The following is a 57671-nucleotide window of genomic DNA, read 5'->3' as shown; positions in this document are numbered from 1 at the left end:
GCCGGTCGCGAACCTGCTCGACGACGGCGTCGCCCGCTCGAAGGTCTCCGGCGTCTCGGCCCGGCAGGTCGCCCTCCCGGCCGTCGACTCCTCCGGCCGCCAGGTCGTCGGCGCGATGGACACCGGCGCCTCGGCGACCGGCGACTTCACCGCCTCGCCGCTGCTGTCCGCCGGCTCCTGGGCCGCCGGCTCGTCGAACGGCGCCTTCACCTACGGCTACCAGGTGCAGGTCCCGGAGGCCGCCGGCGGTCTGACACCGAAGGTCAGCCTGAGCTACTCGTCGCAGACGGTCGACGGCCGTACCTCGGCGTCGAACAACCAGGCCTCCTGGATCGGCGACGGCTGGGACTACAACCCGGGCTCCATCAGCCGGACGTACGTCAACTGCCGCCAGGACTCCAAGAAGGCCGGTTCGAACAACTCGACCCACAAGACCGCCGACCTGTGCTGGGGTTCGGAGAACGCCACCCTGTCGCTGGGCGGCATGACCACCGAGCTGGTGTGGGACGAGGCCAAGCAGAAGTGGTTCAGCGCCAACGGTGACGGCTCGAAGATCGAGCGGTTCAAGGACACGTCCAAGGACCCGCGTTCGGGCATGAAGGACGCCGACGGCGAGTACTGGGTTGTCACCACCAGGGACGGCACGAAGTACCACTTCGGCCTGAACAAGCTCCCGGGCTGGTCGGACAACGACACCGCCGCCGACGACCCGTACACCGACTCCGTGCTCGCGGTGCCGGTCTACGGCAACCACCCGGGCGAGCCCTGCTACAAGGGCGCGACGACCACCGACTGGAAGTCGTCCGCCTGCAACCAGGCCTGGCAGTGGAACCTCGACTACGTCGAGGACGTCCACGGCAACGCCATGTCGCTGTGGTGGGAGCGCGAGAAGAACTACTACGCGAAGAACTTCTACTTCAAGGGCCCGGTCGAGTACCACCGCGGCGGTTTCCTGAAGCACATCGACTACGGCCAGCGCAAGGACACCGTCTTCAGCGCCACGGCCCCGGCCCGCGTGCGATTCGGCGTCGACGAGCGCTGCTTCGCCGAGGGCGCGCTGACCTGCAGCGACGCGAACTTCACGTCGACCGACCCGGGCAAGTACCGCATCTGGTACGACACCCCCGTCGACCTGCGGTGCCAGGCGGTCACCTCGACGGACAAGAAGAAGTGCTGGAACGCCGGCCCGACCTTCTGGTCCACCAAGCGCCTGGACAAGATCACCACCTCGGCCCAGCGCCGCACCGACACCACCGCGCGCCAGGACGTCGACCAGTACCAGCTCACGCAGAACTTCCCCGTCCTCAAGACCGGCCCGAACACGGCCCTGTGGCTGGAGTCCATCCAGCGCACCGGCTACGCCCGCAACGGCTCGACGGACGCCTCGGTCAAGCTCAACCCGATCCGGTTCGAGTCCAACGAGGAGGAGATGCCGAACCGCGTCCTGCTCCGGAAGACCGCCGGGGAGGACAAGGGGGAGCCGATCGACCCGCGCCCCGGCTTCGCCAGGCTGCGCATCGGCCGCGTCGTCAACGAGTACGGCGGCGAGACCGTCGTCACCTACAAGATGCCGACCTGGGGTGACGCGGAGGACGGCTGCGCCAGCAGGCAGGGCCTGCCCGGCAAGACGGACACCGCGGCTCTGAAGGCCAACACGCGTCTGTGCTACCCGATGTACTGGCACCCGGACGCCGAGGTCGAGGACATCGACTGGTTCCACAAGTACGTGGTCGACTCCATCGAGGAGCTGCCGAACGTCGACGGCTCGTACTCCACGCGGACGTCGTACGACTACAAGAACGCCGGCTGGAAGCTCGCCGAGGCGGAGTTCAGCAAGAAGTCCACACGCACGTACTCGCAGTTCGCGGGCTTCGAGCAGACCGCCGTCGTCACGGGCGAGCGGAAGGTCGCCGCCGACAACGGCGAGGGTTCCACCCCGGGCGAGGACACGCCGGGGACGGAGGGACCGAAGACCAAGGCGGTCACCCGCTTCTACCGGGGCATGGGCGACACCGTCCCGATGAAGAACATCGCGGGCGCCACGCTCACCCACGACGGTGCCACGGTCTACGACCGCGAGGCGTTCGCCGGCCGCATAGCCGAGGAGTTCAGCTACTCCGACGCGACCGACGCCGACGGCGACTGGCTCACCCGCAGCCTCACCGTCCCCGAGGCCACCGAGCTCGCCAGCCGCACCCGCGGCGACGGCCTCGACCCGCTGAAGGCGTGGCGCGTCACCGAGCCCGAGGAGATCGCGTACACGAAGTCGTCGGGCACGGGTGACGACACCCGCACCCTGCGGAGCGTCCGCACCAGGACGACGTTCGACAGCGTCCACGGTCTGCCCACGCAGGTGGAGTCGTTCGGCGACGCCGACCCCGTCAAGACCGGTGACGAGTCCTGCACCAAGCTCGAGTACCTGCACAACACGACCAAGAACATCATCGGTCTGACCAAGCAGGTCCTCGTCTCGCCCACGGCATGTGCCGACGCGAACTGGGGTGATCTCAAGACGCTGACCGCCGGCGCACGGACCGCGTACGACAACACGGTGTACGGCACGGCGCCCGCCGACGCGAACCGTGGTCTGGCGACCGAGACGTGGTCCCTGAAGGCGGACGGCACCGGCTTCCAGACCGGCGGCACCGTCGTCTTCGACGCCATGGGCCGTGTCACCAAGCAGATCGACCCGGACAAGAGGGAGTCCTCGATCGCCTTCGACCCGCCGACGGGTCAGGTTTTCAAGATCACCCAGACGAATCCGCTGGGCCACACCCAGGTCCAGGAGGTGGAGCCGGGCCGCGCGGTCACGCTGAAGACGACCGATGCCAACGGCCACGTCAGCGAGGCGTCGTTCGACCCGCTGGGCCGTCTCGCCGAGGCCTGGGCTCCCGGCCGGACACCGGGCGCGGGCAAGGTACCGGACTTCAAGGCCGAGTACGTGACTCCGGACGAGGAGCCCGACCCGAACGATCCGAACGGCGGCACCCTCCGCAAGCCCCCGTACATCACGACCTACAGCCGTGGCTACGAGGACCGGGTCGAGAAGTCCGTCACGATCTACGACGGTCTCGGCCGCGAGCGCCAGTCGCAGGAGGAGGCGGACGGCGGTGGCCGTCTGATCACCGACACGCTGTACAACAGCGCCGGTGAGGTCTACCAGACCAACAACGCCTACCTCAACGAGGACACCCCGAGCGGCGAGCTGTTCACCCCGCGCGCCGACACCACGGTCCCGAACATCACCCGGTACAAGTACGACGGCCTCGGCCGCGTGCTCGAGGAGATGCCGGTCCTCAAGGTGAAGGCCCCCGGGACCACCGAGGCCATCTCGCAGGAGGTGCCCGAGAAGGCGACCCGCTACCAGTACGGATCCGACTGGTCGAAGGTGATCCACCCGCAGGGCGCCTCGGCCTACAAGGTCTACACCGACGCCCTCGGCCGCACCGTCCGCACGGACACCACCAACCCGGCGGCGCCCGGCGGCTACACGTCGACGCGCTACACGTACGACAGCCGCGGTCAGCTGACCAAGGCGACGAGCTCGGCCGACCCGACCCACCCGTGGTCGTGGACGTTCGACATGCGTGGCCGGATGGAGACCGCGACCGACCCGGACACGGGCACCACGCGGTTGACGTACGACGACCGTGACCGGCCCCTGACCACGACCGACGCGCGTGGCGTGACGATCTGGAACGGATACGACGAGCTGTCCCGGCCCAAGGAGCAGCGCCTGAGCGGCTCCACGGGCACGCTTCTCGCCGGGTTCTCGTACGACTCCGTCGCCGGCGGCAAGGGCATGCCCGCCTCCGCCACCCGGTACACCGACGGCCTGGCGTACACGCAGAAGGTCAACGGCTACACGACGGACTACCAGCCGACCTCGACGACGCTGTCCCTGCCGTCTTCGGTGGCCGCAACGTGGGGCATCCCCGCGGACTACCAGTACGACTACAAGTTCTCCGACAACGGCATGCTGGAGGAGGCGCACCTTCCCAAGGCCGGCAAGTTCGACCCGGAGAAGCTGGTCATCCGTTACAACAAGGACGGCAACCCGCTCTCGATCTCCGGCAAGGACTGGTACGGCTCGGAGACGGTCTACTCGCCCTACGGCCAGGTCATGCGCTCGACCATGGGCGCGGTGCCGTACCGGGTGTGGTCACAGAACTCGTACGACGAGTCCACCGGCGAGCTGCAGAACCAGATGGTCTACCGGGAGCAGACGGTCGGTGTCGGTCCGGTCGAGGGCAACCTGGTCTCGAAGCGCGAGTACGCCTACGACCCCGCGGGCAACGTCACGGGCATCCGTGAGCACGCCACCGGGATCGAGGAGCGGCAGTGCTTCACGTACGACCCGCTGGGTCAGCTGAAGACGGCCTGGACCTCCAAGGACCAGGAGAACTGCACCGCTCCGAAGAACACGGACGGCACGCTCAACGTCGCCGCGGGCAAGGACACCTCCGGCTACTGGCAGGAGTACGAGTACGACCTCCTCGGCAACCGCACCAAGCTGGTCGAGAAGGACCTGACCGGCGCCACGGCCAAGGACGCGACCACCACGTACGAGTACGGTGTGGGCGCGGCCAAGAGCCAGCCGCACACGCTCACCAAGGCCTCCAAGACCTACACCACCCCCGCGGGTGCGCAGGTCAAGGCCGAGGCCGAGCGCCTGTACGAGCTCACGGGTCAGACGAAGTCCGTCACCTCGCTCGACAACGGTGACAAGCAGACGCTGACCTGGACGCCGGACGGCAAGGTCGACCGGATCACCGGTGCGGGCGCCGGCGGCAAGACCCCTTACATGGGCCTGGCCGACAAGTGCTTCGACCTCAAGAGCGGCATCCCGGCCGCCGCACAGGCGGTCCAGCTGTACACCTGCAACGCCTCCGCGGCGCAGAGCTGGAAGTTCACCCCCACCCCGAGCACGCCGACAACTCCGCAGATCGACGCCAACCGGGGCGCGCTGTCGGTGCTCGACGACTGGTGCGTCCAGCCGGCAGCCAACACTCCCGGATCCGCGGTACAGGTCCAGAAGTGCGCCGCCACCCCCGCGGCGGCCGCGGCGCAGGAGCTGAAGCGCAACGCCGCCGGCCAGCTGACGCACATCGCGTCCAACCTGTGCCTGGCGGTGCAGGGTGCCAACTCGGCCAGCGGCACGGCGATCGTCCTGGCCACGTGCGACGGAGCCTCCGCCGCGCAGCTGTGGGCGCCGCAGAACGACACCCGTCACATCTACGGTCCCGGTGGCGAGCGTCTGCTCACCATCAACGGCAAGACGGCCACCCTGAACCTGGGTGACACGGAGGTCACCGTCCAGCAGGGCGGCGTCCTGGTCAACTCGCAGCGCACCTACACCACCCCCAGTGGCTCGGTCATGCGCTACGCCTACGGCACGGCTGCGGACCGGCTGGTCGCTCTGACCACGGACCACCAGGGTTCCACCTACACCGAGGTCGCGCTGAGCGCCTCGATGGACGTGCGGATCCGCAAGCAGGACGCGTTCGGCAACCAGCGCGGTGCCGGCACCGTCGGCGCCAACATGCAGGCGCACACCGGGTTCCTCAACAAGACCCGGGACGACGCCTCCGGCTACACGCTGCTGGGCGCCCGACTCTACGACCCGGTGGTCGGACGATTCCTGTCCGCCGACCCGCAGATGGACCTGAACGACCCGCTGCAGGCCAACGGATACGTCTACGCGCACAACAACCCGGTCACCCACGCGGACCCGACCGGTGAGGCGATCACCCTGACCGCCTCGGAGAAGGCGGCGGCCCTCGTGGGCGCGGGTCTCTCCGCGGCGCAGGTCGCGCAGGCGCAGGCCACCTCGGGCAAGTCCCTGACCTCGGTGATCCTCGCCGCGGCCTGGAGCGTCCTGAGTGACTTCATCGGCCTCACCGACGCCATGGCCTGCTTCGGCGGTGACATGTGGTCCTGCGGCAGCATGATCATCGGGGCGATCCCGTGGACCAAGCTGGGCAAGATCCCGTCCGTCCTGAGGGCGGTCGACCGCACGATCAACGCCATCCAGGCGTTCAAGAAGGCGAAGGCGGCCGCGGAAGCCGTCCTCAAGGCGGCCAAGGCGGCCGAGGCAGCGGCTCTCAGGGCCAAGAAGGCCGCCATCGAGAAGGCGAAGAAGGAGGCCGCGCAACGGGCCAAGAAGAAGGCGGCCGAGGCCGCCAAACGGAAGGCCGAAGCGGCGGCGGCCGCCAAGAAGAAGACCGGTAACCCGGCTCAGAAGAGCTCCCAGGCCAAGGCCGCTCCCAAGTCCTCCTCGCAGGCGGGCGGAGGCAAGGGGGGCAAGTCCGGCGGGTCCAAGCCGGGCGGAAGCTCCGGCGGTTCCTCCCGCAGCAACGGTGGATCCAGCGGTGGCGGCGGCTCCGGCAAGTCCGGCTGCAACAGCTTCGTGCCCGGCACGAAGGTGCTGATGGCCGACGGCTCCACCAAGCCGATCGAGAAGGTCAGGACCGGCGACAAGGTCCTCGCGACCGACCCCAAGTCCGGTGAGACCCGGGTCGAGACGGTCACCGCGGAGATCACGGGCCAGGGCCTCAAGCACCTCGTCACGATCACCGTCGACACCGACGGCAAGGCCGGGTCGAAGACGGCCCAGGTCACCGCGACCGAGGGCCACCCGTTCTGGGTGCCCCAGCTCCGTGCCTGGCTCAAGGCCACCGACCTGACGTCGGGCCAGTGGCTGGAGACCAGCGCCGGAACCCGGGTCCAGATCACCGCCGTCGAGCGCAGGACCGCCCAGGCGGCCACGGTTCACAACCTGACGGTCTCCGACCTCCACACGTACTACGTGACGGCGTCGGGCACCTCGCTCCTCAACCACAACGAAAGCTGCCCCACCGGTGGCGAGGAAGTCGACCCGTACTCGCCGGAGCTCACGGAGAAGCGCCAGGCGGAGAACGCGCAGAACTGGTCCGAGATCCCGGGTGACGTGCACGCGACCGTGAACCGTGTGGAGAGCGGTCGGCAGGCTCAGCGGGTCAACAACAACGGTCTCGACTGGTACGACGCCCGCAGGGTGCGAAACGGTGTGACCACCTACAACACCAACAACCCGTGGTACGACGCGACGGTGTACACCGTCCTGGACAGGCGAGGCCGGGACACCCTGAACCGCGTTCTCGTCCGCTCCGACGGCGTCGTCGGGTACGTCCTGGGCCACAATTACAATACGGTCCACGAATACGGATATGCCGGGCGCCTGCCAGGCAGGTGGAACCAGCCGGGATCCGGTTGGTACGCGAGTCATGGAGGTGGGTCTCCCCGATGAAGCCGCCGGCCGCAGTGGACTCACTGGCCGCAGCGGGTCTGTCGCTCGTCGACGGATGGACCGAGCCCGAGGGGCTCGTTCCGCCCGTCGTCACCGGCCAGGCCGCGAGCTGCCCGGCCTCGGACGGGCGCGTCGAAGCCATGCTGGACGTCCTCGAACCGCAGCTGCACGAGAGGGCGAACGCCGACTGGTACCGGCTGGCGGTCGAAGGAGGGCTCTTCTCCGAGACCGACCGAAGGTTCCTGCTCGCGCTGGACACCGCGGACGACGACGGCTTGCAGTGGTACTGCGTCGAGCTGCAGCCCGAATGGGACATCATGGGCGCGGGAGCCGCCGGGCCCCTCGGCAGCGCCCCCTGCCGTCCCGAGTTCCGCATGCTCTCGCTCGACGGGAACGTGCTGCTCTTCGCGACGACGTGGGAGCACGCGATCAGCACCTCGGTGCTGAAGGCGCCGCATCGTTCGCGGGTGCTCCGGGAGTGGGCCGAGGATCTGGCGGCCGGATTCCTGGACTATCCGGACGAGCCCCCGCTGAGCCCGGCGGCACGCCGCTGGCTCGACGCTCACTAGGAGCGCGGCCGGGCCGGTCGTACCGGCCCGGCCACGGGCGAAGCAGGAGGGGAGCCCCGACCGAGACATCGGTCGGGGCTCCCCTCTTTTCAGGACTGAGCCGCCGCGCTCAGGGAGTGGTCGTCGCCTTGCGCAGCGCGCTGATGCAGGTGCCGATCGCCTCCTGGAGGGCTTCGAGGCGCTGGAGCATGTCGGCCTCGTAGATGTCCTCCTCCATCACCTCGTCCAGGGTCAGCTCCTCGAAGACCTTCGTCGCCTTCTGCAGGCTGTTGTAGAACTTCGTCCGCCGCTCCTGGACCCGGAGCGCCGGATCCTCCTCGACCGCCTTGGCGACCAGACCCCTGACGGTGTCGTACGCCTCGCCGGCCCACTCGCCGGCCTCCTCCGAGTCGTCGAGTTCGTCGAGGAGCGACAGATGCCGCTCCGCCTCGGCCCGCAGCTCGGCCGGCGCGTCCACGGTCTGCCCGGCCGGGGTCTTGATCTGGCCGTTCTCGACGATCTGGCGCACGTAACCGATCCGGTCGGCCGCCTTCGCCTCGCTCGCCACCGCCTTCTTCAGGTCGTCGGTCCGCGCGAAGGCGCGGGCCATCTCGGTCTGAAGGGCCGGGTCCTCCTTCATGCGGTCGAGGAGCGCGCCGCGCGCCGCCTCCGCCGTCCCCGGGTCGGCGAGGATCGCGGCCCGCAGCGCCGTCGGGTTCTCCGCGACCTCAAGCGCCTTCGTCGGCCGGATGCCCTCCGCCTCGGCCGCCGCGCTGATCGCCTGACCGCGCACGGACGAGGCACTGTTGCGGGAGGTGTAGTACGAGAGCCAGACGTCCGCGTCGGGCAGCTCGACGTCCTCACCCGGCACGAGCACCTCGAACTGCGGGACGAGACCGTCGTCGGCCGCCATGTCCCAGGCCTTGTAGTAGCGCATGACCCGCTCCGGCGAGCACCCCGCGAGCTCCGCGAACGCCTTCGCCGACACCTTCGTCGCGGCCGTCCCCTCGGCGGGCTGGCCGCCGGGCCGGACACTGCGCGCCACCTTGAGGGCGAAGGCCCAGCCGCCGGTCCGCGCATAGACCCCGAAGTCCAGGGCGTCACGGACCACGACGGGGTCGAGGTCGGCGGCGGCGACGGGGTCGAGGTCGGCGGCGGCGACGGGGCCGAGGTCGGCGGCGGGCTGGTCGGAGGGCTCGTCGGCGGGGGCCTCGGTCGCTTCGGCGGCCTCAGCGACCGGCGACTCGGGCTGCTGGACCCAGAACCCCTCCGACGTGTCGGCGGGCGCGGGGACGGCGGGGGAGATGTCGGACGGGTCGAGGGCGGTGGTCACCGAGAGCACTCCGGAGGGTCGGTTACGAGAACTGCGGCCGACAGCCTATACGCACCCCTTGGCGATGTTTCGTCCGATTCCATGCATCGGGCCTCGGGAGAATCGATGGTGCGGCGGTCGGCCGCCGACCAGGATGCCGTCATGACCTACGGAATCGAGTCCCACCCCGCGCGATGAGCGCACCGTACGAGCGGTCGACGCTCGCACCCTCCCTCCTCGCGTACGCCAAGAGCCTCCGCGACTCCGCCCCCGACGGGCCTCCGCCGCGCGGCGGCTTCCCCCTGCCGGACAGCACGCGCCCACGCCGTGACCCGGTAGACGGCACCAGTGCCCGCCAGGCGTGCCTCGCCCTCCCCGGCCTCCTCCGGCCCCACCTGGCCGGCCCGGACGACGGCACACCGCCCGGGGACCAGGTCGCAGCCGCCCTGCGCCGCCTCGCGGAGGAGGACCCCAGGGGATGTCCGACGGGGTCGGGGTGATCCGTACGGCCGTCCCGGTGATCGCCAGTGGTCCACTCCAACGACGGTTTTCCACAGGGGTGGTGAGGCCGCCGGGCGGCGCGTACGGTGCCAGACATGAAGATCCTCATCAGCGCCGACATGGAGGGCGCGACCGGTGTGACCTGGCCCGCCGACGTGCTGCCCGGCACTCCCGAGTGGCAGCGGTGCCGCTCGATGTTCACCTCCGACGTGAACGCCGCTGTCCTGGGCTTCTTCGACGGCGGCGCGGACGAGGTCCTCATCAACGAAGCGCACTGGACCATGCGGAACCTGCTCCTCGAGCAGCTCGACGAGCGGGCCGAGATGCTCACCGGGCGGCACAAGGAGCTCAGCATGGTCGAGGGCGTGCAGCACGGGGACGTCGACGGCATCGCCTTCGTCGGCTACCACACCGGCGCAGGCACCGAAGGGGTCCTTGCGCACACCTATCTGGCCAACTCGATCACCGGGGTCTGGCTCGACGGCGAGCGGGCCGGCGAGGGCCTGCTCAACGCCCAGGTGGTCGCGGAGTACGGCGTCCCCGTCGTCCTGGTCACCGGCGACGACCTCACCTGCGAGGACGCCCTCGGCTACGCGCCGGAGGCACCCAAGGTCGCCGTCAAGGACTACGTCTCGCGGTACGCGGCGGTGTGCCGGACCCCGGCCCGAACCGCTGCCGACATCCGGGCGGCGGCCAAGACCGGCGCCGCGCTCGCCGTGCGCCACGAGCCGGTCCGCGGCGGCCCCTTCACCGTGGAGCTGGAGTTCGACGCCGAGCACCTGGGCGCCGCCGCCACGGTGGTTCCCGGCGTGGCGCGAAGCGCAGAGCGGCGCGTCACGTACACGAGCGAGACGATGTACGAGGCAATTCGCACGTTCAAGGCGGTCACGACCATCGTCTCGGCCGCAGTGGAGGAGCAGTATGGCTGAGGAGGTCCGGGGCCCGGACACGACGGCGCTCGACGAGGTGGTCACCTTCACCTCCGAGCTCATCCGCATCGACACCACCAACCGGGGCGGCGGCGACTGCCGTGAGCGGCCCGCCGCCGAGTACGTCGCCGAGCGGCTCGCCGCCGCCGGCATCGAACCCACCCTCCTGGAGCGGACCCCCGGCCGCACCAACGTGGTGGCGCGCATCCCCGGCACCGACCCCTCGGCCGAGGCACTCCTCGTCCACGGACATCTGGACGTGGTGCCCGCCGACCCCGCCGAGTGGACCACCCACCCCTTCTCCGGCGAGGTCCGCGACGGGGTCGTGTGGGGGCGCGGCGCCGTCGACATGAAGAACATGGACGCGATGGTCCTGGCCGTCGTCCGCTCCTGGGCCCGGCAGGACATCCGGCCGCGCCGCGACATCGTCCTCGCCTACACCGCCGACGAGGAGGCGAGCGCCGAGGACGGTTCCGGCTTCCTCGCCGACCGGCACGCCGCGCTCTTCGACGGCTGCACGGAGGGCATCAGCGAGTCCGGGGCGTTCAGCTTCCACCCGCAGCCCGGCACCACGCTGTACCCGATCGCCGCGGGGGAGCGGGGCACCGCCTGGCTCAAGCTGACCGCCCACGGCCGGGCCGGCCACGGCTCCAAGGTGAACACGGCCAATGCCGTCACCCGCCTCGCCGACGCCGTCGCCCGGATCGGCTCGCACACCTGGCCGGTCCGCCTCACCGCGACCGTCCGCGCCGCCCTCGCCGAGCTGGCCTCGCTGTACGCCCTCGACATCGACACCCGTGCGCCCGACCTCGACGTGGACCTCCTCCTGGACAAGCTCGGGCCGGCCGCCGCCCTCGTCGCGCCGACCGTCCGCAACAGCAGCAACCCGACGATCCTCGACGCCGGTTACAAGGTCAACGTCATCCCGGGCCAGGCCGTCGCCTACATCGACGGGCGGACGCTGCCGGGCACCGAGGAGGAGTTCGCCGCGACCATGGACGAGCTGACCGGGCCGCACGTGGAGTGGGAGTTCCACCACCGTGAGGTCGCCCTGGAGGCGCCCGTGGACTCGCCGACCTTCGCGAAGCTGCGGGCCGCCGTGGAACGCTTCGACCCGGACGGGCACGTCGTGCCGTTCACCATGTCCGGCGGCACCGACGCCAAGCAGTTCTCCCGGCTCGGCATCACCGGCTACGGCTTCTCACCGCTCCGGCTGCCCCCGGACCTCGACTACGGGGCCCTCTTCCACGGCGTCGACGAACGCGTCCCCGTGGACGCCCTGCACTTCGGCGTGAGAGTGCTCGACCACTACCTGAAGACGGCGTAGAACCGTGGACGGCACAGAACCGTGGACGGCACAGAACCGTGACCGTCCGTGGAGCGCCATGACCGTTCGCGTCACGCCATGACCGTTCGCGCAATACCGTGACAGGGGGAGTTCAGATGGCCACGACCACGGCCGCCTACGGCAGCTGGCCGTCACCCGTCGACGCGGCACTCGCCGCCGCCCACGACGGGCGGCCCGAGTACCTCGGCGTCGTCGGCGACGAGCTGTGGTGGACCGACCCGCGTCCCGCCGAGGGCGGTCGGCGCGCCCTCGTCCGGCGGCGCGCCGACGGCACCGAGCAGAGCATGCTGCCCGCCCCGTGGAACGTCCGCAGCCGGGTGATCGAGTACGGCGGACTGCCCTGGGCCGCGGTCGCCCGCCCGGCGGGCGGACCGCTCGCCGTGTTCTGTCACTTCCCCGACCAGCGGCTCTACGCGTACGAGCCCGATGCCGCTCCCGGCGCGCGGCCCAGGCCCCTCACCCCCGTCTCCGGCACCGGCGGCGGACTGCGCTGGGTGGACCCGGTGATCCACCCGGACCGGGGCGAGGTGTGGTGCGTCCTGGAGGAGTTCACCGGCCCCGCCCCGACCGATGTGCGCCGGGTGCTCGTCGCCGTACCCCTCGACGGCTCGGCCGCCGAGGACCGCGCGGCGGTGCGTGAACTCTCCGACGGGCGGCACCGGTTCGTGACCGGACCCCGGCTCTCTCCGGACGGGCGCCGGGCGGCCTGGATCGCCTGGGACCATCCCCGGATGCCCTGGGACGGCACCGAGGTCCAACTGGCCGAGGTCGCCCCCGACGGCACCTTCCGGGAGACGAGGACCGTCGCGGGCGGGCCCGCCGAGTCGATCCCGCAGGTCGACTGGGACGCGGCGGGAAGGCTGCTCCTCGTCAGCGACCGCACCGGCTGGTGGAACCTCTACCGGGCGGAGATCGACGCCGACGGCGGCCTGGGCGAACCGGCCGCGCTCTGCCCCCGCGCCGAGGAGTTCGGCGGACCGCTCTGGAAGATCGGGCTGAACTGGTTCACGCCCCTGGAGAACGGCCTCATCGCCGTCGTCCACGGCAAGGGGACCACGACCCTCGGCATCCTCGACCCCGAGCGCGGCGCACTCGTCGACGCCGTCGGACCCTGGACCGAATGGGCCTCGACGCTCGCCGCCCACGGCACCCGGGTCGCCGGCGTCGCCGCCGGACCGCACCGCTCGTACGAGATCGTCGAACTCGACACCCGCACCGGACGCACCCGGGTCGTGGGCGCCGCGCACACCGACGCCGTCGACCCCGCCCACCATCCCGAGCCCCGCCTCCGTACGTTCACCGGCCCCGGCGGGCGGGAGGTCCACGCGCAGATCTACCCGCCCCACCACCCCCGGTTCACCGGGCCGGAGGGCGAGCTGCCGCCCTATGTGATCTGGGCGCACGGCGGTCCCACCGGACACGCCCCGCTCGTCCTCGACCTGGAGATCACCTACTTCACCTCGCGGGGCATCGGGGTCGCCGAGGTCAACTACGGCGGCTCCACCGGCTACGGCCGGGAGTACCGCGAGCGGCTGCGCGAGCAGTGGGGCGTCGTCGACGTCGAGGACTGCGCGGCCGTCGCCCAGGCCCTCGCCGCCGAGGGCACCGCCGACCCCGCCCGGCTCGCCGTGCGCGGCGGCAGCGCGGGCGGCTGGACGAGCGCCGCCTCCCTCGTCAGCACCGACGTCTACGCCTGCGGCACGATCATCTACCCCATCCTCGACCTGCGCGGCTGGGCCACCGACGAGACCCATGACTTCGAGTCCCAGTACCTGCACGGACTCATCGGGTCGATCGACGACGTACCCGCCCGCTACAAGGAGCGCTCGCCGATCGAGCACGTCGACCGCGTCACCGCTCCCTTCCTGCTGCTCCAGGGCCTAGACGACGTCATCTGCCCGCCCGCGCAGGCCGAGCGCTTCCTCACCCGCACCGCCGGCCGGGGTGTCCCGCACGCCTACCTCGCCTTCGAGGGGGAGGGGCACGGCTTCCGCAGGGCCGACACGATGGTGCGTGCCCTGGAGGCCGAACTCTCCCTGTACGCGCGGACCTTCGGCGTCGAGCGGACGGACGTGCCCGACCTGGAGTACCGCACGTGACCGCGCCCGATGCCGACCTCGACGCCAGGGCGGAGGCCCGGCCGCACGTCAGGTCGCTCACCCGTCCCGACCGGCTGCGGCCCGGCGCGCGGGTCGCGGTCGTCGCGCCCAGCGGGCCCGTCCCCGAGGAGCGGCTGCGCGCGGGGCTCGACATCCTGCGCGGCTGGGACCTCGATCCCGTCGTCGCCCCGCACGTCCTGGACACCCACCCCACCCTCGGCTACCTCGCGGGCGCCGACCGGGCCCGCGCCCGGGATCTGACCGAGGCCTGGTGCGACCCCTCGGTCTCCGCCGTCCTCTGCGCGCGCGGCGGCTTCGGGGCGCAGCGCATGGTCGACCTCGTCGACTGGAGGGCGGTCCGGGAGGCCGGACCCAAGGTGTTCGTCGGCTACAGCGACATCACCGCCCTCCACGAGGCCTTCGCCGTCCGGGCCGGTTACGCCACCCTGCACGGTCCGATGGTCGCCGCGGGCACCTTCCTCTCCGACTCGCGCACCCGGGAGTCGCTGCGGGCCACCCTGTTCGAACCCGAGTCGGTACGGACACTGGGCCTGGACACGGCACGGACCCTGGTGCCGGGCCGGGCCAGGGGCGTGACGCTCGGCGGCTGCGTCAGCCTCCTCGCCGCCGACCTCGGCACCCCGCACGGCCGGCCCTCGGCCCGCGGCGGGCTGCTCCTCCTGGAGGACGTGGGGGAGGAGCCGTACCGCCTCGACCGCATCCTCACCCAACTCCTGCGCTCCGGTCTGCTCGACGGTGTCGCGGGCATCGGCCTCGGATCCTGGGCGGAGTGCGGCCCGTACGAGGAGGTGCGGGCGGTGTTCGCGGACCGGCTCGGCGGTCTCGGGGTGCCGGTCGTGGAGGAACTGGGCTTCGGGCACAGCGAGACGGCGCTGACCATGCCGCTGGGGGTGTCCGGCGTGCTGGACGCGGACAAGGGCACGCTCACGCTGGACGTGCCGGCGCTGCGCTGAGCGGGACGCGGGGGTGGAGGCCGTCCCGGACGCCCGGACGGCCTTCACTGAATCTCCGTCAATAACCTTCGTCCGGTGCATTGACGGTCTCTGACACGTGTCACAGCATGGGCGCTGCCCGGGTACCTACCAGTCGGTAGGTGCGGTGGGTCTCTCGGCGTCGTCCTCAGCGTGGAGGTCTCTGTGTCCCGTGCCGTGCCCCGTTCCCGCACAGCCCTCGCCCTCGTGGCCGGTGCGGCCGCACTCGCCGCGCCCCTGGCTCTCGCCGCGCCCGCGAGCGGCGCCGAGGCGGAGGCCGTCACCGGCTCCTACACCGTCACCCCGCTCCGGTTCACCGTCGAGGCGGGCGGCCGGAGTTGTGCCGTCGACGCCGACCTCTACCGGCCGACGGGTGTGGACGCCGGGCATCCCGCACCCGCCGTCCTCGCCACCAACGGCTTCGGCGGCAGCAAGAGCGACGGTTCCACCGACGCCATCGGCAAGGCCTTCGCCGAGCGCGGTTACGTCGGCCTGGTCTACTCGGGCCTCGGCTTCGGGAAGTCCGGCTGTCTGATCTCCCTCGACGACCCGGAGATCGACGGCCGCGCCGCCGCCCGGCTCGTCGACTTCCTCGCCGGCGGCCGGGCGGCGGACGACGGCACGCGCGTCGACTTCGTCACCCGCGACGGCGCGGGCGACCCGCGGGTCGGCATGATCGGCGGCTCCTACGGCGGAGCCGTACAGCTGGCCGCCGCCTCCGTCGATCGCCGCATCGACGCCCTCGTCCCCCTCATCACCTGGAACGACCTCGCGTACTCCCTCGCCCCCAACGCCGCCGACCGCACCACCCCCGGCGTCTTCAAGTGGCAGTGGGCGAACGGCTTCTATCTGATGGGCGAGGGGCAGCCGCTGCTCGTCCCCTCCCTGGACCCCAGCCGGATCAACTCGCTCGGCTGTCTGCACTTCGTCTCCGACGCCTGCGACACCGTGCGGCTCCTCAACTCCGGCCGCTACCCCGGGGCCGAGACGGAGAAGATGCTCGCCTACGCCCGCAGCGTCTCCCCGGTCTCGTACGTCGACCGGGTCACCGCACCCACCCTGATCGTCCAGGGCCAGGCCGACACCCTCTTCAACCTCAACGAGGCGCGGGCCACCTACGACCGGCTGCGCGAGCGCGGCGTCGACACCCGGATGATCTGGCAGTCCTGGGGCCACAGCGGGGGCCAGAAGCCCGGCGAACTCGACCTGGGCCAGGGCAACCTGGAGTCCAGCTACGTCGGGCAGCGCGTACTCGCCTGGTTCGACCGGTACCTGCGGAAGAACCGGACCGCGGACACCGGCCCCGCCTTCGCCTGGTACCGCGACTGGCGGAGCGGCTACGGCACGGCGGCCGGGGTCCCGGCGCTCAGCCAGCGGCTGTACCTCTCCGGCGACGGCAAGCTCGTCGACAACCGTACGAAGGTGGCCAGGGGATCCAGGACGTACAGCAACTGGCTGTTCCCGACGAGCCATTCGGAGTCCTCGCTCGCCGGGACGATCGGGCTGCCCGACCCCCGGCCGTACGACACCCCCGGCACCCACCTCGGCTGGACCAGCGCCCCGCTCACCGGGCCCGTCGACCTCGTCGGCGCCCCGAAGGCCACCCTGAAGGTCGTCTCTCCGGCGACCGAGCGCATGCAGGGTTCCGGTGACGCCGCCGACAAGCTCGTGCTCTTCGCCAAGCTCTACGACCTCGCCCCCGACGGCACCAGGACCCTGGTCAACCGCCTGGTCGCGCCGGTGCGGGTGCCGGACGTCACCCGCCCCTTCACGGTCGAACTGCCCGCCGTCGTCCACCGCTACGAGACCGGCCACCGGCTGGAGCTGGTGATCGCGGCGAGCGACACCGCCTACTCCGGCAACCGCGGCATCAAGCCGGTGACCGTCGTCAGCGCCCCCGAGGACACGGGGACGCTCGAACTCCCCCTGATCCAGGGAAGGGTGGAATAGCCCGCGTCGGGCGTCCGGATCAGGGCAGGACGTTCGGAAACGGCTTAGGCCGACACGGCCCCGAGCGCCGCGTACCCCGGGCGGACGACCTCGTCGATCAGCCGCTGCCGGTCCGGCAGCGGCAGGAAGGCGGCATCGAGCGCGGCGACCGTGAACTCCTCGAAGACCTCGGGGCCGTACCCGAAGGCGTCCGCCATGTGCTGGAACTCCTCGCTCATGGTGGTGCCGGAGACCAGCCGGTTGTCCGTGTTGAGCGTGATCCGGAAACCGAGGCGGCGCAGCTCGTCGATCGGGTGCGAGGCGTAGTCCTTCGCGGCGCCCGTCTGGAGGTTGGAGGTCGGGCAGACCTCCAGGGCGATGCGGTTGTCCCGGACGTACGAGGCGAGCCGGCCCAGGGTGCCGTCCTCGGCTATGTCGTCCGTGATCCGCACGCCGTGGCCGATCCGCTCGGTGCCGCAGACCTGCACGGCCTCGTGGATCGACTCCGCGCCGACGGCCTCGCCCGCGTGGATCGTGAAGTGGCAGTTCTCCCGCTTCAGGTGCTGGAAGGCGGGGAGGTGGCGGGCCGGCGGGTTGCCGATCTCGCCGCCGGCGATGTCGAATCCGGCCACGCCCTTGTCCCGGTGCGCGACCGTGAGCCGCGCGATCTCCAGGGAGCGGTCCGTGTGGCGCATGCCCGTCAGGAGGGTGCGGACGGTGATGCGGCCGCCGGTGCGGCGCTCGCCCTCGCGGAAACCGTCGTTGACGGCCTCGACGACCTCGTCGAGGGTCAGGCCGCCCTCCAGGTGCTGCTCGGGGGCGTAGCGGATCTCGGCGTAGACGACACCGTCCGCGGCCAGGTCCTCGGCGCACTCGGCCGCGATGCGCGTGAGCGCCTCGCGGGTCTGCATCACGGCGCAGGTGTGGGCGAAGGTCTCCAGGTAGCGCTCCAGCGAACCGGAGTCGGCGGCGTCCCGGAACCAGACCGCGAGCGCGGCCGGGTCCTCGGTCGGCAGCGCGGTGTAGCCGCACTCCCGTGCCAGCTCGACGATGGTCGTGGCGCGCAGTCCACCGTCGAGGTGGTCGTGGAGGACGGCCTTGGGGGCCCGGCGGATCCACTCGGAGACGGTGGCGGCGACAGGCGTGGCAGGGTTGTCAGACAAGTGCATGGCGGGGAAGTGTACGCCACGGGAGAGGGTGCCGCTGTGACGGCCCCGACGGGGGTGGGGCAGCAGCCCCGGAAGAGGCTTTCGCGGGCCTCGGGCGTCCCTAGTGGGACTGCAGTACGGGCAGTGCCGGGGCGCCCGTCGGGAGCATGTGCTTGGCGGCCAGGACCGGGGCCTCGCCGACCCGGACGACCTGGGTGACGAGCACGGCCGGAGTGTCCGCCGGGCGGCCCAGCTGGTCCCCGCGCCGCCGTCCGAGCAGTGTCGCCGTGATGCCGCTGTGCGCGCTGAGCGCGGTCTCGCGCGAGGCTCCGACCAGGACCGAGAGCATGGAGACGGCGGACCTCCGCTCGGAGCCGCCGGCGCCCGTCGCCGCCGAGGGGCCCGCTTCCGCCCGGCTGCCCGTGTCGGCCCGGCTGCCCGTCTCCGTCGCCCGCAGGGCGCGCGCGAACTCGGGGTGCACCCGGTCGAGCAGTTCGTCGGGCGCCGCCCACTCGTGGCTCAGGGCCGCCGCCGTACCCTCCCCGGTCAGCACGGATTCCCAGAACCGCAGCTCGGCGCGGGCCGGGGCCAGCAGGTGCTGGGTGGTGAAGTCGGTCGGTTCCTCGACCGTCCGCAGCAGCGCCCGCACCCGCAGCGGCGTCCCTGCGCCGATCAGCTCCTCAAGGGGCTGGACGTGCTCGAACCCGCGCCGTGGCGGCCGGTCGTTCACGGTCCGGCCCACCCCGCGCCGCACGGTCAGCACGCCGTCCTCCTGGAGCAGCAGCAGTGCCTCGCGCAGGGCGGGCCGGCTCACGCCCAGCTCGGCGGCGAGCTTCGGTTCGGAGGGGAGCGTCGAGCCCGGCGGGTAGGTGCCGTCGTGGACGGCGTCCGCGATCCGCTCGTAGAGCGCCACGACCGGTCGCCGCCGCTGTCCGCTGACCGCCACGGCCGCTCCTCGTCTCGAATCCGGTCGGTTCCGGGCGGTTCCGGCCCCGGGTCCCGACGGTGTCAGGACCCACGGTAGTCGGCCCACGTTGTCTGACAAGTCACCCGTACGGCTCTCCTCGCCGTCACGGCGAGGCTCCGCCCACCTCATTCTGGTCCCACGGCTGTGGCCGGGTACGACCGACGGCACGACGGAGGAGAGGGCCGGGCATGAGTCCCAAGGAGACGTCACGGACAACGGACGGGGGTAGATCCCGGTTCACCGAAGCCCTCACCCCCGGCCGGATCGGGATGATGGCGCTCGCCGTCATCACCCTGGTCTTCATCTTCCAGAACACCCGCGAGGTCAAGATCCGGCTCCTGATCCCCGAAGTGACCATGCCGCTCTACCTGGCCCTGCTCGCCACCGCGCTCCTCGGCGCCGCCTGTGGGTACTACGCCGCCGCCCGGAGGCGGAAGTGAAGCGGCGCGCCGTCGTCGGGGCGGGCGCGGTCCTCGCCCTGGCGGCCGTCGCCGTCACCTCGACGGAGACCGCCGCCTCGGCCGACGACGCCGGGACCCGCCCGGTGCCCGACTTCCTCGGCCGCGGCCTGTGGCGCGTCTTCACCCGGCTGGACCCCCGTACCCGACTCGACGTCCACGACGTGAGCGGGCGGGACCGGCGGGTGATCTGGCCGCCGCGATGGCAGGTCGTCACGCAGTACCCGGCGGCGGGCACGGGCCTCGACCGCCGCACCACCGTCATGATCGGAGTCGTACGGAAGGGGGAGAGCTGCCCGCCCCGCGTGCGCACGGCGCGACGCTGAGCGCGCCGTACCCCATCCGTGGCTCGCTCCTCCGTGCGGCTTAGCCTGGCCCCATGCCCGACGATCTTGGCCGTTACCTCACCGCCGGGCCCCGTGTGGGCCTGCGCGCCTTCACCCTCGACGACGCCGAGGAGTTCACCGCCCGCGCCCGCGAGAGCCGGGAACTCCACCGGCCCTGGCTGTTCCCGCCGTGCACGGCCGAGGCCTACGGCGGCTACGCGTCCGCCCTCGTCGAGGAACCGGCGCGCGAGGGGTTCCTGGTGTGCGAGCACGGGGACGCGGGCGGCGCGATCGCCGGCTTCCTCACCGTCAACAACATCGTCCGGGGCGCCTTCCGCAGCGGCGCCCTCGGCTACGGCGCCTTCGCGCACGCCGCCGGGCGCGGACTGCTCACCGAGGCCCTCGGGCTGCTCCTCGCGTACGCCTTCGGGCCGCTCGGACTCCACCGTCTCGAAGCGAACATCCAGCCCGGCAACGCCCCCTCCCGCGCGCTCGTCCGCCGCGCGGGCTTCCGTCTCGAGGGCTTCTCGCCCGCGATGCTGCTCATCGACGGGGCCTGGCGCGACCACGAACGCTGGGCGATCACCGCCCCGGAGCCCGAAGGCGCGACGGCCGGGGGCGAGGCCGCTCAGCGCTTGTAGTTGATCTTCATCGTGTCGAGGTCGGTCACGGTCGAACGCAGCGCCTTGTACCCGTGGCCGAGCTCCCCGAGCGCGGTCTCCACCCGGTCCTCCGCGAGCGCGCCCGCCATCTCGTCCCCGTCCTCGGCGTCGGAGACGACGACCAGGCGGTACGAGAAGTGCTTCAGCGTCCGGTCGTAGGTCAGCGAGCCCTCCTCCGTGAACTGCATCGCGGTCAGCCCGTGCGCGTCCACCTCGGCGAGCAGCCGGGCGGGGCTCTCCTCCGACAGACCGTCGAACGTGCCGCGCACGATGACCCGGTAGGTGTGCTGCGTGCCCATTCCTCGTACTCCCTGTCCCGCCGGTTCTTCGGCCGCCCGACGGCGTGCCGACCCTCCACCCTAGGTCGGCGGCCGTCCGGTCCGCCGGGAGTTTCCGGGGCCCCCGCTCCCGGCTTTGCCGAAGCCTGACGCGGAGAGCCCCTGGTCAGGACGGCCATCGGCGTGTTCCATGGGGCGATGACGACCGTACGACGTGCCGTACTGACGCTGCCCGCAGCCCCGTTGGGCCCGGACAACCCTCTTCCCGCCCTGCGGGCCCCCGCCGGTGCCGGGGCCCACACGGTCGACGCGCGGACCCTCGCGGAACTCCCGCGCGACATGGCCCGCGGCATCGGGCGGGCACCCCTGCGCAGCCTGCTGCCCGCCCCCGTCCGTGACGGCTACGGCCGCGATCGCACCCCTGCCGACCTCGACACGATCGTGATCGAGAACGACCGGCTCCGGGTGACCGTGCTGCCCGGCCTCGGCGGCCGCGTCCACTCGCTCCACCACAAGCCCACCGGACGCGAACTCCTCTACCGCAACCCGGTGTTCCAGCCCGCCGCGTTCGCCCTCAACGGCGCCTGGTTCTCCGGCGGCATCGAGTGGAACATCGGGGCCACCGGCCACACCACCCTGTCCTGCTCGCCCCTCCACGCGGCGACCGTCCGCGCACCCGACGGCGGACCGATGCTCCGTCTCTGGGAGTGGGAGCGGCTGCGCGACCTGCCCTTCCAGGTGGACCTGTGGCTCCCGGAGGGCTCCGACTTCCTGTACGTCGGGGTCCGGATCCGCAACCCCCACGAGCGCCCCGCCCCCGTCTACTGGTGGTCCAACATCGCCGTCCCCGAGGACCGCCGGGTCCTCGCCCCCGCCGACACGGCCTGGCACCACGGCTACGAGCGCGGCCTGCGCCGGGTCCCCGTGGCGCGCACGGAGGACGGCACCGACCGCTCGTACCCGCTGAACAGCACACACGCCGCCGATTGGTTCTACGACCTGCCCGAGGGGCAGCGCCGCTGGATCGCCGCCCTGGATCCGGACGGCGGCGGCCTCGTCCAGACCTCCACCGACCCGCTGCGCGGCCGCAAGCTCTTCGTATGGGGCACCGAGCGCGGCGGCCGGCGCTGGCAGGAGTGGCTGACGGAACCAGGCACCCCCGGCTACGCCGAGATCCAGGCCGGACTCGCCCGCACCCAGCTGGAACACCTGGAACTCGCGGGCGGCGCGGAGTTCAGCTGGCTGGAGGCGTACGGCCCGCTCGCCGCCGACCCCGCCACGGCGCTCGGCGACGACTGGGCCGCCGCCCGCTCCGACGTCGAGCACAAGCTGGCCGGTGCGCTGCCCCGCGCCGCCGTCGACGCGGCGTACACGGCCTGGCGGGAGACCACGGCAGACACCGGTCCGGACGAGGTCCTCGCGGCCGGCTCCGGCTGGGGTGCGCTCGAAGTCCTGCGCGGTGGATACGAGTTGCCCGGGACGCCGTTCCCCGAATCGACGCTCGGACCCGACCAGGAACCCTGGCGGGAGCTGCTGCGCACCGGCGTCCTGCCGGCACCGTCGGGGCCTGCGCGAGGCGCGGCGCGGGGTTCGGCGCCGGGCGGGCCCCTGATCGCGCCGCTCGTCGCACCACCCTGGCGGGACATGCTGGAGACCGCCCCCGCCGACCCCACCACCGAGTACCACCTCGGCATCGCCCAGTGGCACGCCGGTGACCGCGCCCAGGCGGTACGCAGCTGGGAGCGGGGGCTCAAGGAGGCCGCCGTGCGCTGGCCGCTGCTGTACTGCCTGGCCGTCGCCGACCGGGAGGACGGGCACCCGGAGCGAGCCGCCGAGCACTTCACGGAAGCCTTCGCCGACCACGCGGGAGCAGACGACGGACGGGGGGAGGGGGCGGGCGAGACCCTCGCCGCCGCCCTCGGCCGCGAGGCCGTGGACGCCCTCCTCGCCGTCGGCCGGCCCGACCGGGCCAGGGCCCTCTGGCAGCGACTGCCCGAGCCGGTCCGGCAGCGCGGGGCCTTCCGGCTGCTCGACGCCCGGCTGCTGATCGCCGAGGGCCGGCCGGACGAGGCCCGCGCCGTCTTCGACGCGGGCTTCGAGGTCGCGGACCTGCGCGAGGGCGCCGAGATCCTGGGCGAGCTATGGGCGCGGCTCACTGACGAACTCCTGCCGGACGCCTACGAGTTCAGGATGCGTCCGAACTGAGGGCGGGGGCGGACCGGGGGCGCGGTCGCTACCCTGGAGACCGCGAAAGCACGGTCGGGCGCGGAGACCGCGGGGGAGCGGAGGTCCGGAGATGGCGGCCTGGGCGACACAGGAGTGCCGGTGCGGACATCCGCGCTTCCGCCACGGGGAACCCCGGTTCTCGGGCACGTGCGGAGCCTGCCTCTGCGGATCCTTCGAGCTGCCCCCGGCTCCGGCCCTCGCGGACGAGCCGCCCCCACCCCCGGAACGGGACCGCACCCCCCATCCGAGCTGCCCCCTCCAGGACCCGGACTGCCTCGGCTTTCACGACATGTCCTGAGGGGCCGCGCGCAGGAAGCGGGCACCCCACTCCCGGAGGTGCGCGGCGAACTCCGGCGGGCCCAGGACCTCGAACTCGGCTCCCACGTTGCCCAGCGCCTGCGTCGGCCAGTCGAGGGACGTCGAGGTCATGGTGAGCCGGCAGCTGTCCCGGTCGACCGGCTCGACCGTGCCCCACCGGCCGACCGTCTGCCGCACCCGCGCCGACGGTGCGTGGACGAGGACCTCGACCGTGTGAGGCGCGGGGGCCCCGCTCGCCTCCCGGACGAAGGCCACGGCGTCACCGGCCGGGAGCGGACGGTGCCGGAAGCGGGCGCCGGTCGCCGTCGGCCCGGTCAGCCGGTCGAGGCGGAAGCTGCGCCAGTCGTGCCGGTCCAGGTCGTAGGCGACCAGGTACCAGCGCCCGCCGAGGGCGACGACGCGGTGCGGCTCGACCTCGCGCTCGGTGGCCGCGGACCCCCGGGCGGTGTATCCGAACCGCAGCCGCTCCTCGTCCCGGCACGCCTGGGCGACCGCGGTGAGCACGCCCGCCGCGACGGCCGGCCCGGCCGCGGAGGCGGAGACGGTCATCGCGCGCAAGGCGTCCACCCTGGCGCGCAGCCGGGGAGGCAGGACCCGCACCACCTTGGTGAGCGCCCGCAGGGACGCGTCCTCGATCCCCGCGATGCCGCTCTGCGCCGCGTCGCCGATGCCGACGGCGAGGGCCACCGCCTCCTCGTCGTCGAGCAGGAGCGGCGGCAGGACGGCGCCGGGCGCGAGCTGGTAGCCGCCGTCCGTGCCACGGGCCGCGCCGACCGGGTAGCCGAGCTCGCGCAGCCGGTCGACGTCGCGGCGCAGGGTCCGCTCGGAGATTCCGAGCCGGCCGCACAGTTCCGGGCCGGGCCAGTGGCGGTGGGTCTGCAGCAGGGAGAGCAGCCGGAGGGTCCGTGAGCTGGTGTTCGCCATGCCGGAATACTGCCCGGAGTTCCGGCCGGAAAGTGACCGGAAGTGTCCTTAGAGTCGATTTCGAAAGCCCCACCGGACCGATGTGAGGACCGAGAAATGATCACCCGTGAGATCCGGCTGACGACGCAGATCACCGGCGTCCCGACCCTCGACCACTTCACCGTCGCCGAGACCGAGGTGGACGGCGAGGTCCTGGTGCGCACCGAGGAGGTGGGCCTGGCCGCCGCCTACCTGGAGCTGATGCGGGCCGACTGCACCCTCCCGGTGCCGGCCTGGCAGCCGGGCCGGCGGGTGGGACTGGTCACCGTCGGCACGGTCGTACGCTCCGCGAGCCCCGAGCTCGCGGTCGGCGACCTCGTCCGGACGACGGCCGGCTGGAGCGAGTTCTCGGCGGGTCCGGCGTCCGCGTACGTCAGGCTCGACCGCGGCTTCCTTCCCGACCCCGGCCACCACCTCGGCCAGGGGCCTACCGCCTACTACGGGACGGCCGACGTGGCGGCCGTCGGCGAGGGCGACGTGGTGTTCGTCTCCGGCGCGGCGGGCGGGGTCGGCTCGCTGGCCGGGCAGATCGCCCGGTGCCTCGGCGCGGCGCGGGTGATCGGCAGCGCCGGAAGCCCGGCGAAGGCCGCGTACCTGGTGAACGAGCTCGGCTTCGACGCCGCGTTCGACTACCACGACGGCTCCCCGGCCGACCGGCTCCGGGAGCTGGCGCCCGAGGGCATCTCGGTGTTCTTCGACGTCGTCGGCGGCGAGCAGTACGACGCCGCCCTGCGAGCCGCCCGGCCCGGGGCACGCTTCGCCCTGTGCGGCTCGTTGTCGAGCCAGCTCGGCGACGCGGCGGTCCGCTTCCCGCAGCCCGACCGCGCGGCGGCCGAGGCCAGGGGCGTCGAGCTGCTGCCCTTCTCCTGCCACCACACGCCCGATCAGATCGAGGCCTGGCAGAAGCACTTCCGAACGTGGCTGGACGAGGGCCGCTTCGTCTACCCGCGGACCGTCGTCGAGGGCGGGATCGAGGACGTGCCGGGCGCGTTCCTCTCGCTGCTCCAGGGCTCCTACCGAGGCAACGTCTCGGTGCGTCTGCCGTGACCCCACTCTCCCTCCGCGCCCTGAACCGGGCGCTCCTCGACCGCCAGTTCCTGCTCGCGCGCACCGACCGCACTCCCCTTGAGGTGATCGGGCGCCTTGTCGCACTCCAGGCGCAGGAGCCCAACTGGCCCTACGTCGGACTGTGGAGCAGGATCCACGGCTTCACCCGGACGGAGCTCACCGCGCTCGTCGAGGACCGGAAGGTCGTCCGGTCCACCCTGCTCCGCAGCACCCAGCACCTCGCCGCCGCCGACGACTTCCGCCGGCTGCGCCCGCTGGTGCAGCCCGTGCTCGACCGCACGGCGGGCTCGCCGTACTTCACTCGGAACCACAGCGCCCGCGGCGACTCCACCGGGCACGGCGTGGGCCTGGACCCGGCGTCCCTGGTCGCCGAGGGGCTCGACCTGCTCGGCGGCGGGACGCTGCCCCGCAGGGAGCTGGCCCGAAGGCTGGCCGACCGCCACCCGGGGCACGACGGGCGGATCCTGGCCGGGGAGGTCGAGCTGCGCACTCCGCTCGTCCACGACCCGGCGACGGCCGCCTGGGGCTCCTGGGGCAACCGGTCGGCGATCTCGGTCACGCCCGCCGAGGCATGGCTGGGACGGCCGATGGCGACCCCGACCGAGACGGCGAAGGTACTGGTCCGCCGCCATCTGGCGGCCTTCGGACCGGCCTGCGTGAAGGACGTCCAGGTCTGGTGCGGACTGACCCGCCTGGGCGAAGTCGTCGCGGAGATGGACGGCGAACTGCGCCGCTACTCCGGCCCCGGAGGCGGGGAACTGTTCGATCTGGCCGACGCGGAGCTGCCCGACCCCGAGACCCCCGCCCCGGTGCGACTGCTGCCCGCCTTCGACAACATCCTGCTCGCCCACTTCGACCGGACGCGCATCATCGACGACGAGGACCGCACCCGCGTGATGCCCGGAGGGGCGCAGGTCCGGCCCACCTTCCTGGTGGACGGCCGGGTGCGGGGAACGTGGTCCCTCGGCGCCGGGACGCTGCGGCTCGCCCCGTTCCGGCCGCTCCGCGCCGCGGACAGGGCGGCCCTGGAGGAGGAGGCCGAGCGACTGCTGCCGTTCGTGGGAGGCACGACGGTGGCCTACGGCGACCCGCCGCCCCCCGCAACCTGATCGCCGTGAGGTGCCGCGCCGGCCCTCCCGGCCCTCCCGGCCCTCCCGGCCCTCCCGGCCCTCCCGGCCCTCCCAGCCGCCCCCGCCCCCGCCCAGCTGCCCCGCCACCCCGGCCGCCCCGGCGTCTTCGGTTCGGAAGGGGCGCCGGACGCGCACTGCGACGAGCATGGGTACGGGCACCCCTCGCACCGACGGGCGCCCGTTCCGCGCAGGAGGCAGGAGGTACGGGAAATGGCGCGCACGCGCGAGGTCTACTCCTACGACTACGCGACCGACTTCGGGCTCAGCGGCTTCGCCGGCGCGCTGTGCGCCCGTGCGACGCTCCGCCTCGACGAACCGGTCGTGCTCGATCTCGCCACGTCCGCGGCGGAGGACGACGACCACCAGCTCGGCGCGGACGTACGACTCCTCCTCGACTCGCCGCTGCCCGACGAGGTGCTCCACACGGTGTGGCTGGCGGCCGTACGCCGCTGCTTCGACCCGGCCGAGGAGGGCACGGCCGACCGGGGCACGGCCGACCAGGGCATTGCCGAGCACGGCACGGGCACCCGGGCCTGGCTGGAGCGGGTCGCGGAGCTGTGCCCGCCGCGCGCACCGGAGCGCGACCCGTACGAGGCGCGGTCCCTGGACGAGGCGCGGCCCGTGGTGCCGGAGGGGGAGCTGCGGACGGCCGTGGCGGCGGAGATCGAGTCGGCCGCGGCGGGTCTTGAGCTCCGCGTCGCCGTACCGGGGATCGTCCCCGCCCTCCTCCGGGTCGTGCGCCAGTCGGATGCCGACCTAGGGTTCCGGCTGTTCCTGAGGGCGCTCAAGGCGTACTCCGTGCCCGTCGACGCGGACACGTACGAGCGGCTGCTCGCCCTCGGGGACAGGCTGGCCCACCCCCGGGCCGCCGTCCATGACGAGCTGGCCGTGCGCTGGCGCCCCCTCGATCCGGGCCTTCGCGACTTCGCCTCCGGCCGGTTCGGGCTGCCGATGCTCGCGGCCGCTCTCCACGGGTCGGAACGGACGTACGGCGGCAGCCCGCGCGAGCACATCCAGCGGATCGCCGACGACGGCCCGGGCCGCACCCCCGGTGCCTACGCCGCAGTACTCCTCGACGACGTGTGGCGCCTGCTCGACTCCGCCCTTTCGGAGCAGGCGATCGGTCTGCTCTGGCGGACCGCGGCCGGGCGTCTGAACGTCCTGGACGAGGACGAGTTCGACACCGACGGGCGGGACTGGCTCGACCAGGTCTCCCAGGTGTGCCACGCCCACCTGGCGGAGGTCGACCCCGCCTACGCGCCCTTCCTGGCCCCTGCCAGGACCGAACTGACGGAGGCGGTGCTGCGGGAGGTGCGCGACGCGGTCCACGTCGGGGCGGAGCAGGTACGAGGGGCGGCTCGGGTCCTGGAGGACGTGGTCACGGCGGTCGACCCGGACCTCGGCTTCCGCCTCCTCCTCCAGGTCCTGACCGCGTACGAGGTCCCCGTCGGCGAGGCCCGGCGCGTCCGCTACCGAGCGCTCGCCGCGCAACTCGGGTTCAGCGAGGACCACGTGGACGACCGGCTGCCCGACGACCGCCGCGGGGTCTCGTAGCCGGCCCTCAGGACACCCGGCACAGGATCTCGCCGTGCGGGACCATGAACCACGCGTCCTCCCGCGTGCCCCACTCCCGCCAGGCCTCCGCGATCGACGTCAGCTCGGCGGCGGTCGCGTGGCCGCCGGACACGGCCAGGTCCGCGTAGTCGGAGCCGGTCGTACGGTCCGCCCACAGTCCGCTCCACCAGGCGCGCTCGTCGGGCGTGGCGAAGCACCAGGTGGCGGCGGTCGTCGTGACGTCGGTGAAGCCGGCCTGCCGCGCCCAGGAGAACAGGCGCCGTCCCGCGTCCGGTTCGCCGCCGTTCGCGCGGGCGACCCGGTGGTACAGGTCCGACCAGTCGTCCAGGGCGGGCCGTTCGGGGTACCAGGCGAAGGCGCCGTAGTCGCTGTCGCGGGCCGCCACGACACCGCCGGGGCGGCACACCCGGCGCATCTCGCGCAGCGCCTGGACCGGGTCGCCGACGTGCTGGAGGACCTGGTGGGCGTGGACGACGTCGAAGGAGTCGTCGGGGAAGTCCAGGGAGTGGACGTCGGCGACGGCGAACTCGATGTTCTCCAGGCCGCGTTCGGCCGCCACGGCACGGGCCTTCGCCAGCACGCCCTCGGCCGCGTCGACCGCGGTCACCCGGCCCGGCGCGACCAGCGCGGCCAGGTCGGCGGTGATGGTGCCGGGTCCGCAGCCCACGTCCAGGACGTCGAGACCGGCCGAGAGCGCGGGCAGCAGATAGGCCGCGGAGTTGGCGGCGGTCCGCCAGGTGTGCGAGCGCAGGACGGACTCGTGGTGACCGTGGGTGTAGACGGCCGTCTCATGGGCCGCGGGGTGCGCGGAAGGGGCGGAGGCATGCGTCATCGGAGCGACTCCCTCGGTGTGGGTGCGTGCTCACCACCGTACGCACGGATGTCGAATGATGAGACCCATGTCTTGGGATGTGGACATCGGTTCAGGCGAACAGATCGCGCCGGTACCGGAGTTCTTCGAGGATCCGGCCCCCTGTCTCCTCCTGTACGACCTTGCCGTCCGGTCGCCAGCCCGCGGCCTCGTAGAAGCGACGGCCCCGCGTGTTCCCCGCGAGCACCCAGAGCGCCGCCGTGCGGAACCCGGCCTCCACGAGCGCCTCCGTGGAGGCCGCGAGGAGGGCCCGGCCGACTCCGGTGCCCCACACCTCCGGCAGGGCGTAGAGCGCGGCCAGTTCGGCCGTGGTCCCCGGGGCGAACTCCTCGTCCGGCCAGGCCCGGAAGCAGGAGAAGGCCCGCACCTGCCCGCCGGTGTCCGTCGCGACCAGGACCCTGGGCCGGTCCGGGGCCGTGAGACGGGCCCGCCACACGGCGGTCCGCTCCTCGACGTCCAGGGCGTCCAGGTAGGGGCGGGGGAGCAGGTCGCGGTAGGCCGCGCGCCAGGACAGGACGTGCACGGCGGCGACGGCCGCCGCGTCCTCGGGAAGTGCTTCTCGTACGGTCATGCGGCATTGTCGGCCGAACGGCACCCGGACCGCCTCCGTGATTCGGCGCGCCGCCCCCTTCGGCGGCCGCTGCCGGTCCGGCCGTGCGCGCCGGCCCCCGTCGTCGGCCACCGACCTGACGAACCCCCTGTGACAGCACCGTGAACGGACCGTCCGGACCCCCTCCGCGCGCCTAGGATCGGCCGCGCCGCCGCCCGGCGGCGCGCCCCCCTGTGCCGAGGAGTCCCGTGCCGAACTCGCCCGCGCCCGTCCGCCGCTCCCTGCTCAAGGTCCTCGCAGCGGCCCCCGCGGTCTCCGCCCTCGGCGGGCTCGCCGCCGCACCCGCACACGCGACGCCCCGGGCCGGCGGAGCCACCGGCCCCGCCGGTCCGCCGCCCCCGTCCGGGGGCACCCTCGCCGCGCCCGGCATCGTCAAGGCCCTCCCCGCCGAGCACTTCACCGTCCGGGGCACCAACGCCGAGGCGCGCTTCGACGGCTTCGCGGACACCGGTTCGCTCACCCCCGTGGACCGCTTCTTCGTCCGCAACCACACCACCACCCCCGTCCTCGACGCCGCCGACTGGCGCCTGACCCTCTGGGGCGACGGACTGCACGGCCGCGGCCCCGTCCACTTCACGTACGGACAGCTCCGCGACCTGCCCTCCGTCACCCGTACGGCCCTGATCGAGTGCGCCGGAAACGGCCGCAGCCTCTACGCGAGCCAGCAGGGCGAACCGGTCACCGGCACCGCCTGGACCCTCGGGGCCGTCGGAGCCGCCCGCTGGCGCGGGGTGCGCCTCGCCGACGTGCTCCGGCGGGCCGGGATAGCCCGCGACGCCGTCGACCTCCAGCCGCGCGGCCTCGACGACCCGTACATCTCCGGCGGCGTCGACCACGGCCGGGTGCGGCGCCCGCTGCCGGTCGCCAAGGCCTTCGACGACGTGATCCTCGCGTACGAGATGAACGGCGAGCCCCTCCCGTACGACCACGGTCACCCGGTCCGGCTCGTCGTGCCCTCCTGGGTCGGCATCGCGTCCGTCAAGTGGCTCGGCGACATCGAGGTCTCCACCCGCCCGCTCAGCTCGCCCTGGTCCACCGACTGGTACCGCCTCTTCGGCCCCGCCCACCCCGAGGGCGGCTCCACCCCGATCAGCCGTCAGACGCTCAAGTCCGCCTACCAGCTGCCCTTCGGCGCCACGCTGGAGGCCGGTCGCGTCCACCGCCTGACGGGCCGTGCGTGGTCGGCACTCGCGCCCGTACGGACGGTGGAGGTGTCCACGGACGGTGGGGCGCACTGGCGGCGGGCCCACCTCCACGACACGCCCCGGCGGGACGGCTGGGTGCGCTGGAGCGTGCCGTGGCACCCGCGCGGCACCGGGCCGGTCACCCTGCTGTCGCGGACCACCGACGCCGCCGGCAACACCCAGCCCGAGCGGGCCGTCCACAACACCCAGGGCTATCTCTTCAACGCGATCGTGCGCCACCCGGTGACCGTCGTCTGACCCCTGGCGGGGTGCCGCTCACTGTCCGTCGCCCGAAGCGACGCCTGGAGCGGCGGAACCGTCCGAACCTTCGTATAAAGGGCACGGGGGTGCCGTGCCGGCGCCCCCGTGCGCTCAGGAGGTACGGGACATGCGGCAGACGGCTCCGGACGGCCGTGGCCCGGTGCGCTACGGCCCTCCCGCCCCCGACACCGGCCTCCCCGTCCTGCCGGGACTCGCCGGACTCCTCGCGGCCGCCGCCGGACGGACCACCCCCGAGCCGCCCGGCGGCGGCCCCGTCCTGCGCGAGGCCGCCTCCGGCTACTGGTGGCGCCGGGGCCTGCGCACCCACCCCGAGGACGTCGTGGCGGGCCCCGGCGCCCCCGCGCTGCTGCTGGCCCTGATCGCCGCCCACGGCGGCGACCTCCTCCTGCCCCGGCCCTGCCCCGCCTGGTGGACCCCGCAGGCCCGCCTCCTCGGCCGCCCGGCGTACCACGTGCCGACCCCCGCCGAATGCGGCGGCGTCCCCGACCCGTACGCCCTCCTGGAGACCGTCCGGCGGATCCGCGCCGAGGGCGGCACCCCGCGCGTCCTGCTGCTCTCCGTCGCCGACGACCCCACCGCCACCGTCGCCCCGCCCGAACTGGTCCGCGAGGCCTGCGAGGCAGCCGTCGGCGAGGGCCTGCACGTCATCAGCGACGAGACCTGGCGCGACACCCGCCACCACCCCGAGGACACCGTGCTCCTCAGCCCCGCCGAGATGTGCCCGGACGACGTGACGGTCCTGTCCGACCTCGGCGGCGCGCTCACCCCGGCCGCCTGGCCCTGCGCCGTCGCCCGCTTCCCGCCCACCGACCCGTCCCGCGCCGACCGGTGGACCGACCGCAGGGCCCGCGTCCTCGACGTGCTCACCGCCCTCGGGGCCGTCGTCCCCGGGCCCGTCGCCCCCGCCGCCGCGCACGCCCTCGACGAACCCGAGGACGTCACCGTACGGGCCGGGCGCGCGGCCGCCGTCCACGGGCGCCTGGCCGCGGCCGCGCACCGCGCCGTCCTCGCCGCCGGGGCCCTCGCCCGGCCTCCGCAGGCCGGCCGCCACCTCTACGCCGACCTCGGGCCGCTGCGGGCCGGTCTCGCGGCCAGGGGCGTCACCGACTCCCTGGAGCTGGAGAGTCATCTCACCGCGCGGCTCGGCGCCCCGGCGACCGGCGGCCACCGGTTCGGCGACGAACTCGGCGCCCTGCGCGTCAGGTTCGGCACCGGAATGTTCCTGGGGAGCACGGAGGAGGAACGGGCGGAGACGCTCGGGGCACGCAACCCGGAGGAGCTTCCCCATGTGGCACAGAGACTGGCGGAGTTCGGAGGAGCCCTGGAGGAACTCCGGTGACAGAGCCCCGAGATGACCTCCGACGGCAATCCCCACCCCGTAGCGCGCCCGGGCGAAGCGCCCCGCACCGGCGAAGCGCCCCGCGCAGGTGGAGCCCCGCCCGCCCCGCACGATCCGCAAGAGCCGCGCAGAACGGAGCCCGCAGATGACGGAACGGACGGCACACCCCGCGCGGCCCGCGCAGGCCCCGCACCAGCCCGACCCCGCCACAGCTCCGGCTCCCTCGCCCGCCCCCGCCCCCGTCCTCCAGCCCCTCGGGCGGCTGCGCCTCGACTGGCCGCGCACCTTCGCCGACCGGCTCACCGCACCCCTCCCCGGCGTACGGGCCCTGGCGCGCCTGGCACGCGAGGGTGCCGTACGGCCCCGCCCCGAAGGCCTCCGCGACATCCCGCTGCTGCCCTTCGAGCCGGGCCCGCTACCGCCCACCGGGCCCGACACCCTCGCCATCACCTGGGCGGGGCACGCCAGTTGGGTGGTGAGGCTGGGCGGGCTCACCGTCCTCACCGACCCGGTCTGGTCCCGCCGCATCTTCGGCACCCCCGCCCGGCTCACCCCCGTCGGCGTCCGCTGGGAGGACCTGCCGCACGTCGACGCCGTCGTCATCAGCCACAACCACTTCGACCACCTCGACGCCCCCACCCTGAAACGGCTGCCCCGCCACACGCCGGTCTTCGTCCCGGCCGGCCTCGGCCGCTGGTTCGCCCGCCGCCGCTTCAGCCGGGTCACCGAGCTCGACTGGTGGGAGGCGGCCGAACTCGACGGCGTGCGCTTCGACTTCGTCCCCGCCCACCACTGGTCCAAGCGGACCCTCCTGGACACCTGCCGCTCCCTGTGGGGCGGCTGGGTGCTCACCGACCGGGCCGGGCGACGCGTCCACTTCGCGGGGGACACCGGCTACGGCCACTGGTTCGCCGAGATCGGCCGCCGATACCCCGGCATCGACCTGGCGCTGCTCCCCATCGGCGCCTATGACCCCCGCTGGTGGCTCAGCGACGTCCACACCGACCCGGAGGAGGCGGTCCGCGCCCACCAGGACCTGGGGGCGCGGCGGATGGCCCCCATGCACTGGGCGACCTTCGTCCTGTCCTCCGAACCGGTCCTCGAACCCCTCACCCGGGTCAGGACCGCCTGGGAGCGGGCCGGGCTGCCCCGGGAGGACCTGTGGGACCTGCCGGTCGGCGGCTCACGGGTGCTCGTGGCCTGACACCTCGCCGGCCTTGGGCCCTCCTCGGACCCGCCGCCAGAGGGCGGGCGCCGCACTGATGAGCACCGTGAGAGCCACCGCGGCCACGACTCCCTGCCAGGGCTCCGGGAAGAGCGAACCGCCGAGGATTCCGATCAGCTGGTACGTGGCCGCCCACGCGAGACAGGCCGCCAGGTCGCCCCGGACGAACCGCCGCAGCGGCATCTCCGACAGCAGGCACGCCAGCATCACGGGGATCCGCCCCGCCGGTACGAGCCGGGACAGCACGAGCACCTGCACCTGATGGGTGTCGAGGCGCTCCTGCGCGTGGGCGAGCCGGTCGGGCGTCACCCGGCCCCGCAGCGCGGCGAGCCACCGCGAGCCGTTGTGGGAACGGACCCCGCGCTGCCCGAGCCAGTAGAGGGCGGTGTCTCCGAGGAGCGCGGCGAACGCGGCCACCAGGAACACGAGGAGCAGCGCGAGCGGCGACTCCTGGTGGAACGCGACCACCGCCGCCGAACTGACGATCGCCCCCGTCGGCACGACCGGCACGAGCGCGCCGAGCGCCACGAGGAGGAACAGCGACGGATAGCCGACGGCCTGCTGCGTCGACTCCGGGGGCAGCTCCCGCACCGCCGCCGCGATCCCGGTGAGCCCGTGGATCACCGGGCGACCTCCGGCCGGACCGTCGTCGCGCGCCTCACCGGGCGACCTCCGGCCGGACCCGCTCGCCGTGGGCGAGCAGATGCACCGCCACCTTCGGCGCGAGCCGCGCCGCGTGCCGTACGAACTCGTCCCCGGGTGCGTGGAACTCGTGCGGCCGGATCCCGTCGAGCCCGATCGGCCAGTACGTCCCGTAGTGCACCGGGACCGCCGCCGCGGGCGACAGCGCGGCGAGCGCCTCGGCGGCCCGGCCCGCGTCCAGGTGGCCGTGTCCGAGGTACGGGCCCCAGCCGCCGACCGGCAGCAGCGCCACGTCCACCGGTCCCACCGCCTCCGCCATCCCGTCGAAGAGCCCGGTGTCGCCGGCGAAGTACGTCCGCGCCTCGCCCTCGACGACGTATCCGAGCGCGGGCGCCCGGTGCGGCCCGACCGGCAGTCGCCGCCCGTCGTGGAGCGCCGGCACGGCCCGCACCGTCACGCCCTCGACCGTCACCGTGTCACCCACCTCCACCTCGGTCAGCCGCAGCCCGTTCCCGTCGAGCCTGCGCAGCCCCGGCACGGCGGCGGGGGCACCCCGCGGCACGACGAGGAGCGTCCCGGGCGCGAGCCGGGCCAGCGAGGGCAGGTGCAGATGGTCGGAGTGCAGGTGCGAGACGAGGACGACCTCGGCGACCGCGGCCTCGGGCGGCGGCAGGGCCCCGCGCCGCCGCCGCAGATGCGCGAGCCGCCGGGCGAACAGCGGATCGGTGAGGAAACGGACCCCGGAGTCCTCGACCGTGCAGGTCGCGTGACCCCACCAGGTGACCTCCACCGGCATGCCGCCTTCCGTCGTCGCGGGCGCCGGCCGCCGTTCACGATGTCCGCGGTCGTACCCTCACTCCGTATCGAGGGTAAATGTCCGGAGCGTGCCCCGGAGGATGTTCGGCCGTGCCGTCCCGCAGTAGGGTCGGCCCATGGACGACGTTCGGGTGGCGGCGATCGCCAGCCTCACCCCGCTCGAAGAGCTGGACAGCGAACCCTTTCTTGTCGACACGCGCGGTCAGCACGCGGTGTGCGCCCGCTGGGCCGACGACAAGGGGTACGTGGTCGCCCGCCAGCTGCTGTTCTACGGAATCAGGCCCGACCACGAGGCGCTGTGGGCGGACGTGGAGGCGGGGGCGGTCGACCTCTTCGTCGCCGCCAACGAGCGGGTCCTCGCGCGCGCGTTGACCTCCGTGCCCGGCTTCCGCGCCGAGTGCGCGCGGCGCGGGGTACGGGTGGAGACCGCCTGTCCCGACGAGCCGGCGTACGAACCGACGTACGACGCGGCGGCCAAGGCGGGGGTGCACCGGAGGCTCTCCATGCCGACGGCCGGGTACGACGGCTGCTGAGCCGTCGCACCCGGTACGACGGCTGCCGAGCAGTCGTACCGTCCCCCTACGCACACGACCGCCCCGACGTGCGACCTGACACACCCGGGCCGGTCGCCCTCACCCGTTTTCCCCGCCGATCGTGGGCGTTGTGCCACGCTTGAGGCAGGAAACGGGCGAAAGGTGAAGCGGGCGTGGGTGACGGGCGATGGGGTGGCGCCGACCGCTGGCGGTCCGCGGGCAGTGCACTCGGGCGGGTGATCGTGGTGTGGGCGGTGTCCACGCTCACGATGCTGATCCTCGCCGGGCTGCTTCCCGACTTCGAGCTGCAGTCGGCCGACGGCGACAGCTTCACGAGGACGGCGCTCACCGCCGCCGCGGCGGCCGGCGCGTTCGGTCTGCTCGGCGCGCTCGTGTGGCCGGTGATCGTGCGGGCCCTGCTGCTCGTCCCGGCCCTCGTCCTCGGCCTGCTCGTCTTCTTCCTCAACGGTTCCCTGCTGCTCGTCGCGCTCTGGCTGATCCCCGACGGGCGCGGCGCCGCGAACCCCGAGACCGCCGTCGTGGTCGCCGCCGTCATGTCCGCCGTCGCCTCGGCGACCTCCACCGGCCTCGCGGTCCGCGACGACGACGCCTACCGGCGCCGTCTCTACCGGCTGACCGGTCGCACCCGGCCCCGTGCGTCGGACGGCGCGCCCGAGCAGGTCCCCGGCACGGTCTTCCTCCAGCTCGACGGCGTCGGGCACCACGTCCTGCGCGGCGCCGTCGCCGACGGCCTCATGCCGACCGTCGCGGCCTGGCTGGACGCCGGCCACCACCTCACCCCCTGGCGCACCGACTGGTCCAGCCAGACCGGCGCGAGCCAGCTCGGCATCCTGCACGGCTCCAACGAGGACGTGCCCGCCTTCCGCTGGTACGAGAAGGACACCGGCCGACTCATGGTGTCGAACCGCCCGGCCAGTGCGGTGGAGCTCCAGCGCCGGGCCGTGCGCCGCACCGGGGACGGCGGCCTGCTCACCTTCGACGGGGCCTCGCGCGGCAACCTGTTCAGCGGCGGCGCCGACCAGCTCGCGCTCGTCCTGTCGATGGCCGCCCGGCGCGGCCCTCGCAACCGTTCGCGCGCCGGCTACTTCGCGTACTTCTCCGACCCGGCCAACGCCGTCCGTACCGCCGGATCGCTGGTCACCGAGTGCGTCCGCGAGATGTTCCAGTCCACCCGGGCGCTGCTGCGCCGCGAGACCCCGAGGGTCTCGCGCGGCGGCACGTACCCCTTCGTCCGCGCCTTCGCCACGGTCGTGGAGCGGGACGTCGTGGTCTCCGCCGTGATGGGCGACATGCTCGCCGGGCGGACCGCCGTCTATGCCGACCTCGTCGCGTACGACGAGGTGGCCCACCACTCGGGCCCGCACGGCCGGGACACCGACCAGGTGCTGCGGCGCCTCGACCGCTCGATCGGGCTGATCGCCACCGTCGCCGAGCACGCCCCCCGCCCGTACCGGATCGTGCTCCTGTCCGACCACGGGCAGAGCCCCGGCGAGACCTTCGAAGGGGCGTACGGGCTGACGCTCAAGGAGCTGGTCAGGGCGGGCTGCGGCCTTCCGGTGCCGCGCCGGGTGCGCCGGACCCGCAGCGGCTCGGAGGCGCGCGACGCGGCCAGGGACGCGCTGCGTCTCGCGCTGCACCGGCCGGTGGACGAGAGCGGCGAGACGGCGCGGGAGCTGCCCGCCCGGCCCTCCGAGCCGGTCGTCCTCGCCTCCGGCAACCTCGGTCTCATCTCCTTCCCCGACGTGCCGCACCGGATGACCCGGGAGGAGATCGACCGGCGCCACCCGGCCCTGCTCCGCACCCTGGCGCACCACCCGGGCGTCGGCTTCGTGCTCGTGGCGAGCGCCGAGCACGGCTCGGTGGTGCTCGCCCGCGACGGAGTGGAGGTGCCGGTCGCGGAGCTCGACGACGGGGGCCCGCTCGCCGTCTTCGGGCGGGGCGCGGCGCGGGCGGTACGGCGTACGGACGGCTTCCCGCACGTCGCGGACATCATGGTCAACTCGATGTACGACCCGGCGACCGGGACCGTGCACGCCTTCGAGGAACAGATCGGCTCCCACGGCGGCCTCGGCGGCGAGCAGTCGCACCCCTTCCTCCTCTCGCCGCCGGAGCTGTCGCCGCCCGTCGGCGCGGGGGAGGAGCTGGTCGGCGCGGAGCACGTGCACCGGGTGCTGCGGCGCTGGCTGCGCGAGTGCTCCGGGCCGCAGGTGCCGCTGGACATCTCACCGCCCACAGGCGGGTCGGAACCACTTCTTCCGGTTGACGGGCCGGTCGCGCAGGACAAGAACCACTGATGTGTACGTCCTGACGGCCGACGTGACCGCGGTACGACGGTGGTGCGGCTGCCGCGCGACCACCGGTGTGGTGAATCGGTGAACAAGGGGCCCCACCCGTAGGCCGCACGGGCGGATCTCGGCCCCGGGACGCCGTGCCGCGACCCCGGCGGGGCAGTACGGATCAGCGTGAGCCCCGCGCCCGAGCCGACCCCCGCGTCCGCCGCCCCGGCGGACCGCCCGGCGCGCCCGGACCCCCGAGGGCGCCGCTGGATCGTGCTGCTCCTCGTCCTCGCCGCCCTGTTCGGCACCGGGGCCGCCGGCCTGCTCACCGGCGGCGCCGAACTCCGGCCCGCCGCCGCGTCCCCGGCGTCCGACCCGAGCGGCGAGACCCACGAGCCGGCCGCCACCGAGGCCGGACTCCCCGGCCGCTCCCGACGGCACCGGACGGGCCTCCGCCCGGTCCGGCCCCAGCGCCTGCGGCACGGCGCCGCCAGGCACCGCAGGACCCCGGCCCCCGCCCCCGTACCCGCCCCGCGCGGCGACGCGCTCCGGTGCGTGGTGATGCGCTGCTGAGAGGCCCACGCCTCCGCGCAGTCCCCCCACATCACCCCTCCGCACCATGAGGAGCTTCGCCATGCCCGTCGACCCGTTCGCCGTCCTCCAGGCCCTGCTGCGCGCCGAGGCCTCCCGGGCCCAGCGCTCCGGACATCCGGCGCCCGAGCCCGCCGCCCCGGCCGCCGCCCCCGCCCCCGCCCCGGCTCCGGCTCCGACTCCGGCACCCGAGCCGCCCACGTACCGGGACGAGCCCACGTACGGGAAGGAGGCGTACCGGAAGGAGTCCACGTACCGGGAGGGCCCCGTCCGCTGACCCTCCGTCACGCCCCGACGCGGGCCACGGCGAAATCCGATCTGCGTACCGGTGTTCGGGCGTGCGAGGGTGTTCCGATGACCTCGACCGACCGGAACACCAGCCCCGATCGGTCCGCCGGACCCGCGTCCGGCGGGGAGCCGGAGACCGCGCGAGGCCCCGAAGCCACCGCCGGCGCCCCTCCCCGTCCGCCCCTCCCGCGCCGCGCCGCCGACCGGCTCCTCGCCTTCGCGCAGCGCCCCTACCGGGACCGCCCGGACCCCTCGTACCGCATCCGCCGCCGGCCCGACCTCGTCGCGCTCTGCTTCGCCACGGTCTTCCGGTCGAGCCTCACGCCCTCCCTGGTGCCCCGCCCCCGGTACCTCCAGGGCGTCGTCGGCGGGATCACCGCCGTCATCGGGTACCTCCTCGGATCCGGCCTCGCCCGGATCGTCCGGGCCCTGCCGGGTGCCGGGTGCCGGGCGACGGGGTACGGCCGCCGCGTGACCAGCCCCGGGCCGGGCGTCAGGTCAGTACGGTGAACGCGTGTTCCCTCAGGCCCCGTTCCAGCCGCTCGCGCAGCCGGACCGCGGTCGAGCCGAGGCGGTCCTCCTCGCTCACCGGCAGTGAGAAGCCCACCGCCGAGTGCACCCCGCCCACCGTGATCGGCACGGCCCCGCACACCGTGCCCAGGAGGTACTCCTCCCGCTCGACCACCGGCGCGCCCCGGCGGACCCCGGCGAGCCGGCGCATCAGCGCCTCCTCGTCCCGAACCGTCCGCGGCGTCAGCCGGCTCACCGGCCGCCGCGCCAGATAGGCCCTGCGGTCCTCCGTGTCCAGCTGTGCGAGCAGGCACTGCCCGAGCGCGTGGGCGTGGGCGGTGGCGCGGAACTCCGCCCACTCCTCGACGGCCGGGCGCCCCGGGGTGTCCACCACGGCGGCGAGTTCGACCTCCTCCCCGGCCAGGACGGCGTAGTAGACGGGCGCGTCCAGATCCTCGCCCAGCATCCGCAGCCACTCGGGAAGCCGGGCGCCCTGCATCCGCCCCGCCCCCGTGAGCCGCGGCGCGGCGGGCCCCAGCCGGAACGCCCCGCGCTCGTTCCGCAGATGTCCGTCGTGGACGAGGGTGCGCAGCAGGTGGTACGTGGTGGGGAGCGGCAGGCCCGCCATGCGGGAGAGACGCTTGGCGGTGAGCTCGCCGTGCTCGGCGACGAGTTCGAGGAGAGCCAGGGCGCGCCGGACGGAGCCTATGAGAGTGGGGCCGGTGGGAGGCATGGGGCCAGTGTGACGACGCAGACGCGTCGGCGTGGTCCCGGCGCACAAGCCTTGTCCGATCGGCCCGGCGCGGTACGCAGGAGCGCGACGATCCTCCAATCCGGCGGCGGGGACGTGCGGTGCCGTGGGCCTCGGGGCTCGCTCTCGGACCCCTCCGCCGGGCCCCTGCCGCACGACGTTGCCCTCCTGGTCCGCTGCCTCTGCCCCCTCGGCCCTCTGCGTCTGCCCCCTCTCGCGGCCCTCTTCCTCAGGCCGCCTCCACGGCCTCGAACGTCCGGTCCTGCCGGCGGCCGTGCAGCCAGACCAGGGCCGCCGCGACGGTGGCGAGGGCCACGAGCGCCACCATGGCCGGGACGAGGCCGACGAGCGGGCCCGCCGCCAGACAGCACACGCCGCCCGCGGCCAGCGCGGTCGGCCGCCGGCCCGTGGTGCGCAGCACGATCGCCGCCGCCCCGAGGAGGTACACCCCGACGCCACCCGTCAGCGACCAGGCGACGACCCCGTGCAGCGGCTCGGCGAGGCCGTAGTGGCCGGTGTCGGCGACCTGTTGGAGGACCTTCTTCATACCGAGCGCGCACAGCACCACACCCGCGACCAGCGGAAGGTGCAGGAAGGTGTACACGTCCCGTGCGAACCGTGTGCGCTCGTCGCCCTGGAGACCGGCGAGCCGGTGCTCGGCCGCCTCGCCGAGCTGCCGGAAGTACAGCCGCCACAGCCCGGCCGACAGCAGCAGCCCGGCGGCCGAGGCACCGAGCACGGCGAAGGTGAGCGGGAGCCCGGAGACGCCGACGCCCATCGCGACGATGGACTCGCCGAGCGCGATGATCACGATCAGACCGTGGCGCTCGGAGAAGTGCCCGGGGGAGTTGACCCGCCAGCCGGAGCCGCCGGTGACGAAGATGCCGAGGTAGTCGACGACCACCGCCCCCAGCCACAGCAGGAGTTGGACCCGTCCGCTGTACGCGCTGCCGATCAGGAGCAGCACCAGCGGCGGGACGACGGACGTCAGGGCCGTACGGCGCAGGGTGGCGCGCAGGGCGGGGTCGCCGGGGCTGGAGATCCAGTACGAGACCAGATGCAGGGCGCGCACCGCCCCGTAACAGAGCACGAACACCAGCGGCGTCGACAGCCCGCCCGGCTCGTCCGCGAACACGTCCGGAACCGCGAGCGACACGATCAGGACGACGGCCATGACCGTGACGAGGACCCCGAACAGGGCGCCGGAGTCGGCCCGTACGACGTTCCCCAGCCAGGCGAAGCAGCACCAGCACCACCACAGCAGCGCGAGCACGACCATCGCGCCGACCACCCGCACCGGCGAGGGTGCGGCCGCCATCAAGGCGGTGACCTGGGTGATCGCGTACACGAACACCAGGTCGAAGAAGAGCTCCGCGGGCGTCACCGCGTGATCGTCCCCGGTGGCCACCATGCGGGCCCGTTCCCTGTTCCACGCCATGTGTCTCTCCCCCTCCGGGGCGACCACTCCCGGCCACCCCGGCGCGAACAATACTCACGCAAGGGGACCGACGACGCGCTGTTCCGAATCCGACCGGAGGGCCCGGGAACGCCGCCCCGTCGCACGCGCATTACCCCTCAGGTAATCGACCCCCTCCGCCCCGCCCGGCATGCTCATGAACACCGGAACCCGGGCGGCGCACTCCGCTCGGGCTCCGGGGCCACCACCAGCGCGAACGTCCCCCATGGAGGGTGATCCGTCATGTCCCAGGCCCTGCTCGCCGGTCTTGCCCGCACCACCCGACCCCAGTCCGCGGTGCGCCGCTTCCTCGCCCTCGACGCCGTCGTCACCGGAGCCAACGGGATCGCCTACGCCGTCGCCTCCGGCCCGCTCGGGGAGTTCCTCGGGGTCGACGCGGGTCTCCTGCTCGAACTCGGCGTCCTGCTCGCCGTGTACGCCGCCGGCGTCGCCTGGCTCGCGAGCCGCCCGCAGCCCCCGGCGCTCGGCGTGAAGCTCGTCGTCGACATCAACGCGCTCTGGGCCGTCCTCAGCATCGTCGCCCTCGTCGCCTGGCTGGAGCCGACCACCGCGGGCCTGGTGTGGACGCCGATGCAGGCGGCCACCGTCGGCGGCTTCGCCCTCGCCCAGTGGGCGGCCCTGAGGGCCGTCACCGCTAGCCGCTGAACGGCGGCAGAGCCTGGAGGTACGCGACCGTCGCCGGGTCGGCCGGGAGGAACGTCTCGATGGCCAGCTCGGCGACCGTCACGTCCAGCGGGGTGTTGAAGGTCGAGATCGACGACACGAAGGACAGCACCTGCCCGTCGTGCTCGATCCGCAGCGGCAGCGCGAAGTACGGGTACACGTCCTCCGGCCCGGGGGCGCTCGACGCGCCGTCGGCGTCCGTGCCGGGCGGCAGCGGATACGCCGACACCTCCTCGTACAGCGCACGCAGCGACTCCGAACGGGCCAAGCCGATCTGACGCTCCATCTGGTGCAGCAGATGCCCGCGCCACTCCGGCAGGTTCCGGATCCTGGGCGCCAGACCCTCCGGGTGGAGGGTGAGCCGCATCGCGTTCAGCGGCGACCTCAGCAGATGCTCGGCGACCCCGTCGAGGAGCAGCCCGATGCCCCGGTTGGCCGCCACCACCGTGTACGAGCCGTCCACCACCAGCGCCGGATACGGCTCGTACCCCTGCAGCAGCCGCTCGATGCCCTCCCGCAGCGTCTCCAGCCGCGGGGCGTCGAGCGGCGACTCCGCGTACCGGGGCGCGTACCCTGCGGCGAGCAGCAGCGCGTTCCGCTCGCGCACCGGCACCTCCAGATGCTCGGCGAGCTTCAGCACCATCTCCTCGCTGGGCCGGGAGCGCCCCGTCTCCACGAACGAGATGTGCCGCGCCGAGGAGTCCGCGCGCAGCGCCAGCTCCAGCTGGCTCAACCGCCGCTGCTCACGCCAACCGCGTAGCAGCGGCCCTACCCCCGTGTCGCTCACGACAGTTGTCATGGCCAGACGGTATCCCAGAGGGGGACCCGGGTACTTTCCCCCTGGGACCCCTGTCCGTCACCCGCGCCACCCGACCGGAGGGAGCACCGCCGTGCCCACACAGCCGCTGTCGCAGAAGGAGATCGAGGACCGACTGCGGGAGCTCCCCGGCTGGTCCGTCGGAGACGACCGCCTCACCCGTGAGTACCGGCTCGGCGACCACTTCGCGGCGACCGCGCTCGTCGTCCACGTGGCCCAGATCCAGCAGGAGCTCGACCACCACTCGGATCTGACCCTCGGCTACAACACCGTCGGCCTGTCCGTGAACACCCACTCCGCCGGCGGAGCCGTCACCGAGAAGGACTTCGAACTCGCCGAGCGGGTGGAGAGGATCGCCCCGGGCCACGGAGCCGCCTGACGTACGGTCACCTCTTCCGCTTCCTCCCGTGATCACTCGCTTCGCCTTCCTCGTACGATCATGGGCATGGCGGAGACCGTGCTCGACTACGAGGCCGAAGCAGCGCACTACGACCGGACCCGGGGCGGGGTGCCCCGGGCCGGCGCGGCGGCCGAGGCCGTCCTGCGGCTCGTGCCGCCCGGCGCCCGGACCCTGCTCGACCTGGCCTGCGGCACCGGCCTCGTCACCGAGCGGCTCACCCGGCCCGGACTGCGCGTGTACGGGGCCGACGCCGCCCACGCCATGCTCCGGGTCGCCGACGGACGCGTACCCGGCCGGGTCGTCCGCTCCGACGCCCGTCGCCTGCCCCTGCCCGACGCATCCGTGGACGCGGTCGGCGCCGTCTGGCTGCTGCACCTCGTGCCGTTCGCGGCGGAGATCGTCACCGAGGCGGCCCGCGTCCTGCGCCCCGGCGGCGTCCTCGTCGCCACCGTCGACAAGGACGCGGCCCACGACGTCGGCAGCGACATCGACGAGATCCTCCGCCCGCACCGCTCGGCCGCGGCGGCCTCCGACCGCGCGGACCTGATCACCGGACACGCCGCCGCCCACGGCCTCGAACCCGCCCCCGGCACCCACTTCACGGGGTACGGCCAGGGCGCCACCCCGCGCGACACCGTACGGAAGCTGCGCGCCGGGTACTTCGCCTCCTGGTTCCCGGGCGACCCGGCGACCGCCGAGACGCTCGTCGCCGCCCTCGCCGCCCTCCCGGACCAGGACCGCCCCCGGGCCGAACCCCGGTACCGGCTGGCCTGCTTCGTCCGCCGGGGCTGAGTCCCGCGCGGAACGGGCTCAGGCCTCCTCCCTCGCCCAGGTCGCGTCCGCGAACGCGGTGAAGGAGCGCGGCTCGCGGCCCAGGACCCGCTTGACCCCGTCCGTCACCGAGGCGTTGTGGCCGTCGAGGAGCGTCGCGAAGAGCCCCGCCAGCCACGCCGCCTCCGGAGCCGGGAGACCGAACCCGGTGAGGAGCCCGGCGTAGTCGGCCTCGGACACCGGCTGGTACGCCACCGGACGGCCCGAGGCACGTGCGATCTCCGCCGCCACCTCCGCGAAGCCCACGGGCCGGGGCCCCGTCAGCTCGTGCACCCGCCCCGCGTGACCGTCCGACGTCAGGGTCTCGACCACCACGTCCGCGAGGTCGTCCAGGTCGATGAACGGCTCGGCCGTGTCCCCCGCCGGGAAGACGATCACGCCCTCCGCGAGCCCCTCCGCGAGCAGCCCCTCGGAGAAGTTCTGCGCGAAGAACGAGGCCCGCACGACGGCCAGTTCCGCCCCGTCGGCCGCCGCACGCAGGGCCTCCTCCGCCACGATCGCCTCGGGCTCCCCGCGCCCGGACAGCAGCGTCAGCCGCCGTACGCCGTTCTCCACGGCCAGCCGGCCGAAGGCCTCCATCGCCTCGACCGCGCCGGGCGCGGCGAGATCCGGGTAGTAGGCCACGTACGCGGCGTCCGCGCCCCGCAGCGCCGGGGCCCAGGTCTCCGGGGCCTCCCAGTCGAACGGGGTCGCGCCGGTACGGGACCCGGCGCGCACGGTCACCCCGCGCGCCGCGAGCCGCTCGGCCACGCGCCGCCCGGTCTTGCCGGTGGCGCTCGTGACGAGAACCGTCTGCGTGCTGTCGCTGCCCTGAACGCTCACCGTGTGCTCCGTGTTCTCCGTGTGCTCGCTGGTCTCCGTGTTCTCCGTGTTCTGAGTGGCCTGCGTGGTCTGCGAGTTGTTCGTCTGCGTCGTCATGGTTCAAGACTCCCGCCCAGGGCCCCCACAGCCCATGCTCCGCAGTCTCACGCCCCTACGCGTCCGTCTCACCCGGCCGCCTACCCTTACGACCCATGGACGCACTCGCCGGACTCCTCGACGGACCCCGCGCCCGGGGCGCCTTCCTGCTCCGCATGATCATGGAACCGCCGTGGTCCGTGCGCATCGAGGACGGCGCCCCGATCTGTCTGATGTGCGTCACCGAGGGCGAGGCCTGGATCGTCCCCGACAGGGGGGAACCCGTCCTGCTGCGGCCCGGGGACATCGCCATCGCCCGCGGTCCGGAGCCGTACACCGTCGCCGACGCCCCCGACGCCCCGCCACGCGCCGTGATCGGCCCCGACGGCGACTGCACCACCCTCTCCGGGGAGCCGCTCGCCGAGACCATGCGGCTCGGCGTCCGCACCTGGGGCAACGCCCCCGACGGCGGCACCACGCTCCTCGTCGGCACCTACCGGATGGACGGCGAGGTCGGCCGCCGGCTGCTCGACGCCCTGCCGGGGCTGCTGCACCTGCCCGCCGAGGAGTGGAACTGCCCGCTCACGCCCTTCCTCGGCGAGGAGATCGCCCGCGACGAACCCGGCCAGACCGCCGTCCTCGACCGGGTCCTCGACCTGATGCTCATCACCGGCGTCCGGGCCTGGTTCTCCCGGCCCGGCGCCGAGGCCCCCGCCTGGTACCGGGCCATGGGCGACCCGGTGGTCGGCCGTGCGCTCCGGCTCCTCCAGAACGATCCCGCCCACCCCTGGACCGTCGCGTCGCTCGCCGCGAAGACGGGCGTGTCCCGGGCCGCGCTCGCCCGCCGGTTCACCGAACTCGTCGGCGAGCCCCCGATGGCGTACCTGACCGGCTGGCGGCTCGCGCTCGCCGCCGATCTGCTGCGGGAGACCGACGTCACCGTCGAGTCCGTCGCCCGTCAGGTCGGCTACAGCGGCGCGTTCGCGCTGAGCGCCGCGTTCAAGCGGGTCAGAGGGGTCAGCCCGCAGGAGCACCGCGCCGGCGGGTGATGTTCCGGGCAAGCTCCGGGCAAGGCGGCGGGGTGACGTCCCGGGCAACACGGGATCGATCTTCTTGCCGAAACGGCAACACTTCTCGCACTCCCGGCCGACTCACCGCACGCTGGACCCATGAGTCAGCACACCGCATCGCACCACGACCACCCCCACGGCGAGGGGCACGGTCACCGGCACGCACCCGGGCACAAGCAAACCCACGGGCACGACCATGACGGCACCCATCTGGACTGGAACGAACTCGGTCCCCTCCTGGAGCGACAGGCCGAGATGGAGGGCTCCGCCTACGCGGACGCCGCCGCCTGGCTCGGCACGCTGGCCCCGGTGCCGGGCGTCCGCCGGATCCTCGACGTCGGCAGCGGCCCCGGTGTCGTCACCGGCATCCTCGCCGAGGCCTTCCCGGCCGCCGAGGCGGTCGCCGTCGACGGCACCCCCGAACTCCTCGTCCGCGCCCGTGAACGTGCCGAGGCACGCGGCCTCGGCGGCCGGGTCTCCACCCTCCACGCCGAACTCCCCGAAGGCATCGCCGACCTGGGGAAGGCCGACCTGATCTGGGCGGCCAACTCCCTGCACCACATCGGCGACCAGCGGGCCGCGCTCGCGGAGTTCGCCGGGCTGCTGAACCCCGGCGGCCTGATGGTGCTCGTCGAGGGCGGGCTGCCCGCCCGGCACCTGCCCTGGCACATCGGCTTCGGCCGACCGGGCCTGGAGGCACGCCTCGACGCCGCCAACGCCGACTGGTTCGGCGAGATGCGCGCCTCGGTCCCCGGGCACAAGGACGAGCCGGACGACTGGCGGGCGCTCCTCGCCGACGCGGGCCTCACCCCCGCCGGCACCCGCACCTTCCTCACCGACATTCCCGCGCCGGTGTCCCCGGTCGTCCGGGAGCTGGCCCTCACCCACTACGGGCGGATCCGGGACGGCTTCGGCGACCGGCTCGAAGCGGACGACCGGGCGATGCTCGACCGGCTCCTCGACCCGGCCGACGAACTGTCCCTGCACCACCGCACGGACCTGTTCCACCTCACGGCCCGCACGGTCCACACCGCCCGCAAGGGCTGAGGACCACCGCGCCCGCCCGCCGTACCCCGGCGGGTCAGGACACCGGCTCCAACCGCCACCACTGGAACGGGGAGTCGGTGTCCTCCCACTGCCGTACGTTCCCGCCGTCGTCCTTCGAACCGTCGGCGACCTCCAGGAACAGCCCGCTGATGAAGCTCACCAGAGCGACCGTCCCCGGCGACTGGAGGTCCTGCTCGATGATCCACTCCTGCGCACCGAAGTTGTTCGCCTTCCACTGCTGGATGTTGGCGCCGTTCTCCGTGGAGGCGTTGGCGACGTCGAGCCGCTTGCCGCTGGCCTCGTTGACCAGGTGGTAGAGCCCGCCGCCGTTCGGCACGGCCGTGATGCGCCAGTGCTGCCCGGGCGTGCCCTTCTCGGCACCCTGCTGCACATTCGCGCCGCTGCGGCTCGACCCCTCGTACACCTCCAGAAGCAGCCCACTGGCCACGTTCCGCACCCGGTAGAGGCCCTCCTCGACGGGCACCGGAGAACCACCGCTCACCGAATCGACTCCCTCACTCGCCACTCCGCTCCAAGATCCGCCGTCGACTCTATGCCGGGGGTACGACAACGGCGCCGAGGTCCGGGTGGACCTCGGCGCCGTCGTCGTCACGCGACCGGTCAGGCGCCGAACTCAGCGGGGTTCGGGCCCAGCCGACGGTTCTCGTCGAGCGCGGCGATCGCCGCCAGGTCCTCGGCGTCCAGCTCGAAGCCGAAGACGTCGATGTTCTCCTGGATGCGGGACGGGGTGACCGACTTCGGAATCACCACGTTCCCCAGCTGGAGGTGCCAGCGCAGCACGACCTGGGCCGGGGTCCGCCCGTGCTTCCGGCCGATCGCCACGATCGCCGGTACGTCCAGGAGCCCCTTGCCCGAACCCAGCGGCGACCACGCCTCGGTCGCGATGCCGTACCGGGCGTGGGCCTCGCGGGAGGCCTGCTGGGGGAGCTGCGGGTGGAGCTCGATCTGGTTGACGGCGGGCACGACCGAGGTCTCGCCGATCAGCCGCTCCAGGTGCTCAGGGAGGAAGTTCGAGACACCGATCGCCTTGGCGCGGCCGTCCGCGTGGATCTTCTCGATCGCGCGGTAGGTGTCGACGTACGCGTCCTTCGAGGGCACCGGCCAGTGGATCAGGTACAGGTCGACGTAGTCGAGACCCAGCTTGTCGAGCGAGGCGTCGAAGGCCTTCAGCGTCGAGTCGAAGCCCTGCTCGCTGTTCCACAGCTTGGTGGTGACGAACACGTCCTCGCGGGCGATCCCGGACGCGGCGACGGCACGGCCCGTGCCCTCTTCGTTCCCGTAGATCGCGGCGGTGTCGATGGAGCGGTAGCCGGCCTCCAGAGCGGTCGCCACGGCCGCCGCGGCCTCGTCGTCCGGCACCTGCCAGACACCGAAGCCCAGCTGCGGCATCCGGACGCCGTTGTTCAGGGTGACCGAGGGAACCTTGCTGTCCGTGCTCACGTGGGAGGGATCCTTACGTTGTCGCGGGTCTTGCGTAGCTATTCCAAGCGTCAACGATCACGGGCCGCCTCGCATTCCACTTCCCGCATTCCGCTTCCCGCATTCCGCTTCCCGTTCTTCTCCACTCCCGCATTCAGCGTTCCGCTTCCCGTGCTCCGCCCCGGCTCAGCCGTACAGCGCCGCGACCTCCGCCGCGTACGCCCGCTCGATCGCCTTCCGCTTCAGCTTCAGGGACGGGGTGAGCAGCCCGTGCTCCTCGCTGAACGGATGCGCCAGGATCCGGAAGGTGCGGATCGACTCGGCCTGCGAGACCAGCGTGTTCGCCGCCACCACGCCCCGCCGGATCTCCGTCTCCAGGGAGGGATCCCGCACGAGCTCGGCCGGCGCGAGCGGCGCCCGTCCCTGCATCGCGAGCCAGTGCTCCACCGCCTCCTGGTCGATCGTGACGAGCGCGGCGATGTACGGGCGGTCGTTGCCGACGACGATGCACTGGGCGATCAGCGGATGCGCCCGCACCCGCTCCTCCAGGCCCGTCGGCGCGACGCTCTTGCCGCCCGAGGTCACCAGGATCTCCTTCTTGCGCCCGGTGATCGTCAGATAGCCGTCCTCGTCGAGGGAGCCCAGGTCCCCGGTGGCCAGCCAGCCGTCGTTGAGGACGGCGGCGGTCGCCTCGGGCGCGTTCAGGTAGCCGGAGAAGACCTGGCCGCCGTGCAGCCACACCTCGCCGTCCTCCGCGATGTGGACGGTCGTCCCCGGGACGGGCTGCCCCACCGTGCCGTACCGCGTCCGCTCCGGCGGGTTCGCGGTCGCGGCCGCCGACGACTCCGTGAGGCCGTACCCCTCGAAGACCGTGACCCCCGCGCCCGCGAAGAACAGCCCCTGCCGGCGGTCCATCGCCGACCCGCCCGACATCGCGTGCCGGAGCCGTCCGCCGAGGGCCGCGCGGACCTTCGCGTACACCGTCTTCTCGAAGAACTGGTGCTGCACGCGCAGCGCCGCCGAAGGCCCCGGGCCGGTGCCGAAGGCCTTGTGCTCAAGGGCCTCCGCATAGGCGACGGCCACCGCCACGGCCTTGTCGAACGGGCCCGTCTTCCCCTCCCGCTCCGCCTTGCGCCGCGCCGCGTTGAAGACCTTCTCGAAGACGTACGGAACGGCCAGGACGAAACTCGGCCGGAACGCGGCGAGGTCCGGGATCAGCTCCGCGGCCGCCATCACCGGCTGGTGCCCCAGCTTCACCCCGGTCCGGACCGCCGCGACCTCCACCATCCGCCCGAAGACGTGCGCGAGCGGCAGGAACAGCAGCGTCGAGGCCTCCTCGCCCGGCCGGGAACGGAACACCGACTCCCAGCGGCCCACCAGCATGTCCGTCTCGAACATGAAGTTGGCATGGGTGATCACGCAGCCCTTGGGGCGGCCGGTCGTCCCCGACGTGTAGATGACCGTCGCCACCGTCTCCGGGGTCACCGCCCGCCGGTGCCGGTGCACCACGTCCTCGTCGATGTCCCTCCCCGCCGCCGTCAGCTCGCCCACCGCGTCCGCGTCCAGCTGCCACAGCCGCTGGAGCCGGGGCAGCCGGTCGACCACCGAACCGATCGTCATCGCGTGGTCCTCGTGCTCCACCACGCAGGCCGTGACCTCGGAGTCGTGCAGCATCCAGAAGACCTGCTCGGCGGAGGACGTCGGATAGATCGGCACGGGCTGCGCGCCGAGCGCCCAGAGGGCGAAGTCGAAGAGCGTCCACTCGTAGCGGGTGCGGGCCATGATCGCGACCCGGTCACCGAACCGCACACCCTCCGCGATCAGCCCCTTCGCCAGGCCGATGACCTCGTCCCGGAACCGTGCGGCCGTCACGTCCCGCCACTCGCCGTCCGGGCCCTTCCGGCCGAACGTGATCCGGTCCGGTTCCGTCAGGGCACGCTCGAACACGGCGTCCGCCAGACCGCCGACCTGAGGCGCCGCCTCGACGGGCGGCACGGTGAACTCGCGCACTGACCTGCTCCTCGACGGCTCGATGGCTGGAAAAGCTCGTTGTAGCGCTCCGTACGGCGCGGGTGACGGTACCCCACCCGACTGCCCGGCGGGAGGGCCTTCACCAAGCCGGGACATTCCGTGTTCCCACAGGTCAGGGTGGGTGGGAGAGTCAAGTCACGGGTGTTGCGGGCCCGTTACCGACCGCTCGGTACGTCCACCGGACACGAATCTCCACGGAATCTGTACGGGCCGCTCACCGGCCGCCGCCCCACGAGCCACGGCACCTGCACCGGCCGGGTCCCCTCAGCCCGGCCGGTGCAGCCGGTCGCCGCCCGCCAGGATCGCCTCCGCCAGTGCGTCCGCCGCCTCCTGCACCGCCCCGCCCCGGCGCCCCGCGCGCAGCACGAAGCCCACCTCGCCTAGCTCCGGCAGCCCCGCACGCGCCGGAACCGGCACGAGCCCCGGCGGCACCAGGTCCCGCGTGTGCGCCATCACGCCGAGCCCGGCGCGGGCCGCCGCCACGTTCGCGCTCAGGCTGGAACTCGTACACGCGATCCGCCACGCCCGGCCCTGCGCCTCAAGCGCCTCCAGGGCCCGCGCCCGGGTGATCCCCGGCGGCGGGTACAGGATGAGCGGCACCGGGCGGTCGGGATCCAGCCGAAGTCCCGGCGCCCCGATCCAGATCAGGGCGTCCTCCCATACGAGCCGCCCCTCGCTCTCCCCACCGCGCCGCTTGGCCAGGATCAGATCCAGCCGGCCCGCCGCGAGCCTGGCCTGGAGCGTCCCGGACAGCTCGACCGTCAGCTCCAGGTCGACCTCCGGGTGCTCACGCCGGAAGGACTCCAGGATCTCCGGCAGCCTGGTCGTCACGAAGTCCTCCGACGCACCGAAACGCAGCCGACCGCGCAGCCGGGTCCCGCCGAAGTACGCCGCCGCCCGCTCGTGCGCCTGCAGGATCGTGCGCGCGAACCCGAGCATCGCCTCGCCGTCCTCCGTCAGCGCCACCCGGTGGGTGTCCCGGGTGAACAGCGGCCGGCCGGTCGCCTCCTCCAGCCGTCGTACGTGCTGGCTGACGGTCGACTGGCGCAGCCCGAGGCGCTCGGCGGCCCGGGTGAAGCTCAGCGTCTGGGCCACGGCGAGGAAGGTGCGCAGCTGGGTGGGCTCGTACACAGGACGACGGTAGCGCCTGCCGCGCCCGTTCATCGCCTTTCGTGATGACAGTCAGAGCGCTGTACGGGATTCCCGATCACCGACCGGTGGAGCAGGATGGGAAGGCACGACCGCCCCCGGCCGCAACCCGACCGCGCCGCGCCACAGCCGCACGACCGCCCCCGGCCGCAACCCGACCGCGCCGCGCCACAGCCGCACGACCGCCCCCGGCCGCAACCCGACCGCGCCGCGCCACAGCCCCCCGGTGCACGAAGCAGTGGAGCCCATGACCGTCCGTACGCCCGCCCGCACCCCACGCCGCACCCTCCGGCTGCCGTCCTGGCTGCCCGTCGACGGGTACGTCCTGGCCCTGCTCGGCACGGTCGCCCTCGCCGCGCTCCTCCCCGCGTCCGGTGCCGCGGCCGACGTCGCGGAAGGCGCGTCGACCGGGGCCGTGGCCCTCCTCTTCTTCCTCTACGGGGCCCGCCTCTCCACCCGAGAGGCCCTCGACGGCCTCAAGCACTGGCGGCTCCACCTCACCGTCCTCGGCAGCACCTTCCTGCTCTTCCCGCTCCTCGGACTCGCCGCGCGGGGCCTCGTCCCCACCGTGCTCACCCCGCAGCTCTACACCGGCCTGCTCTTCCTCTGCCTGGTGCCGTCCACCATCCAGTCCTCCATAGCCTTCACCTCGATCGCCCGCGGCAACGTCCCCGCCGCCATCTGCGCGGGTTCCTTCTCCTCGCTCGCGGGCATCGTCCTGACCCCCCTGCTCGCGGCACTGCTCCTCGGCAACAGTGCGGGTGGCCTCTCCGCCGACGCGCTCCTGAAGATCGTGCTCCAGCTCCTCGTACCGTTCCTCGCCGGACAGTTCCTGCGACGCTGGGTCGGAGGGTTCCTCACCCGCAACAAGAAGGTCCTGGGCTACGTCGACCGGGGCTCGATCCTCCTCGTCGTCTACACCGCCTTCAGCCAGGGCATGGTCGCCGGCATCTGGCACCTGGTGACCCCGGCCCGGCTCGGCCTGCTGCTCGCCGTCGAGGCCGTGCTGCTCGCGGCAATGCTGGCCCTGACCTGGTACGGAGCCGGGCGCCTCGGCTTCGGCCGGGCGGACCGGATCGCGATCCAGTTCGCCGGCTCGAAGAAGAGCCTGGCGGCCGGACTGCCGATGGCGAGCGTCCTCTTCGGCCCGCAGGCCGCGCTCGCCGTGCTCCCGCTGATGCTGTTCCACCAGATGCAGCTGATGGTCTGCGCGGTGATCGCGAAGCGCCGCGCGCGCGACGAAGAGCTGACCGCGGGGACGGGGGAGCCGGGGGAGACCGATGGTGCCCCCTCCGTAGGCCGGATCACACCCATGACCGCCCCGCGATGATCATCCGGGCCGCTACGGTGCTCCCATGCCCGCACCCGATCCCGGCCTCACCGCGCTCGATCCCCGCCGTACCGCGCTCGTCCTCGTCGACTTCATGGAACGCATCGTCGCGCTGCCCCTCGCACCCCGCCCCGGCACCGACGCCCTCGCCGCCGCGGCCCGGCTCGCCGCCACCTTCCGGGCCGCCGACGCCCCCGTCGTCCACATCCGGGTCGAGCGGCCGAACGTCGACGCCCAGCCGCCCGGCAGCGAACTCGTCCCCGACCTCGTCCGGGACGGCGAGCCCGTCGTCGTCAAGCGCACCATCGGCGGCTTCCACGACACCGGACTCCACGAGCTGCTGACCTCGTACGGCGCCACCACCCTGGTCCTCGGCGGCATCGCCACCAACCTCGGCGTCGAGTCCACCGCCCGCGCCGCCGCCGACCTCGGCTACGACCTCGTCTTCGCCGAGGACGCCATGACCGCGCTCACCGCCGACGAGCACCGCGCCTCCGTCGGCCTCGACTTCCCCCGCCTCGGCACCGTCGCCCCCGTCTCCGCGATCACGCTGGGCTCCGCGACCACCCCGGACGACGCCGACGCTCCGTACGGCCCCGACACCCTGGACGGCCCCGAGTGACCCCGGTCCCGATACGGTACGGGGCCCGCCCCTGCTCCCTCGTCGTCTGCCGCGGCTGCTGCTGCGGCGACGCCCGCAAGAACCCCGGCACCGACCACACCGGCCAGCTCGCCCGCCTCCGCGAAGCCGCCGCAGCCTCCGGCGGCCGACTCGTCGTCCGTACGAGCGACTGCCTCGGCCCCTGCGCCCAGGCCAACATCGTCGTCGTCCAGCCCTCCACCGAGGGCCGCCGACGCGGCGGGCGGGCCGCCTGGGTCGCCTTCACCCTCGACGACGACGCCCTCGACGACATCCTCGCCTGGACGGCGGCCGGCGGGCCCGGAATCACCCCGCCCCCGGCCACCCTCGCCCTCCAGATGATCGATGCGCCGAAGAACTGACCCCCCACACGGTGCCCGCCCGAAGCCGTGGGGCCCGTGTGGCGCCCGGGCCGTTGTCACGGTCGGCCAAGGGGTACGGGTGAATCTTGGTGGTTTACGTCACCTGTTACCCATCAGTCGCTGGCAAGACTGGGGAATCCTGCCGGACGATCGAACCACCGAGGGGGTCCCGGGATGACGGGCACTCGCATTGCCGCGCTCGGGCACTACCAGCCCGCCAAGGTGCTCACCAACCAAGACCTCGCGGAGTTGGTCGACACCGACGACGCGTGGATCACCAGCCGGGTCGGTATCCGCACCCGGCACATCGGAGGCCCCGACGAACCCGTCGACGAGCTCGCCGCGCACGCGGCGGGCAAGGCCCTGGCCACCGCCGGGCTCACCCCCGACGACATCGACCTCGTCCTCGTCGCCACCTCCACGGCCATCGACCGCTCGCCCAACACGGCCGCCCGCGTCGCCGCCCGCCTCGGCATGACCTCGCCCGCCACCATGGACCTCAACGTGGTCTGTGCCGGGTTCACCCACGCCCTGGCCACCGCCGACCACGCCGTCCGGGCCGGCGGCTCACGCCGCGCGCTGGTGATCGGCGCCGACAAGATGAGCGACGTGGCCGACTGGACCGACCGCACCACCTGCGTCCTCGTCGGCGACGGCGCGGGCGCCGCGATCGTCGAGGCCGTGGACGACGAGGAGGCGGGGGCCGCCCCCGGCATCGGCCCGGTCCTGTGGGGCTCGGTCCCGGAGATGGGCCACGCCGTCCGGATCGAGGGCATCCCGCCCCGCTTCGCGCAGGAGGGTCAGAGCGTCTACCGCTGGGCCACCCAGCAGCTGCCGGCCCTCGCCCGGCAGACCTGCGAGCGGTCCGGCATCACCCCCGAGGAACTGGCGGGCGTCGTCCTGCACCAGGCCAACCTGCGGATCATCGAGCCGCTCGCCGCGAAGATCGGCGCCGTCAACGCGATCGTCGCCCGCGACGTCGTCGACTCCGGCAACACCTCGGCCGCCTCCATCCCGCTGGCCCTGGCCAAGCTGGTCGAACGCGGCGAACTCGCCACCGGCGCCCCCGTCCTCCTCTTCGGCTTCGGCGGAAACCTCTCGTACGCGGGCCAGGTCGTCCGGGTGCCGTAGCACGGGCCCGCGGTCCGCCCCCCCGGGGCTTCGTAGGACGGGGCTGCGGTCCGGCCCCCCCAGGCGTCGTAGGACGGGGCTGCGGTCCGGCCTCGGGGCTTCGCAGGGACCGGCTGTCGGTTGGCCCGCGGGGCGTCGTAGGAGGTCTTCCCGTCCGCCCGCGCCGAGGTCACGTCCCGTCGCCGTCGTGCCCCGTTCGGCGGAGCCCGGTGGCGGCGCGCCGGTGGCGGACCTAGCTTCGATCGCGGTGAGGGTCGTCGCCTGACGGGCACGGAATCGCTCCGTGGCCGAGCCCCTCCCGTGATCTGGAGGACCGCCATGCGCGCGATACGTGCCGCTTCCGTCGTCCTGCTGAGCGCCGCCGCCGTGGTCACGGTCGCGCCGTTCGCCCTGGCGGGCGACGAAAACCACAACATCACGTCGTTCGGCTTCTCCGTCACCCCCGAGACCGTCGCCCCCGGCGGCACCGTGACGCTGAAGTCCGACGGCTGCGAAGTGCCGTCGGTGACCGTCACCTCCGGAGTCTTCGACACCGTGACCCTCAACGAGGGCCGTTCGGGCAGCGCGACCGTGGACGTCGACGCCAAGGCCGGCACCCAGTACGAGATCGCCTTCGACTGCAAGGGCGAGCGCGGCACCACGACGCTCACGATCGCCCAGGGCGACACCGGCGGGAACACCACCGGGCACAACGAGGCCACCCCGCCCGGAGCGCACAAGGGCGTGAAGGCCGGCTACGGCACCGCCGCCGCGTCCCGCGCGGACACCGACGGCCTCGGCGTCACCGAAGTGGTCACGGGCGTGCTGCTCATCGTCGGAGCGCTCGGCGCCGCCGTCGTCCTGGCCCGCCGCCGCGACGCCGCCGGCCGCGTCTGACGGCCGGGACCCGGGGGGCCTGAAACGGCCCCTCCGCCCCGGTGTGACGAGGTCCGGGACGGAGGGGCACCAGAAGGCGCGCTCACGGCGCGAGGAGGAGGGCGGACGTGGGGCGGTCGGACGCTTCGGGGCGACCGGACGCGACGGGGCGGCACGGCGCCTGGGGTCTCATCGCCGTCGTCCTCCTGGTCGGCGTCCACCTCGTGCGCGGCGGCACGGGCGGTACGGACGACCTCGGGTCCGACGGCCCTCCCCAGCCGCTCTCCGCCGCCGCACCCGACCGCGCCCGGGCCGAGGCAGCCCTCGTCCCCGCGTCCGTACCCGATCCGCTGCCCCCGTCGACCCCGGTCCGGGTCCGCGTCCCCGCCGTTCGGACGGACGCCCCGATCACGAAGGTCGGGCTCGACGCCGACGGCTGGATCGAGGCCCCGCCGCCCGAGGAGAACCGGCTCGCGGGCTGGTTCACCGGCTCGGTCACCCCCGGCGAGCGCGGCACCGCCGTCGTCGTCGGCCATGTCGACACCCCGAGCGGCCGGGCCGTCTTCTACGACCTCGGCGCCCTCCGCAAGGGACACCGCGTGGAGATCGCCCGCCGCGACGGCCGGACCGCCGTCTTCGCCGTGTACGGGGTCGAGGTCGTCCCCAAGGAGGCCTTCCCCGCCGAGCGCGTCTACGGCGACGCCGGCGTGCCCGAGCTGCGCCTGATCACCTGCGGAGGCACCTTCACCGAGGAGAACGGCTACGCGGGCAACGTGGTGGTCTCGGCCCGGCTGGTCGACGTCCGCTGACCCCGGCCCTCTCCTTTCCGGCCCCGGCCCCGGCCCAACTCCCTCCCGGCCCCGGCTCAACTCCCTGCCGGCCCCGGCCCTACTCCCTCCCGGCCCCGGCTCTTCTCCCTCCCCGAGTCGAGCCCTTCTCCCTTCCCGACCCCGTCTTTGTCCCCAACCGGGAAAAAGTCGGGGTCGATTCATGCTCAACTTCTTCCCACCCCGGTACGCCGCTGCTACGTTCCCCTCGAAAGCCCGCAGACGAGCGTGGGCGAGAGCGCGAGAGGGAGGGGCGCGTGAGACGCATGACGGCACGACCTGCCAACCGGCATCAGGCGCGACTCCTCAGGCTGTTGCGTGACGGAGGACCCAACTCCCGCGCTCAGCTGGGAGATCAGATCGATCTCTCCCGCTCCAAGCTCGCCGTCGAGGTCGATCGGCTCCTGGAGACCGGCCTCGTCGTCGCCGACGGCCTCGCCGCCTCCCGGGGCGGCCGCCGCTCGCACAACATCCGACTCGCGCCCGAACTCCGCTTCCTCGGCATCGACATCGGCGCCACCTCCATCGATGTGGCCGTCACCAACGCCGAGTTGGAGGTGCTCGGACACCTCAACCACCCCATGGACGTCCGCGAAGGCCCCGTCGCCGTCTTCGAACAGGCCCTGTCGATGGCGGCGAAACTCCGCTCCACCGGAATCGCGGAAGGCTTCGACGGCGCCGGCATCGGCGTCCCCGGACC

At 73.3% G+C, this 57671-nt stretch carries 52 protein-coding genes (2 of these 52 only partly in view); 35 read left to right on the top strand and 17 right to left on the bottom strand.

Translation table 11 applies throughout. The features are described 5' to 3' along the window. Together OG259_RS08710 and OG259_RS08705 are read left to right on the top strand one after the other, a co-directional pair. Positions 1 to 7288 carry the 3' portion of a ricin-type beta-trefoil lectin domain protein gene (locus OG259_RS08710; protein ID WP_328947027.1) on the top strand. It extends 677 nt beyond the left edge of the window, so only the last 7288 of its 7965 coding nucleotides appear in the window; the start codon falls outside the window, past its left edge; it ends in the stop codon at positions 7286 to 7288. Beyond that, positions 7285 to 7857 carry a hypothetical protein gene (locus OG259_RS08705; RefSeq protein ID WP_328941732.1) on the top strand — a complete coding sequence of 191 codons (573 nt, stop codon included), beginning with the start codon at positions 7285 to 7287 and terminating at the stop codon, positions 7855 to 7857. The genes OG259_RS08710 and OG259_RS08705 overlap by 4 nt, the downstream gene beginning before the upstream one ends. 109 nt (positions 7858 to 7966) lie before the next feature. On the opposite strand, the gene OG259_RS08700 is transcribed toward OG259_RS08705, so the two are convergent. Next, positions 7967 to 9169, bottom strand: coding sequence for a hypothetical protein (locus OG259_RS08700; protein WP_328941731.1), 1203 nt, complete (start codon positions 9167 to 9169; stop codon positions 7967 to 7969). A gap of 173 nt (positions 9170 to 9342) precedes the next feature. On the opposite strand from OG259_RS08700, the gene OG259_RS08695 reads away from it, so the two are divergent. From OG259_RS08695 to OG259_RS08670, 6 genes are all read left to right on the top strand, one after another. Then, positions 9343 to 9648 carry a hypothetical protein gene (locus OG259_RS08695; RefSeq protein ID WP_328941730.1) on the top strand — a complete coding sequence of 102 codons (306 nt, stop codon included), beginning with the start codon at positions 9343 to 9345 and terminating at the stop codon, positions 9646 to 9648. 96 nt (positions 9649 to 9744) lie between these two features. Further along, positions 9745 to 10578 carry a M55 family metallopeptidase gene (locus tag OG259_RS08690; protein WP_328941729.1) on the top strand — a complete coding sequence of 278 codons (834 nt, stop codon included), beginning with the start codon at positions 9745 to 9747 and terminating at the stop codon, positions 10576 to 10578. Further along, positions 10571 to 11905 carry a M20/M25/M40 family metallo-hydrolase gene (locus OG259_RS08685; protein ID WP_328941728.1) on the top strand — a complete coding sequence of 445 codons (1335 nt, stop codon included), beginning with the start codon at positions 10571 to 10573 and terminating at the stop codon, positions 11903 to 11905. The genes OG259_RS08690 and OG259_RS08685 overlap by 8 nt, the downstream gene beginning before the upstream one ends. A 116-nt stretch (positions 11906 to 12021) precedes the next feature. Continuing rightward, entirely contained in the window at positions 12022 to 14025 is a 2004-nt protein-coding gene (locus tag OG259_RS08680) for a S9 family peptidase (protein ID WP_328941727.1), read from the top strand. Further along, positions 14022 to 14999, top strand: coding sequence for a S66 peptidase family protein (locus OG259_RS08675; RefSeq protein WP_328941726.1), 978 nt, complete (start codon positions 14022 to 14024; stop codon positions 14997 to 14999). Before OG259_RS08680 ends, OG259_RS08675 begins: the two co-directional genes overlap by 4 nt. Positions 15000 to 15182: 183 nt before the next feature. Next, on the top strand, positions 15183 to 16967 hold the full coding sequence (locus OG259_RS08670) for a CocE/NonD family hydrolase (RefSeq protein ID WP_443051934.1): 1785 nt from the start codon (positions 15183 to 15185) through the stop codon (positions 16965 to 16967). Positions 16968 to 17011: 44 nt separating this feature from the next. On the opposite strand, the gene OG259_RS08665 is transcribed toward OG259_RS08670, so the two are convergent. Further along, positions 17012 to 18115, bottom strand: coding sequence for an adenosine deaminase (locus OG259_RS08665; protein WP_328941724.1), 1104 nt, complete (start codon positions 18113 to 18115; stop codon positions 17012 to 17014). A gap of 100 nt (positions 18116 to 18215) precedes the next feature. Beyond that, a complete protein-coding gene (locus OG259_RS08660; RefSeq protein WP_328941723.1) occupies positions 18216 to 19040 on the bottom strand; it encodes a GntR family transcriptional regulator in 825 nt (274 codons plus the stop codon). A 209-nt stretch (positions 19041 to 19249) separates the two neighbouring features. Here OG259_RS08660 and OG259_RS08655 point away from each other — a divergent pair, with 209 nt between their 5' ends. The 3 genes from OG259_RS08655 to OG259_RS08645 are packed head-to-tail and all read left to right on the top strand — an operon-like array spanning position 19250 to position 20486. Then, entirely contained in the window at positions 19250 to 19501 is a 252-nt protein-coding gene (locus OG259_RS08655; RefSeq protein ID WP_328941722.1) for a lipopolysaccharide assembly protein LapA domain-containing protein, read from the top strand. Beyond that, entirely contained in the window at positions 19498 to 19845 is a 348-nt protein-coding gene (locus OG259_RS08650) for a hypothetical protein (protein WP_328941721.1), read from the top strand. The genes OG259_RS08655 and OG259_RS08650 overlap by 4 nt, the downstream gene beginning before the upstream one ends. A gap of 53 nt (positions 19846 to 19898) precedes the next feature. Then, entirely contained in the window at positions 19899 to 20486 is a 588-nt protein-coding gene (locus OG259_RS08645; protein WP_328941720.1) for a GNAT family N-acetyltransferase, read from the top strand. Here OG259_RS08645 and OG259_RS08640 read toward each other — a convergent pair. After that, on the bottom strand, positions 20474 to 20806 hold the full coding sequence (locus tag OG259_RS08640) for a DUF6204 family protein (protein WP_328941719.1): 333 nt from the start codon (positions 20804 to 20806) through the stop codon (positions 20474 to 20476). The genes OG259_RS08645 and OG259_RS08640 overlap by 13 nt on opposite strands. Before the next feature lie 177 nt (positions 20807 to 20983). Between OG259_RS08640 and OG259_RS08635 the strand changes: the two genes are divergently transcribed. Continuing rightward, positions 20984 to 22990, top strand: a complete 2007-nt coding sequence (locus tag OG259_RS08635) for a DUF5107 domain-containing protein (RefSeq protein WP_328941718.1) — start codon at positions 20984 to 20986, stop codon at positions 22988 to 22990. Between the two features lie 303 nt (positions 22991 to 23293). On the opposite strand, the gene OG259_RS08630 is transcribed toward OG259_RS08635, so the two are convergent. Beyond that, positions 23294 to 24253 carry a helix-turn-helix transcriptional regulator gene (locus OG259_RS08630; protein WP_328941717.1) on the bottom strand — a complete coding sequence of 320 codons (960 nt, stop codon included), beginning with the start codon at positions 24251 to 24253 and terminating at the stop codon, positions 23294 to 23296. Positions 24254 to 24349: 96 nt separating this feature from the next. On the opposite strand from OG259_RS08630, the gene OG259_RS08625 reads away from it, so the two are divergent. The 3 genes from OG259_RS08625 to OG259_RS08615 all read left to right on the top strand — a co-directional run bounded on the left by OG259_RS08625 (position 24350) and on the right by OG259_RS08615 (position 28044). Then, positions 24350 to 25339 carry an MDR family NADP-dependent oxidoreductase gene (locus OG259_RS08625; protein WP_328941716.1) on the top strand — a complete coding sequence of 330 codons (990 nt, stop codon included), beginning with the start codon at positions 24350 to 24352 and terminating at the stop codon, positions 25337 to 25339. Further along, on the top strand, positions 25336 to 26469 hold the full coding sequence (locus OG259_RS08620; RefSeq protein WP_328941715.1) for a winged helix DNA-binding domain-containing protein: 1134 nt from the start codon (positions 25336 to 25338) through the stop codon (positions 26467 to 26469). Before OG259_RS08625 ends, OG259_RS08620 begins: the two co-directional genes overlap by 4 nt. Before the next feature lie 231 nt (positions 26470 to 26700). Beyond that, complete coding sequence (locus tag OG259_RS08615) at positions 26701 to 28044, top strand: hypothetical protein (protein WP_328941714.1); 1344 nt, start codon at positions 26701 to 26703, stop codon at positions 28042 to 28044. A 7-nt stretch (positions 28045 to 28051) separates the two neighbouring features. Here the strand turns inward: OG259_RS08615 and OG259_RS08610 are convergent, their stop codons facing one another. After that, positions 28052 to 28897 (bottom strand): methyltransferase domain-containing protein, encoded by an 846-nt coding sequence (locus OG259_RS08610; protein WP_328941713.1) that lies wholly within the window; start codon positions 28895 to 28897, stop codon positions 28052 to 28054. Positions 28898 to 28988: 91 nt separating this feature from the next. Then, positions 28989 to 29507, bottom strand: a complete 519-nt coding sequence (locus OG259_RS08605) for a GNAT family N-acetyltransferase (protein WP_328941712.1) — start codon at positions 29505 to 29507, stop codon at positions 28989 to 28991. Between the two features lie 227 nt (positions 29508 to 29734). Between OG259_RS08605 and OG259_RS08600 the strand changes: the two genes are divergently transcribed. From OG259_RS08600 to OG259_RS08590, 3 genes are all read left to right on the top strand, one after another. After that, complete coding sequence (locus OG259_RS08600) at positions 29735 to 30988, top strand: sulfite oxidase (protein ID WP_328941711.1); 1254 nt, start codon at positions 29735 to 29737, stop codon at positions 30986 to 30988. A gap of 130 nt (positions 30989 to 31118) precedes the next feature. Then, entirely contained in the window at positions 31119 to 32351 is a 1233-nt protein-coding gene (locus OG259_RS08595; RefSeq protein WP_328941710.1) for an aminotransferase class I/II-fold pyridoxal phosphate-dependent enzyme, read from the top strand. 145 nt (positions 32352 to 32496) lie between these two features. Beyond that, positions 32497 to 33555 carry an MBL fold metallo-hydrolase gene (locus OG259_RS08590; RefSeq protein ID WP_328941709.1) on the top strand — a complete coding sequence of 353 codons (1059 nt, stop codon included), beginning with the start codon at positions 32497 to 32499 and terminating at the stop codon, positions 33553 to 33555. On the opposite strand, the gene OG259_RS08585 is transcribed toward OG259_RS08590, so the two are convergent. Both OG259_RS08585 and OG259_RS08580 read right to left on the bottom strand, forming a co-directional pair. Then, positions 33535 to 34200 carry a DedA family protein gene (locus OG259_RS08585; RefSeq protein WP_328941708.1) on the bottom strand — a complete coding sequence of 222 codons (666 nt, stop codon included), beginning with the start codon at positions 34198 to 34200 and terminating at the stop codon, positions 33535 to 33537. The genes OG259_RS08590 and OG259_RS08585 overlap by 21 nt on opposite strands. Before the next feature lie 34 nt (positions 34201 to 34234). Next, positions 34235 to 35014 carry an MBL fold metallo-hydrolase gene (locus tag OG259_RS08580; RefSeq protein ID WP_328941707.1) on the bottom strand — a complete coding sequence of 260 codons (780 nt, stop codon included), beginning with the start codon at positions 35012 to 35014 and terminating at the stop codon, positions 34235 to 34237. Positions 35015 to 35150: 136 nt separating this feature from the next. Between OG259_RS08580 and OG259_RS08575 the strand changes: the two genes are divergently transcribed. The 5 genes from OG259_RS08575 (at position 35151) to OG259_RS08555 (ending at position 39253) form a co-directional block, all read left to right on the top strand. Continuing rightward, a complete protein-coding gene (locus tag OG259_RS08575; protein WP_328941706.1) occupies positions 35151 to 35567 on the top strand; it encodes a hypothetical protein in 417 nt (138 codons plus the stop codon). Positions 35568 to 35740: 173 nt separating this feature from the next. Next, positions 35741 to 37882, top strand: a complete 2142-nt coding sequence (locus tag OG259_RS08570; protein WP_328941705.1) for a phage holin family protein — start codon at positions 35741 to 35743, stop codon at positions 37880 to 37882. A 168-nt stretch (positions 37883 to 38050) separates the two neighbouring features. Further along, positions 38051 to 38437 (top strand): hypothetical protein, encoded by a 387-nt coding sequence (locus tag OG259_RS08565; protein WP_328941704.1) that lies wholly within the window; start codon positions 38051 to 38053, stop codon positions 38435 to 38437. Positions 38438 to 38498: 61 nt separating this feature from the next. After that, positions 38499 to 38732, top strand: coding sequence for a hypothetical protein (locus tag OG259_RS08560; RefSeq protein WP_328941703.1), 234 nt, complete (start codon positions 38499 to 38501; stop codon positions 38730 to 38732). 77 nt (positions 38733 to 38809) lie between these two features. Then, entirely contained in the window at positions 38810 to 39253 is a 444-nt protein-coding gene (locus tag OG259_RS08555; protein WP_328941702.1) for an alpha/beta-hydrolase N-terminal domain-containing protein, read from the top strand. On the opposite strand, the gene OG259_RS08550 is transcribed toward OG259_RS08555, so the two are convergent. Then, the gene (locus OG259_RS08550) at positions 39237 to 39986 is read right to left on the bottom strand and encodes an IclR family transcriptional regulator (RefSeq protein ID WP_328941701.1); all 750 of its coding nucleotides are present in this window, start codon (positions 39984 to 39986) and stop codon (positions 39237 to 39239) included. The two genes, OG259_RS08555 and OG259_RS08550, sit on opposite strands and share 17 nt — an antisense overlap. A gap of 247 nt (positions 39987 to 40233) precedes the next feature. Next, positions 40234 to 41442, bottom strand: coding sequence for a low temperature requirement protein A (locus tag OG259_RS08545; RefSeq protein ID WP_328941700.1), 1209 nt, complete (start codon positions 41440 to 41442; stop codon positions 40234 to 40236). A 261-nt stretch (positions 41443 to 41703) separates the two neighbouring features. On the opposite strand from OG259_RS08545, the gene OG259_RS08540 reads away from it, so the two are divergent. Then, positions 41704 to 42126 (top strand): hypothetical protein, encoded by a 423-nt coding sequence (locus OG259_RS08540; protein ID WP_328941699.1) that lies wholly within the window; start codon positions 41704 to 41706, stop codon positions 42124 to 42126. Here the strand turns inward: OG259_RS08540 and OG259_RS08535 are convergent. Then, positions 42116 to 42943 (bottom strand): helix-turn-helix domain-containing protein, encoded by an 828-nt coding sequence (locus tag OG259_RS08535; RefSeq protein ID WP_328941698.1) that lies wholly within the window; start codon positions 42941 to 42943, stop codon positions 42116 to 42118. The two genes, OG259_RS08540 and OG259_RS08535, sit on opposite strands and share 11 nt — an antisense overlap. A gap of 91 nt (positions 42944 to 43034) precedes the next feature. Here OG259_RS08535 and OG259_RS08530 point away from each other — a divergent pair, with 91 nt between their 5' ends. Beyond that, entirely contained in the window at positions 43035 to 43340 is a 306-nt protein-coding gene (locus tag OG259_RS08530) for a 4a-hydroxytetrahydrobiopterin dehydratase (protein ID WP_266898696.1), read from the top strand. A gap of 66 nt (positions 43341 to 43406) precedes the next feature. Then, complete coding sequence (locus OG259_RS08525) at positions 43407 to 44153, top strand: class I SAM-dependent methyltransferase (protein ID WP_328941697.1); 747 nt, start codon at positions 43407 to 43409, stop codon at positions 44151 to 44153. 18 nt (positions 44154 to 44171) lie between these two features. Here OG259_RS08525 and OG259_RS08520 read toward each other — a convergent pair whose 3' ends face one another. Continuing rightward, positions 44172 to 45110 (bottom strand): NmrA family transcriptional regulator, encoded by a 939-nt coding sequence (locus OG259_RS08520; protein ID WP_328941696.1) that lies wholly within the window; start codon positions 45108 to 45110, stop codon positions 44172 to 44174. A 95-nt stretch (positions 45111 to 45205) separates the two neighbouring features. Between OG259_RS08520 and OG259_RS08515 the strand changes: the two genes are divergently transcribed. Beyond that, positions 45206 to 46138 (top strand): AraC family transcriptional regulator, encoded by a 933-nt coding sequence (locus OG259_RS08515; protein ID WP_328941695.1) that lies wholly within the window; start codon positions 45206 to 45208, stop codon positions 46136 to 46138. 120 nt (positions 46139 to 46258) lie between these two features. Then, complete coding sequence (locus OG259_RS08510; protein WP_328941694.1) at positions 46259 to 47206, top strand: class I SAM-dependent methyltransferase; 948 nt, start codon at positions 46259 to 46261, stop codon at positions 47204 to 47206. A 34-nt stretch (positions 47207 to 47240) separates the two neighbouring features. Here OG259_RS08510 and OG259_RS08505 read toward each other — a convergent pair whose 3' ends face one another. The 4 genes from OG259_RS08505 to OG259_RS08490 form a co-directional block, all read right to left on the bottom strand. Continuing rightward, a complete protein-coding gene (locus OG259_RS08505) occupies positions 47241 to 47708 on the bottom strand; it encodes an RICIN domain-containing protein (protein ID WP_323181603.1) in 468 nt (155 codons plus the stop codon). 119 nt (positions 47709 to 47827) lie between these two features. Further along, a complete protein-coding gene (locus OG259_RS08500) occupies positions 47828 to 48616 on the bottom strand; it encodes an aldo/keto reductase (protein WP_328947026.1) in 789 nt (262 codons plus the stop codon). Positions 48617 to 48832: 216 nt separating this feature from the next. Further along, positions 48833 to 50656, bottom strand: coding sequence for an AMP-dependent synthetase/ligase (locus OG259_RS08495; protein ID WP_328941693.1), 1824 nt, complete (start codon positions 50654 to 50656; stop codon positions 48833 to 48835). Between the two features lie 285 nt (positions 50657 to 50941). Beyond that, complete coding sequence (locus tag OG259_RS08490; protein WP_328941692.1) at positions 50942 to 51808, bottom strand: LysR substrate-binding domain-containing protein; 867 nt, start codon at positions 51806 to 51808, stop codon at positions 50942 to 50944. Positions 51809 to 52073: 265 nt separating this feature from the next. Here OG259_RS08490 and OG259_RS08485 point away from each other — a divergent pair, with 265 nt between their 5' ends. The 7 genes from OG259_RS08485 to OG259_RS08455 all read left to right on the top strand — a co-directional run. Beyond that, on the top strand, positions 52074 to 53156 hold the full coding sequence (locus OG259_RS08485) for a bile acid:sodium symporter family protein (protein WP_328941691.1): 1083 nt from the start codon (positions 52074 to 52076) through the stop codon (positions 53154 to 53156). A 25-nt stretch (positions 53157 to 53181) separates the two neighbouring features. Continuing rightward, positions 53182 to 53778, top strand: coding sequence for an isochorismatase family protein (locus tag OG259_RS08480; protein WP_328941690.1), 597 nt, complete (start codon positions 53182 to 53184; stop codon positions 53776 to 53778). Then, positions 53775 to 54158: a (2Fe-2S) ferredoxin domain-containing protein gene (locus OG259_RS08475; RefSeq protein ID WP_266898715.1), complete on the top strand. Its 384-nt coding sequence runs from the start codon at positions 53775 to 53777 to the stop codon at positions 54156 to 54158. The genes OG259_RS08480 and OG259_RS08475 overlap by 4 nt, the downstream gene beginning before the upstream one ends. Positions 54159 to 54332: 174 nt before the next feature. Then, positions 54333 to 55289 (top strand): beta-ketoacyl-ACP synthase III, encoded by a 957-nt coding sequence (locus OG259_RS08470; protein ID WP_328941689.1) that lies wholly within the window; start codon positions 54333 to 54335, stop codon positions 55287 to 55289. A gap of 318 nt (positions 55290 to 55607) precedes the next feature. Then, positions 55608 to 56165 (top strand): hypothetical protein, encoded by a 558-nt coding sequence (locus tag OG259_RS08465; protein ID WP_328941688.1) that lies wholly within the window; start codon positions 55608 to 55610, stop codon positions 56163 to 56165. A 107-nt stretch (positions 56166 to 56272) separates the two neighbouring features. Continuing rightward, entirely contained in the window at positions 56273 to 56953 is a 681-nt protein-coding gene (locus OG259_RS08460; protein WP_328941687.1) for a class F sortase, read from the top strand. A gap of 284 nt (positions 56954 to 57237) precedes the next feature. Next, positions 57238 to 57671, top strand: the beginning of a protein-coding gene (locus tag OG259_RS08455; protein ID WP_266898723.1) for an ROK family transcriptional regulator. 748 nt of this gene lie beyond the right edge of the window; 434 of the gene's 1182 nt are visible here — the first part of the coding sequence; it begins with the start codon at positions 57238 to 57240; the stop codon falls past the right edge of the window.

Source organism: Streptomyces sp. NBC_00250 (assembly GCF_036192275.1).
Classification (GTDB): Bacteria; Actinomycetota; Actinomycetes; order Streptomycetales; family Streptomycetaceae; genus Streptomyces.
This window is presented reverse-complemented; position numbering and strand designations above follow the sequence as displayed.

Bases quoted from the DNA above. Each gene is read 5' to 3' on its own strand.
- OG259_RS08520 (WP_328941696.1), bottom strand. From the start codon at position 45,110: ATGACGACGCAGACGAACAACTCGCAGACCACGCAGGCCACTCAGAAC.
- OG259_RS08575 (WP_328941706.1), top strand. From the start codon at position 35,151: ATGGACGACGTTCGGGTGGCGGCGATCGCCAGCCTCACCCCGCTCGAA.
- OG259_RS08690 (WP_328941729.1), top strand. From the start codon at position 9,745: ATGAAGATCCTCATCAGCGCCGACATGGAGGGCGCGACCGGTGTGACC.
- OG259_RS08550 (WP_328941701.1), bottom strand. From the start codon at position 39,986: ATGCCTCCCACCGGCCCCACTCTCATAGGCTCCGTCCGGCGCGCCCTG.
- OG259_RS08480 (WP_328941690.1), top strand. From the start codon at position 53,182: ATGCCCGCACCCGATCCCGGCCTCACCGCGCTCGATCCCCGCCGTACC.
- OG259_RS08640 (WP_328941719.1), bottom strand. From the start codon at position 20,806: ATGGGCACGCAGCACACCTACCGGGTCATCGTGCGCGGCACGTTCGAC.
- OG259_RS08540 (WP_328941699.1), top strand. From the start codon at position 41,704: ATGTCCCAGGCCCTGCTCGCCGGTCTTGCCCGCACCACCCGACCCCAG.
- OG259_RS08515 (WP_328941695.1), top strand. From the start codon at position 45,206: ATGGACGCACTCGCCGGACTCCTCGACGGACCCCGCGCCCGGGGCGCC.
- OG259_RS08630 (WP_328941717.1), bottom strand. From the start codon at position 24,253: ATGGCGAACACCAGCTCACGGACCCTCCGGCTGCTCTCCCTGCTGCAG.
- OG259_RS08500 (WP_328947026.1), bottom strand. From the start codon at position 48,616: ATGCCGCAGCTGGGCTTCGGTGTCTGGCAGGTGCCGGACGACGAGGCC.
- OG259_RS08705 (WP_328941732.1), top strand. From the start codon at position 7,285: ATGAAGCCGCCGGCCGCAGTGGACTCACTGGCCGCAGCGGGTCTGTCG.
- OG259_RS08655 (WP_328941722.1), top strand. From the start codon at position 19,250: ATGAGTCCCAAGGAGACGTCACGGACAACGGACGGGGGTAGATCCCGG.
- OG259_RS08580 (WP_328941707.1), bottom strand. From the start codon at position 35,014: ATGCCGGTGGAGGTCACCTGGTGGGGTCACGCGACCTGCACGGTCGAG.
- OG259_RS08615 (WP_328941714.1), top strand. From the start codon at position 26,701: ATGGCGCGCACGCGCGAGGTCTACTCCTACGACTACGCGACCGACTTC.
- OG259_RS08535 (WP_328941698.1), bottom strand. From the start codon at position 42,943: ATGACAACTGTCGTGAGCGACACGGGGGTAGGGCCGCTGCTACGCGGT.
- OG259_RS08555 (WP_328941702.1), top strand. From the start codon at position 38,810: ATGACCTCGACCGACCGGAACACCAGCCCCGATCGGTCCGCCGGACCC.
- OG259_RS08610 (WP_328941713.1), bottom strand. From the start codon at position 28,897: ATGACGCATGCCTCCGCCCCTTCCGCGCACCCCGCGGCCCATGAGACG.
- OG259_RS08665 (WP_328941724.1), bottom strand. From the start codon at position 18,115: ATGCACTTGTCTGACAACCCTGCCACGCCTGTCGCCGCCACCGTCTCC.
- OG259_RS08485 (WP_328941691.1), top strand. From the start codon at position 52,074: ATGACCGTCCGTACGCCCGCCCGCACCCCACGCCGCACCCTCCGGCTG.
- OG259_RS08605 (WP_328941712.1), bottom strand. From the start codon at position 29,507: ATGACCGTACGAGAAGCACTTCCCGAGGACGCGGCGGCCGTCGCCGCC.
- OG259_RS08595 (WP_328941710.1), top strand. From the start codon at position 31,119: ATGCGGCAGACGGCTCCGGACGGCCGTGGCCCGGTGCGCTACGGCCCT.
- OG259_RS08635 (WP_328941718.1), top strand. From the start codon at position 20,984: ATGACGACCGTACGACGTGCCGTACTGACGCTGCCCGCAGCCCCGTTG.
- OG259_RS08685 (WP_328941728.1), top strand. From the start codon at position 10,571: ATGGCTGAGGAGGTCCGGGGCCCGGACACGACGGCGCTCGACGAGGTG.
- OG259_RS08545 (WP_328941700.1), bottom strand. From the start codon at position 41,442: ATGGCGTGGAACAGGGAACGGGCCCGCATGGTGGCCACCGGGGACGAT.
- OG259_RS08470 (WP_328941689.1), top strand. From the start codon at position 54,333: ATGACGGGCACTCGCATTGCCGCGCTCGGGCACTACCAGCCCGCCAAG.
- OG259_RS08680 (WP_328941727.1), top strand. From the start codon at position 12,022: ATGGCCACGACCACGGCCGCCTACGGCAGCTGGCCGTCACCCGTCGAC.
- OG259_RS08645 (WP_328941720.1), top strand. From the start codon at position 19,899: ATGCCCGACGATCTTGGCCGTTACCTCACCGCCGGGCCCCGTGTGGGC.
- OG259_RS08525 (WP_328941697.1), top strand. From the start codon at position 43,407: ATGGCGGAGACCGTGCTCGACTACGAGGCCGAAGCAGCGCACTACGAC.
- OG259_RS08695 (WP_328941730.1), top strand. From the start codon at position 9,343: ATGAGCGCACCGTACGAGCGGTCGACGCTCGCACCCTCCCTCCTCGCG.
- OG259_RS08510 (WP_328941694.1), top strand. From the start codon at position 46,259: ATGAGTCAGCACACCGCATCGCACCACGACCACCCCCACGGCGAGGGG.
- OG259_RS08625 (WP_328941716.1), top strand. From the start codon at position 24,350: ATGATCACCCGTGAGATCCGGCTGACGACGCAGATCACCGGCGTCCCG.
- OG259_RS08560 (WP_328941703.1), top strand. From the start codon at position 38,499: ATGCCCGTCGACCCGTTCGCCGTCCTCCAGGCCCTGCTGCGCGCCGAG.
- OG259_RS08590 (WP_328941709.1), top strand. From the start codon at position 32,497: ATGACGGAACGGACGGCACACCCCGCGCGGCCCGCGCAGGCCCCGCAC.
- OG259_RS08465 (WP_328941688.1), top strand. From the start codon at position 55,608: ATGCGCGCGATACGTGCCGCTTCCGTCGTCCTGCTGAGCGCCGCCGCC.